Annotated in this window: 51 protein-coding genes, 1 other RNA gene and 1 riboswitch (1 of these 53 only partly in view); of the genes, 31 read left to right on the forward strand and 21 right to left on the reverse strand. The window is 66.1% G+C overall.

The features are described from left to right. Positions 1–20 precede the first annotated feature (20 nt). Entirely contained in the window at positions 21–3,065 is a 3,045-nt protein-coding gene (locus tag AB4061_RS09820; protein ID WP_441633197.1) for a KAP family NTPase, read from the reverse strand. Positions 3,066–3,730: 665 nt separating this feature from the next. Between AB4061_RS09820 and AB4061_RS09825 the strand changes: the two genes are divergently transcribed. Then, positions 3,731–4,099, forward strand: a complete 369-nt coding sequence (locus AB4061_RS09825) for a DUF1484 family protein (RefSeq protein WP_441633199.1) — start codon at positions 3,731–3,733, stop codon at positions 4,097–4,099. Between the two features lie 175 nt (positions 4,100–4,274). On the opposite strand, the gene AB4061_RS09830 is transcribed toward AB4061_RS09825, so the two are convergent. Further along, positions 4,275–5,426, reverse strand: coding sequence for a 50S ribosomal protein L11 methyltransferase (locus AB4061_RS09830; protein WP_441633201.1), 1,152 nt, complete (start codon positions 5,424–5,426; stop codon positions 4,275–4,277). Positions 5,427–5,646: 220 nt separating this feature from the next. Next, the gene (locus AB4061_RS09835) at positions 5,647–6,588 is read right to left on the reverse strand and encodes a CysB family HTH-type transcriptional regulator (RefSeq protein WP_006159509.1); all 942 of its coding nucleotides are present in this window, start codon (positions 6,586–6,588) and stop codon (positions 5,647–5,649) included. A 156-nt stretch (positions 6,589–6,744) separates the two neighbouring features. On the opposite strand from AB4061_RS09835, the gene AB4061_RS09840 reads away from it, so the two are divergent. From AB4061_RS09840 to cobA, 7 genes are all read left to right on the forward strand, one after another. Further along, entirely contained in the window at positions 6,745–7,518 is a 774-nt protein-coding gene (locus AB4061_RS09840; RefSeq protein WP_441633203.1) for a sulfite exporter TauE/SafE family protein, read from the forward strand. 29 nt (positions 7,519–7,547) lie between these two features. Next, positions 7,548–9,227: a nitrite/sulfite reductase gene (locus AB4061_RS09845; protein ID WP_441633205.1), complete on the forward strand. Its 1,680-nt coding sequence runs from the start codon at positions 7,548–7,550 to the stop codon at positions 9,225–9,227. Between the two features lie 17 nt (positions 9,228–9,244). Beyond that, the gene (locus AB4061_RS09850) at positions 9,245–9,826 is read left to right on the forward strand and encodes a DUF934 domain-containing protein (protein ID WP_441633207.1); all 582 of its coding nucleotides are present in this window, start codon (positions 9,245–9,247) and stop codon (positions 9,824–9,826) included. Beyond that, entirely contained in the window at positions 9,823–10,611 is a 789-nt protein-coding gene (locus AB4061_RS09855) for a phosphoadenylyl-sulfate reductase (RefSeq protein WP_441633209.1), read from the forward strand. Before AB4061_RS09850 ends, AB4061_RS09855 begins: the two co-directional genes overlap by 4 nt. An 11-nt stretch (positions 10,612–10,622) precedes the next feature. Then, entirely contained in the window at positions 10,623–11,585 is a 963-nt protein-coding gene (gene cysD / locus AB4061_RS09860) for a sulfate adenylyltransferase subunit CysD (RefSeq protein WP_174427934.1), read from the forward strand. A 138-nt stretch (positions 11,586–11,723) separates the two neighbouring features. Then, complete coding sequence (locus AB4061_RS09865) at positions 11,724–13,028, forward strand: sulfate adenylyltransferase subunit 1 (protein ID WP_174427935.1); 1,305 nt, start codon at positions 11,724–11,726, stop codon at positions 13,026–13,028. A 47-nt stretch (positions 13,029–13,075) separates the two neighbouring features. After that, positions 13,076–13,846 (forward strand): uroporphyrinogen-III C-methyltransferase, encoded by a 771-nt coding sequence (gene cobA, locus AB4061_RS09870; protein WP_441633212.1) that lies wholly within the window; start codon positions 13,076–13,078, stop codon positions 13,844–13,846. Between the two features lie 87 nt (positions 13,847–13,933). On the opposite strand, the gene AB4061_RS09875 is transcribed toward cobA, so the two are convergent. The 3 genes from AB4061_RS09875 to lptF are packed head-to-tail and all read right to left on the reverse strand — an operon-like array spanning position 13,934 to position 16,644. After that, complete coding sequence (locus AB4061_RS09875; RefSeq protein WP_441633214.1) at positions 13,934–14,332, reverse strand: sirohydrochlorin chelatase; 399 nt, start codon at positions 14,330–14,332, stop codon at positions 13,934–13,936. A gap of 36 nt (positions 14,333–14,368) precedes the next feature. After that, positions 14,369–15,523 carry an LPS export ABC transporter permease LptG gene (gene lptG / locus AB4061_RS09880; RefSeq protein WP_441633216.1) on the reverse strand — a complete coding sequence of 385 codons (1,155 nt, stop codon included), beginning with the start codon at positions 15,521–15,523 and terminating at the stop codon, positions 14,369–14,371. Further along, positions 15,520–16,644, reverse strand: a complete 1,125-nt coding sequence (gene lptF / locus AB4061_RS09885; RefSeq protein ID WP_441633218.1) for an LPS export ABC transporter permease LptF — start codon at positions 16,642–16,644, stop codon at positions 15,520–15,522. Before lptF ends, lptG begins: the two co-directional genes overlap by 4 nt. Before the next feature lie 139 nt (positions 16,645–16,783). Here lptF and AB4061_RS09890 point away from each other — a divergent pair, with 139 nt between their 5' ends. From AB4061_RS09890 to AB4061_RS09900, 3 genes are all read left to right on the forward strand, one after another. After that, on the forward strand, positions 16,784–18,352 hold the full coding sequence (locus AB4061_RS09890) for a leucyl aminopeptidase (protein ID WP_441633220.1): 1,569 nt from the start codon (positions 16,784–16,786) through the stop codon (positions 18,350–18,352). Between the two features lie 105 nt (positions 18,353–18,457). Beyond that, positions 18,458–18,928 (forward strand): DNA polymerase III subunit chi, encoded by a 471-nt coding sequence (locus tag AB4061_RS09895; protein WP_441633222.1) that lies wholly within the window; start codon positions 18,458–18,460, stop codon positions 18,926–18,928. Next, the gene (locus AB4061_RS09900; RefSeq protein ID WP_441633224.1) at positions 18,925–19,518 is read left to right on the forward strand and encodes a hypothetical protein; all 594 of its coding nucleotides are present in this window, start codon (positions 18,925–18,927) and stop codon (positions 19,516–19,518) included. Before AB4061_RS09895 ends, AB4061_RS09900 begins: the two co-directional genes overlap by 4 nt. Positions 19,519–19,665: 147 nt before the next feature. Here AB4061_RS09900 and ilvD read toward each other — a convergent pair whose 3' ends face one another. Further along, positions 19,666–21,339, reverse strand: a complete 1,674-nt coding sequence (gene ilvD / locus AB4061_RS09905; protein ID WP_441633226.1) for a dihydroxy-acid dehydratase — start codon at positions 21,337–21,339, stop codon at positions 19,666–19,668. A 164-nt stretch (positions 21,340–21,503) separates the two neighbouring features. Here ilvD and AB4061_RS09910 point away from each other — a divergent pair, with 164 nt between their 5' ends. The 3 genes from AB4061_RS09910 to AB4061_RS09920 all read left to right on the forward strand — a co-directional run bounded on the left by AB4061_RS09910 (position 21,504) and on the right by AB4061_RS09920 (position 24,124). Continuing rightward, on the forward strand, positions 21,504–22,502 hold the full coding sequence (locus AB4061_RS09910; RefSeq protein ID WP_441633228.1) for a LysR family transcriptional regulator: 999 nt from the start codon (positions 21,504–21,506) through the stop codon (positions 22,500–22,502). Positions 22,503–22,574: 72 nt separating this feature from the next. Next, entirely contained in the window at positions 22,575–23,387 is an 813-nt protein-coding gene (gene lgt / locus AB4061_RS09915; RefSeq protein ID WP_441633230.1) for a prolipoprotein diacylglyceryl transferase, read from the forward strand. Positions 23,388–23,398: 11 nt separating this feature from the next. After that, the gene (locus tag AB4061_RS09920) at positions 23,399–24,124 is read left to right on the forward strand and encodes an HAD family hydrolase (RefSeq protein WP_441633232.1); all 726 of its coding nucleotides are present in this window, start codon (positions 23,399–23,401) and stop codon (positions 24,122–24,124) included. Positions 24,125–24,256: 132 nt separating this feature from the next. Here the strand turns inward: AB4061_RS09920 and AB4061_RS09925 are convergent, their stop codons facing one another. Both AB4061_RS09925 and AB4061_RS09930 read right to left on the reverse strand, forming a co-directional pair. Further along, the gene (locus tag AB4061_RS09925) at positions 24,257–25,231 is read right to left on the reverse strand and encodes a Bug family tripartite tricarboxylate transporter substrate binding protein (protein WP_441633234.1); all 975 of its coding nucleotides are present in this window, start codon (positions 25,229–25,231) and stop codon (positions 24,257–24,259) included. A 139-nt stretch (positions 25,232–25,370) separates the two neighbouring features. After that, positions 25,371–26,357, reverse strand: a complete 987-nt coding sequence (locus AB4061_RS09930) for a LysR substrate-binding domain-containing protein (protein WP_441633236.1) — start codon at positions 26,355–26,357, stop codon at positions 25,371–25,373. Positions 26,358–26,551: 194 nt separating this feature from the next. Here AB4061_RS09930 and AB4061_RS09935 point away from each other — a divergent pair, with 194 nt between their 5' ends. The 7 genes from AB4061_RS09935 (at position 26,552) to AB4061_RS09965 (ending at position 34,807) form a co-directional block, all read left to right on the forward strand. After that, a complete protein-coding gene (locus tag AB4061_RS09935; RefSeq protein ID WP_441633238.1) occupies positions 26,552–27,724 on the forward strand; it encodes a CaiB/BaiF CoA transferase family protein in 1,173 nt (390 codons plus the stop codon). A gap of 14 nt (positions 27,725–27,738) precedes the next feature. After that, on the forward strand, positions 27,739–28,557 hold the full coding sequence (locus AB4061_RS09940; protein ID WP_441633468.1) for an HpcH/HpaI aldolase/citrate lyase family protein: 819 nt from the start codon (positions 27,739–27,741) through the stop codon (positions 28,555–28,557). A 333-nt stretch (positions 28,558–28,890) separates the two neighbouring features. Continuing rightward, positions 28,891–29,631, forward strand: coding sequence for a GntR family transcriptional regulator (locus AB4061_RS09945; RefSeq protein WP_441633240.1), 741 nt, complete (start codon positions 28,891–28,893; stop codon positions 29,629–29,631). Between the two features lie 71 nt (positions 29,632–29,702). After that, positions 29,703–31,175 (forward strand): malonyl-CoA decarboxylase domain-containing protein, encoded by a 1,473-nt coding sequence (locus AB4061_RS09950; protein ID WP_441633242.1) that lies wholly within the window; start codon positions 29,703–29,705, stop codon positions 31,173–31,175. 101 nt (positions 31,176–31,276) lie between these two features. Beyond that, positions 31,277–32,263 (forward strand): Bug family tripartite tricarboxylate transporter substrate binding protein, encoded by a 987-nt coding sequence (locus AB4061_RS09955; RefSeq protein ID WP_441633244.1) that lies wholly within the window; start codon positions 31,277–31,279, stop codon positions 32,261–32,263. A 61-nt stretch (positions 32,264–32,324) separates the two neighbouring features. After that, entirely contained in the window at positions 32,325–33,107 is a 783-nt protein-coding gene (locus AB4061_RS09960) for an enoyl-CoA hydratase/isomerase family protein (RefSeq protein ID WP_441633246.1), read from the forward strand. Positions 33,108–33,253: 146 nt separating this feature from the next. Then, positions 33,254–34,807, forward strand: coding sequence for a malonate--CoA ligase (locus AB4061_RS09965; protein WP_441633470.1), 1,554 nt, complete (start codon positions 33,254–33,256; stop codon positions 34,805–34,807). A gap of 135 nt (positions 34,808–34,942) precedes the next feature. On the opposite strand, the gene AB4061_RS09970 is transcribed toward AB4061_RS09965, so the two are convergent. The 6 genes from AB4061_RS09970 to AB4061_RS09995 form a co-directional block, all read right to left on the reverse strand. Then, the gene (locus AB4061_RS09970) at positions 34,943–35,644 is read right to left on the reverse strand and encodes an SIMPL domain-containing protein (RefSeq protein ID WP_441633248.1); all 702 of its coding nucleotides are present in this window, start codon (positions 35,642–35,644) and stop codon (positions 34,943–34,945) included. Between the two features lie 119 nt (positions 35,645–35,763). Next, positions 35,764–36,576 carry a sulfite exporter TauE/SafE family protein gene (locus AB4061_RS09975; RefSeq protein ID WP_441633250.1) on the reverse strand — a complete coding sequence of 271 codons (813 nt, stop codon included), beginning with the start codon at positions 36,574–36,576 and terminating at the stop codon, positions 35,764–35,766. An 84-nt stretch (positions 36,577–36,660) separates the two neighbouring features. After that, positions 36,661–37,155, reverse strand: a complete 495-nt coding sequence (locus tag AB4061_RS09980; protein WP_441633252.1) for an EVE domain-containing protein — start codon at positions 37,153–37,155, stop codon at positions 36,661–36,663. Between the two features lie 183 nt (positions 37,156–37,338). Further along, a non-coding RNA gene (ssrS, locus tag AB4061_RS09985) (6S RNA) lies at positions 37,339–37,549 on the reverse strand. A 313-nt stretch (positions 37,550–37,862) separates the two neighbouring features. Continuing rightward, a complete protein-coding gene (locus tag AB4061_RS09990; RefSeq protein ID WP_441633254.1) occupies positions 37,863–38,204 on the reverse strand; it encodes a cell division protein ZapA in 342 nt (113 codons plus the stop codon). Beyond that, complete coding sequence (locus tag AB4061_RS09995; RefSeq protein WP_174427972.1) at positions 38,201–38,518, reverse strand: hypothetical protein; 318 nt, start codon at positions 38,516–38,518, stop codon at positions 38,201–38,203. The genes AB4061_RS09990 and AB4061_RS09995 overlap by 4 nt, the downstream gene beginning before the upstream one ends. Positions 38,519–38,726: 208 nt before the next feature. Further along, positions 38,727–38,971: riboswitch (cobalamin riboswitch) on the forward strand. A 98-nt stretch (positions 38,972–39,069) separates the two neighbouring features. Here AB4061_RS09995 and AB4061_RS10000 point away from each other — a divergent pair. Genes AB4061_RS10000 through cobC form a run of 7 tightly spaced genes read left to right on the forward strand, consistent with a single transcriptional unit; the run spans position 39,070 to position 45,977 of the window. Next, positions 39,070–41,022: a TonB-dependent receptor plug domain-containing protein gene (locus AB4061_RS10000; protein ID WP_441633256.1), complete on the forward strand. Its 1,953-nt coding sequence runs from the start codon at positions 39,070–39,072 to the stop codon at positions 41,020–41,022. A 21-nt stretch (positions 41,023–41,043) separates the two neighbouring features. Beyond that, positions 41,044–42,042 (forward strand): FecCD family ABC transporter permease, encoded by a 999-nt coding sequence (locus AB4061_RS10005; protein WP_441633258.1) that lies wholly within the window; start codon positions 41,044–41,046, stop codon positions 42,040–42,042. Between the two features lie 5 nt (positions 42,043–42,047). Further along, on the forward strand, positions 42,048–42,884 hold the full coding sequence (locus AB4061_RS10010; protein ID WP_441633260.1) for an ABC transporter ATP-binding protein: 837 nt from the start codon (positions 42,048–42,050) through the stop codon (positions 42,882–42,884). Next, complete coding sequence (gene cobO, locus AB4061_RS10015; protein ID WP_441633262.1) at positions 42,877–43,518, forward strand: cob(I)yrinic acid a,c-diamide adenosyltransferase; 642 nt, start codon at positions 42,877–42,879, stop codon at positions 43,516–43,518. Before AB4061_RS10010 ends, cobO begins: the two co-directional genes overlap by 8 nt. Positions 43,519–43,570: 52 nt before the next feature. Beyond that, on the forward strand, positions 43,571–44,611 hold the full coding sequence (cobT, locus tag AB4061_RS10020; RefSeq protein ID WP_441633264.1) for a nicotinate-nucleotide--dimethylbenzimidazole phosphoribosyltransferase: 1,041 nt from the start codon (positions 43,571–43,573) through the stop codon (positions 44,609–44,611). A gap of 41 nt (positions 44,612–44,652) precedes the next feature. Next, on the forward strand, positions 44,653–45,417 hold the full coding sequence (locus tag AB4061_RS10025; RefSeq protein ID WP_441633266.1) for an adenosylcobinamide-GDP ribazoletransferase: 765 nt from the start codon (positions 44,653–44,655) through the stop codon (positions 45,415–45,417). Next, entirely contained in the window at positions 45,402–45,977 is a 576-nt protein-coding gene (gene cobC / locus AB4061_RS10030; protein WP_441633268.1) for an alpha-ribazole phosphatase, read from the forward strand. The genes AB4061_RS10025 and cobC overlap by 16 nt, the downstream gene beginning before the upstream one ends. A 463-nt stretch (positions 45,978–46,440) precedes the next feature. Here the strand turns inward: cobC and AB4061_RS10035 are convergent, their stop codons facing one another. The 4 genes from AB4061_RS10035 to cobU are packed head-to-tail and all read right to left on the reverse strand — an operon-like array spanning position 46,441 to position 50,140. Next, the gene (locus tag AB4061_RS10035) at positions 46,441–47,364 is read right to left on the reverse strand and encodes a cobalamin-binding protein (protein ID WP_441633270.1); all 924 of its coding nucleotides are present in this window, start codon (positions 47,362–47,364) and stop codon (positions 46,441–46,443) included. A 6-nt stretch (positions 47,365–47,370) separates the two neighbouring features. Then, entirely contained in the window at positions 47,371–48,423 is a 1,053-nt protein-coding gene (gene cobD / locus AB4061_RS10040; RefSeq protein ID WP_441633272.1) for a threonine-phosphate decarboxylase CobD, read from the reverse strand. Continuing rightward, positions 48,420–49,430, reverse strand: coding sequence for an adenosylcobinamide-phosphate synthase CbiB (gene cbiB, locus AB4061_RS10045; protein ID WP_441633274.1), 1,011 nt, complete (start codon positions 49,428–49,430; stop codon positions 48,420–48,422). The genes cobD and cbiB overlap by 4 nt, the downstream gene beginning before the upstream one ends. Continuing rightward, positions 49,430–50,140 carry a bifunctional adenosylcobinamide kinase/adenosylcobinamide-phosphate guanylyltransferase gene (gene cobU / locus AB4061_RS10050; RefSeq protein ID WP_441633276.1) on the reverse strand — a complete coding sequence of 237 codons (711 nt, stop codon included), beginning with the start codon at positions 50,138–50,140 and terminating at the stop codon, positions 49,430–49,432. Before cobU ends, cbiB begins: the two co-directional genes overlap by 1 nt. A gap of 156 nt (positions 50,141–50,296) precedes the next feature. Between cobU and AB4061_RS10055 the strand changes: the two genes are divergently transcribed. After that, positions 50,297–51,748, forward strand: a complete 1,452-nt coding sequence (locus AB4061_RS10055) for a cobyric acid synthase (RefSeq protein WP_441633472.1) — start codon at positions 50,297–50,299, stop codon at positions 51,746–51,748. 187 nt (positions 51,749–51,935) lie between these two features. Beyond that, positions 51,936–52,586: a nucleotide-binding protein gene (locus AB4061_RS10060; RefSeq protein WP_441633278.1), complete on the forward strand. Its 651-nt coding sequence runs from the start codon at positions 51,936–51,938 to the stop codon at positions 52,584–52,586. Here AB4061_RS10060 and AB4061_RS10065 read toward each other — a convergent pair. After that, positions 52,567–53,118, reverse strand: a complete 552-nt coding sequence (locus tag AB4061_RS10065; RefSeq protein WP_441633280.1) for a GNAT family N-acetyltransferase — start codon at positions 53,116–53,118, stop codon at positions 52,567–52,569. The genes AB4061_RS10060 and AB4061_RS10065 overlap by 20 nt on opposite strands. Positions 53,119–53,343: 225 nt before the next feature. On the opposite strand from AB4061_RS10065, the gene AB4061_RS10070 reads away from it, so the two are divergent. Next, on the forward strand, positions 53,344–54,564 hold the full coding sequence (locus AB4061_RS10070; protein WP_441633282.1) for a PepSY-associated TM helix domain-containing protein: 1,221 nt from the start codon (positions 53,344–53,346) through the stop codon (positions 54,562–54,564). Positions 54,565–54,971: 407 nt separating this feature from the next. On the opposite strand, the gene panC is transcribed toward AB4061_RS10070, so the two are convergent. Further along, positions 54,972–55,074: the final stretch of a pantoate--beta-alanine ligase gene (gene panC, locus AB4061_RS10075; protein ID WP_043348819.1), read on the reverse strand. Its footprint extends 746 nt past the window's final position; 103 of the gene's 849 nt are visible here — the last part of the coding sequence; its start codon lies off the right edge, out of view; the stop codon is at positions 54,972–54,974.

Genomic DNA, 55,074 nt, shown 5'->3' on the forward strand with positions numbered 1-55,074 from the left:
GATTTGCCGGAGGTGCGCCGTCAACTGAAAAACTTTGAGCGCATGAAGATCCTGTTGGATCGCTGGATCGACCTATCGATGGAGTTGTCAACTTTGCGGCTGGCCAAAACCGGGGACTGAGCTACCGGAAGAACTTGGCACTGTCCAGTGAAGACTCCAGCCAGATCTTCGCGATACGAAGCTACGTAGTTGGGTGTTACTACGTACCGCTCTTCGACTTGCAGGACTCGTTGGCGAATGAGTTCCCGGTGTTGACTCCAGTACCGTCCCATCTCCTTCGGATCAAAACCTCCTGGAACCCCAGCTTTGGACGCAAACCAGCCCTGTTCATCTCCGCCCGCAAAGAATGAGTTACTCAAATGCGACAGACAGTGGTCGAGGAAATGGAAGACGTTGTCCTCGCGGATGTCGGGGTTGAAGCAGGCGCCAAACACGTACTCGTTCATCTGCCTTGCTATGCCGCCACTATCACCAGCCCCACACTCGTCGTAATGCCCGCAGCCCACGCCTGACCCAGTTGGGGGCAGTGCATTGCTCAGTTGGTAGACCACGAAGGACTTGACGGCAGAGCGCGCCGAGGAAATGCGCTGGGCAAGCGAAGCTGCACCTTGCTCGGATTGCTCGCCCCTTGAAGCCTGCTGATCAAGTTGAGACGAAGCTTCGCCGAGAAACTCTTCAACTGGGGTATCACTGACTTCTGAAAAGAAATTTCGCCGCGGATCAATGTAGGTTCGCTTGAACAGCGCGAAGACCTCCTGGGACAGTCTTCTCATTCCGATCAATGCGAGATTACTGACCAAACCTGTTGTCGCAGCACTTCCGTCCTGATGGACAATGAGAGCGGAATGCAGGTTGTAGTTCTGTCCTTGACGATCTGCGGAGCATTGGAGCCTGAACAACATGAGATCGTTCCAGCCGAGGACGCCGCGATCGCTGCCGGCTATACGTTGGATTAGCCCTTTGCCTTCATGGGAGTGTTCGCCGAAGATCCGCCACGCGATCTCTATGACGTTCTCTGCGGTATTCGGAAGACGACGGCCCGATGTTCTCCCCCAGCCGGCTCGATCCAAGAGCCGCAACAGGGAGTAGATCGACCTCTGCCGCAATCCGCGATCATCGTTCTCGATTGCCGCGTAGCGCGGCAAATAGTCGACGAGCGTGTCAATGGCTTCTTCCGCGACAGCGCGAGTGAAGTCATAAGATTGATTGACAAGCACCCTCCAGAATTGATCGTGCGCACGCTCCCCGCGTTCCAATCGAAAGTCCGGCGACGTCAGCACCGATGCTATAGACGCCCCATTCCGAACTCGTTCCACGGCTTCCTGGTAAAGAACAAATGTCTCCTGTGGCTCTGGTGTTGCGAACCGCACAATGAGCTTGAGGTACCCCTCCAGATTCCTGACGTTCTCATGGTTGAAGCACGCGCGCGACCTCAGGACTGCCTCCTCAACATCGCTCCTATCACCAAGCGCCAAACTCCCCACGTCGAAAAGCTGCGTCAATAGGAACTCTGCCGTCCCTTGTCGCTCCGCCACCAGCTTCGAGAACTCAGCAGAGTTCTTGAACCCTGGCTCGCCGTACTCGCGACGCACGGCAAAAATCCCGCAACGTCCCTCCGTTTCTTCGGAGTAGATACGTCTGAACAACCCAGGGTAGTTCAGATGCAAGAGCATGAGGTTGATGAGGTCGCACTTGTTGAAGTCCGTCCGACCTAAGTCGCTCTTCTCGATTTGCATGAGAAGCATGGCGTTGATGAAGCGCTTTACCTTGCGCAGGTCGCCGACAAGAGGTAAGTACTTCGCCGCTAGGTCACCGTCGAGAATACTCGCCAACTCGTTGAGCACTGAGCCGAGCTTCAGCATCGTATCGGAAGGAATCGATCCCAGTTGGTTGTCTGCGCGTTCCCAGTTCCTTCGCAGGAAGTCCCGAATGTTCGAACTGTCAACGAACAAGCTCAACTTGACTGTCACAAATTTCTCAAGGAATTCTCGCGCTCTCGAACCCTCCTCCTGGCTTCCGGCAAGTACCTCGGTGTCGTAGCAGAGGACATAGGTGGCCTGCGACAGCTTGAACGTCCGCCGCGTTGCAAACAGAACGTTGTTCGTAGTCCTTGCGTCCAAACGATCAAGGTCGTCGATGACAATGATCACGCGGCGGCCGATGCGCCTAAGCACCGCGTCGATGTCATCGAGCAGTTCATCAACGGTCTCCTGCGACGGTTCCAACGAAAGCTTGAAGCCAAGGAACGAAATGTCGGCCTTTCCTTTTATCAACCGGGAATACCGCGACGCCGCCGGCCGAAACTCTGGAGCAAAGACCTTTCGTTGAATTGCGGCGGACAAGTCGCGAATCAAGCGGTCCGCAAGGTCAGGTTCTGATGCGTATCGAAGAGGTTCGAATCGACAAACAATGGCCCTGTCTTCCGCTCTTGCCCAGTAACGCTCAGCAAGGTTAATGAAGCTTGTCTTGCCGACTCCCCATGGCCCGTCAACCCCAAAGACGAGCCCTTGGTGGGCGCCGCTTGCAAGAACAGTCTCCGCGAACGACTTGGCTTGCGCTTCGCTTGCAAGCAGATCTTCTTTCTCGTCTCCGATTTCCTCATCTGCAATGAAATACAACTGTGGGGTCGTTCTTTTGGGTCTCGGCCAGTACTGTTGAACCAGTGGCGACAACAGTACGGAGCTGAGCAGAACGAAGACCGCTGGCGCCCAAAGAGGATCCGCATTGTTGAGTGCTGCATGCACTTTAGCCAACCAAGGCGAGATCAACTCGTTCGTCCAGATGCCGATGCCGATCGCGATCAGTAGATCGAGGCGGAGGCTGCGGCCCATCCGCGCAGCAGCGCTGTGCGCGCCCCGCTCAACTGAGTAGATCAGGCACAGCAGCAGGCCGGCCAGTACTCCACCGGTCGTTGCCCAGAGGGGTACATCAGACAACGTCTGAGCGAAGTTCGCACCGAGGTAGAAGGCGGCCCGCCAAACCTCCGCACCTACGAAGCCAAAGGCGAGCGACTTGGCGAAGACCAGTAACTCGGGCATCTTCATCGTTGGCTTGGTAGCCGTCATCGATTTGTCCTCCGTGGTGCCGCGCGATCTCCTCGCGCACTCGCCGACACTGCAGCCGACGCTAACACTCTACTCGCGCGCAGTTGGCCCGCTTGACCGTCACTGACGGGCGTCAGCTAAGGTAACACTTAGACCCGTAGTCCGAAAAGCGGAGCCCAGTCTGAAGTAGCCGTTTGGTCGAACTGCTCCTAGCCGAGAAGGCGACGGTGGCAAGCGGAGAGCCTTACGCGGCAAACTGAAGTCCGCTCCTGACCTCGGATCACTTCGGTTCGTTGCTGCGATCATGGCGGGTACGGCGATCTATCGATTCGAACTCCGCCGGCGCGGTCCGAGTACGCGCTGATAGCCAACACGGATCTTGACGTAGCCCACAGCATAGCCCTCGCCGATTGACACCCTCCCACACCTCCCCGACAATCCCCCAATCGCCTCAAACAAAGGTGATCGGGCGTGGAAACCCGGAAAACGTAGGCGGACAGCCGCTATTTGCGGCTTTTTTGTGTCCGTGCGTTCGTGCGCGCGTAGTATGACTACGGCGGGCCGAGCGGGGCAGCTTTCGGGCTGGCCGGTTTCCTACGTTTCCGGTATTTCCACCCTCGCTGCGGGCCCGCCACCCTCACGTGGAAATGAGAGACGGGTCTTCCAACCCAAACTAGGAAGCCGCTATGTCTGACACCTTCGCTCGCTCCGAGCAAACCACCTTCCGCGATCCACCCGAGCGCACGCTCACCCTCTCCCGGCAATCCGACCTACTAGCCGACCTGATCCGCATCACCTTCCCCGCAGACACCCCCACAAAGCTAAGCGTCCAGGAACTAGCCTACCAACTAGACGCGCTGCGCAACGACGCTCAAAGCATCGCGCAGGAAAGCTGTGCCGACTTGCTACGCGTAAGCGCAGGCCTTGGCTCCGTTCTGAGATTGCTGGATTACGACAGTGACGAGGTAGAAGACAGTCACGGGCTGCATTGCTTGCTGACGCCGTTGAAGCAGCAGTTGGATGCGGCTTTGAACCGGGTGCAGGGGTTGCTTTGAGGTAGGGGGTGGGGGGCTTGTGGAAGGGTGAGATTCGTCGCTCTTGCTGGCTCCCGCCCCTCTCCCCCGCCCCTCTCCCGCAGGCGGGAGAGGGGAGACAACAGAGCGGAGGTTGAAACGGCTCTGGTGTCTTTGAACCAAGGCGACGAGCGTCGCCCGGTTTATCGGCTGCAGCTTACTTGATACCCAAGCGCCACAACGAAGTCACCTCAGCCGCGCGCGCGGCGTGCAGCGGGTCGGTCATGTCCGCTGCCTTCGGGTGGTTCGGCTTCACTTCCAACCGCCCCAGCACCTTCAGCCCGGCTTCATCAATCCAGCCCAGCAACTGGTCCCGCGTGCGCAGGCCCAGGTGTTCAGCCAGGTCCGACAGCAGCAGCCAGCCTTCGCCCTTGGGTTCCAGGTGATCCGCCAGCCCGGCGATAAAGCCCTTCAGCATCTGGCAGTCCGGGTCATACACGGCGCGCTCAATCGGCGAGTTGGGGCGTGCCGGCACCCACGGCGGGTTGCACACCACCAGCGGGGCGCGGCCTTCGGGGAAGAGGTCGGCTTCTACCACTTCGACCTGGGCAGCGGCTTTCAGGCGGTGGATGTTGTCGCTGGCGCAGGCGAGTGCGCGCGGGTCCATGTCGGTGGCGATCACGCGTTTGACGCCGCGCTGGGCTAGCAGGGCGGCCAGCACGCCGGTGCCGGTGCCGATGTCGAAGGCGAGGTTGAGGGCGCCGGCGGGTAGCTGGGCCTTGGCCACCAGGTCGATGTATTCGCCGCGCACGGGGGAGAACACGCCGTAGTAGGGGTGGATGCGTTCGGCCAGGGCGGGGATTTCCACGCCTTTTTTACGCCACTCGTGGGCGCCGATCAGGCCGAGGAGTTCGCGCATGGATGCCACGTAGGGGGCGTCGACCTCGCCGTAGGCTTCGAGGCAGGCTTCGCGCACGTCGGGGGAGCGGCGCAGGGGCACGAGGTGGTCGGCGTCGAAGGGCAGCAGCAGCATGGAGAGCGTGCGGGCGCGCTGGGACTGGGCCTGGCGGTGCAGGTGGAAGGCTTCGGTGGGGGTGGGCTTGGCCTTGGGCACCTTGGCGGCCTTGGCGGCTTTCTTGGGCTTGTCGGCGCGGCGGGCCAGGGCTTGGAGCAGCTGGCGGGCGTTTTGGAAGTCGCCGCGCCAGAGCATGGCAGTGCCTTCGCAGGCGAGGCGGTAGGCGGTGTCGCCGGTGGTGGTGTCGTCAGCGATGACGACGCGCTTGGGCGGGGGCGTGCCGGCTTCGGATTGCCAGTTTGCGCTGCGTTCTTCGCCGTTTTCGGTCCAGTGGATGGTAGCTTGCTCTGTCATAGGGTCTTTCTGGCTGCCTGGGGCGGCCAATGGGTTGTGCTGCGTTGTGCTGATAAGTCTGGCCAACCGGGGTTGGCCATTCAAGGTGATCCGTCCCCGCGGTGCGCCGGTGGCTTATCCGGGGCGCCGTGGCGGGGCTGGCATGGCGCGGCTGGTGGCGGTCTCTCTGTCTCTATCTATGTCTATGGTCAGCCGCGCAGGATTGGGTAGGGGTGATGCGTCAGAGTTCGTAGGCTTCGTGTTCGCCTGACATGGCTTGTTCTACCAGCTTGCGGTTGAGCGTTGGGGAGAACAGCTCAATAAAGGTATACACAAAGCTGCGCAGGTAGGCGCCTTGCTTGACAGCCAGGTGCGTCACATTGGTGCCGAACAGGTGCCCGGCGGGGATGCCGCGCAGGTTGCGGTCGCGCTCGGCGTCAAAGGCCACGCCGGCGACAATGCCGACGCCCAGGCCGATTTCTACATAGGTCTTGATGACGTCGGCGTCGATGGCTTCCAGGATGATGTCGGGCTTGAGGTGGCGCAGCTCGAAGGCTTTGTCGATCTTGGGGCGGCCGGCGAAGTTGGGATCATAAGTGATGAGTGGGTAACCCATCAGGTCTTCCAGCGCCAGGTGCTTTTTTTCCAGCAGGGGGTGATCGGGGGGCATGACGATCACATGCTGCCATTGGTAGCCGGGCAGGGAGATGAGGTTTTTGTCGGCCGAGATGCCTTCGGTGGCGATCCCGATGTCGGCGTGGTCGTGCAGCACCATGTCGGCGATCTGGGTGGGATTGCCCTGTTGTATGGAAAGGCGCACCTTGGGGTAGCGCTTGGTAAACTCCGCGATCACCCGGGGCAGGGCGTAGCGCGCTTGCGTGTGGGTGGTGGCGATGGTGAAGTTGCCCTGGTCCTGGGCGGCGTAGTCCTTGCCTACGCGTTTCAGGCTCTCCACTTCTTGCAGGATCTTTTCTACCGACTCCAGGATGCGGCGGCCGGGCTCCGTCAGGCTGCGGATGCGCTTGCCGTGGCGGGTAAAGATGTCCACGCCGAGCTCTTCTTCCAGCTCGATGATGGCCTTGGAGACACCGGGTTGTGATGTGTAGAGCGCTTTAGCGGCTTCGGTCAGGTTGTAGTTCTGACGTACGGCTTCGCGCACAAAGCGGAACTGATGCAGGTTCATATAACTGTGTTCGTATAAACAAACAACTTCTTATTAGTTTGAGATATGAGGGCAGTTTATTACGATTCTCGAACTTTGTTAATGAACGGTCGGAACCTCCGTGCGCATGCCTCACTTTTAGGCAGCAACGGGCGCTTACCGGCCCGGTGAACCCCAATGTCTCTTGCCTATACCGTTTCCGGTCTGCTAGTAGGCGTCCTCGTCGGTCTGACCGGGGTAGGCGGGGGTTCGCTCATGACGCCGCTGCTGACGCTGTTGTTCGGCTTTTCGCCGGCCACGGCGGTTGGCACCGACCTGGCTTTCGCCGCCATCACCAAGGGTTTTGGCACGCTGGCGCACCGCGCTCACGGCCATGTGCAGTGGCAGGTGGTGCGCCGCCTGTGCATCGGCAGCCTGCCGGCGGCGGTGGTGGCCATCCTGGTGCTCAAGAGCGCCGGCGAGCTTAACGCGCAGTGGCTGCACGCGATCCGCATGACCATCGGCGTGTCGGTAATCCTGACAGTCTTGTCGCTGCTGTTCCGCAGGCAGCTGCTGGCGTGGCTGTCCCGCAACCCCCAATTCCAGCTTGAAGGCCGTGCCCAGACCATTGCCACCATCGTGGTGGGCGCCGTGATCGGCGTGCTGGTGACGGTGTCCTCGATCGGCGCCGGTGCGGTTGGCGCCACCTTGATCCTGCTGCTCTATCCCCGCATGAAGCCTGCCGAAGTGGCGGGCACCGATATCGCCTACGCCGTCCCGTTGACGGCGCTTGCCGGCCTGGGCCATGTGTGGCTGGGCACGGTGAACTGGGCCCTTTTGCTGGCCTTGCTGGTGGGCTCGATCCCCGGCATCTGGCTGGGCGCGCAACTGTCGCGGGCGTTGCCCGAGCGGCTGGTGCGCGCCGCGCTGGCTACCACGCTGACGCTGGTGGCCATCAAGCTCGTCTCCTGAATTTAACGAATACTGAACGGACCCACACCATGTATCAGTACGACCAATACGACCAGCGCATCGTCAACGAACGCGTAGCCCAGTTCCGTGACCAGGTGCGCCGCCGCCTGTCCGACGAACTGACCGAGGAAGAGTTCTTGCCGCTGCGCCTGCAAAACGGCCTGTACATGCAGCGCCATGCCTACATGCTGCGCGTGGCGATTCCGTACGGCTTGCTGTCGAGCAAGCAGATGCGCATGCTGGGCCATATCGCGCGCGAGTATGACCGCGGCTATGGTCATTTCTCCACCCGCCAGAACATCCAGTACAACTGGATGGAGCTGGAGCGCGTGCCCGACGTGCTGGCCGAACTGGCCAGCGTCGAGATGCACGGCATCCAGACCTCCGGCAACTGCGTGCGCAACATCACCACCGACCACTTCGCTGGCGTCACGCCCGATGAGTCCGTGGACCCGCGCGTGCTGGCAGAGCTGCTGCGCCAGTGGAGCACGTTCCAGCCGGAATTTGCGTTCCTGCCGCGTAAGTTCAAGATCGCCATTTCCGCTTCGGCCGATGACCGCGCCGTGGTGCAAATGCACGATATCGGCATCTACGCCTACCGCAACGCCGAGGGCGAAACGCGCCTGCGCATCCTGGCCGGCGGCGGCCTGGGCCGCACCCCGATCCTGGGTTCGGTGATCAAGGAAGACCTGCCTTGGCAGCACCTGCTGTCGTACGTGGAATCGGCCATTCGCGTGTACAACCGCTATGGTCGCCGCGACAACAAGTACAAGGCGCGCATCAAGATCCTGGTGAAGGCGATCGGCGCGGAGAAGTTCGCGCAGGAAGTCGAGGAAGAGTGGCAGCACAGCAAGGATGGTCCCGCCACCATCACGCAGGCCGAGTTCGACCGCGTGGCGCAGTACTTCGCGCCCCCGGCTTACGACAAGCTGCCGGACACCGACGCTTCGTATGAAAAGCACCTGCTGGAAGACAAGGCTTTCGCCCGCTGGGTGAGCCGCAGCGTGCATGCGCACAAGGTGCCGGGCTACGCCGCCATCACGCTGTCGACCAAGCCCGGCCCGGCATCGCCCCCGGGAGATGCCACCGATGCGCAGATCGACCTGGTGGCTGACCTGGCCGACCGCTACGGCTACGGCGAGCTGCGCGTGGCGCACGAGCAGAACCTGGTGCTGCCGGACGTGAAAAAGCGCGATCTGTATGCGCTGTGGCAAGAGGCCAAGAAGGGCGGCCTGGCCACCGCCAACATCGGCCTGCTGACCGATATCATCGCTTGCCCGGGCGGCGATTTCTGCTCGCTGGCCAATGCCAAGTCGATCCCGATCGCGCTGGCCATCCAGGAGCGTTTCGACAACCTGGACTACGTGCACGACCTGGGCGAGATCTCGCTCAATATCTCGGGCTGCATCAACGCTTGCGGCCACCACCACGTTGGCAACATCGGCGTGTTGGGCGTGGATAAGGACGGCGAGGAGTGGTACCAGGTCACGCTGGGCGGCGCGCAAGGCAACAAGAGCGCCATCGGCAAGGTGATCGGCCCGTCGTTCAAGGCTGAGGAAATGCCGGACGTGGTGTCGCACATCATCGACACCTATGTGGCCAACCGCCATGACGACGAACGCTTCATCGACGTGCTGGGCCGTATCGGCATCGCCCCGTTCAAGGAACGCGTCTACGCCGACAAACAACGCGAACGCGCCGAAGCCTGAGCACCGGAGATAACGACATGGCAAAGATTATTCAACTGCAACGCAGCGAAGGCGCCAACCCGGTTCCGGTCATCATCGACGATGCATGGACGGTGCTGCGCGGTGCCGAGGGCGCGGCCCTGACCGACGAGCAAATCGTCGCCGCCGCGCAAGGCAAGGACGCTGTGCTGTTCCCGCTGACCGCATGGCTGGCGCACAAGGACGGCGTGCTCGCTGGCCGCGCTGCTGACATCACCGGCATTTGGCTGGCGCCGGAAGACGAGCCGGCCGACGCGCAGGGTGCGTTTGGCAGCGTGGCCGTGGTGGCGGTGGATTTCCCCGTGTTCCGCGATGGCCGTGGTTTTTCCACCGCCTACCTGCTGCGCACCCGCTACAACTGGTCCGGCCAGCTGCGCGCCATTGGCGACGTGCTGCGCGACCAGCTGAACTTCATGAAGCGCTGCGGCTTTGACGCTTTCGCGGTGCGCGCGGACAAGAACATCGATGACGCCATCAAGGGCTTCACCGAGTTCACCGTGGCCTACCAGGCGTCGGTGGATGAGCCGCTGCCGCTGTTCCGCCGCAACCGCGCCGAAGCGCTGGGCAAGGAAACGGCATGAGTGAGATTGCTATCGTCGAGGCTCCGGTCTCGTCACTGCGCCCGCCGGCGCTGTGGACCGCGCCGGCGTACACCGGCAGCGTGGCGGATCTGGCGGCCAAGGAGCGTGAGCTGGGCCTGCGCCTGGCGGAGATCGCTGGCCGCTTTTTCCGCGCCCGCTTTGCGTCCAGCCTGGCGGCCGAAGACATGGTGGTGACCGATGCCATCCTGCGCGGCACCGAGCAGGTGCGCGCCGGCATCCGCGTGTTCACGCTGCAAACCGGCCGCCTGCATGCCGAAACGCTGGCGGTGCTGGATGAGGTCAAGGCGCATTACGGCTACGACATCGAGCGCTTCACGCCGGACCCCGAGGCAGTGGAGAACTACCTGAAGAACCATGGCCTGAACGCGTTCTACGACAGCGTGGACCTGCGCAAGAGCTGCTGCGGCATCCGCAAGGTGGAGCCGCTGAACCGCGCGCTGTCGCATGCGGACGCCTGGCTGACCGGCCAGCGCCGCGAGCAAGCGGTGACGCGCTCGGAGCTGCCGTTCGAGGAAATGGACGAGGCACGCGGCATTCCCAAGTTCAACCCGCTCGCCGACTGGAGCGAGGCTGAGGTGTGGGCTTACCTGAAGCGCCATAACGTGCCGGTCAACGCGCTGCATGCCAAGGGTTACCCGAGCATCGGCTGCGAGCCTTGTACGCGTGCCGTGCGCGCTGGCGAGGATGTACGCGCCGGGCGGTGGTGGTGGGAGAGCAAGGACTCGAAAGAGTGCGGGCTTCACGAACAGAACATCAAGCATTGAGGCCAGACGAAATGGGCATCATGAACGAACTGACCGGCGCGCCGGAAGTGGCGCACCTGCTGCAAGTGCAAAACGATCACCTCGACAAGCTCGAGGCGGAATCCATCTACATCATCCGCGAGGTGGTGGCGGAGTGCCGCAACCCGGCGCTGCTGTTCTCGGGCGGCAAGGACTCCATCGTCATGCTGCACCTGGCGCTCAAGGCCTTCCGCCTGGGCGACCGCAAGACCGAACTGCCGTTCCCGCTGGTGCATATCGACACCGGCCACAACTACCCGGAAGTGATCCGCTTCCGTGACCAGCGCGTGGCCGAGCTTGGCGCGCGCCTGGTGGTGGGCCATGTGGAAGATTCCATCAAGCGCGGCACAGTGCGCCTGCGCAAGGAAACCGACTCGCGCAATGCCGCGCAAGCCGTGACGCTGCTGGAAACCATCGAAGCCAACAAGTACGACGCGCTGATGGGCGGTGCCCGCCGCGACGAAGAAAAGGCGCGTGCCAAGGAACGCATCTTCTCCTTCCGCGACGAGTTCGGCCAGTGGGACCCGAAGGCCCAGCGCCCGGAACTGTGGAGCCTGTACAACGCCCGCATGGCGGCCGGCGAGCAGATGCGCGTGTTCCCGATCTCCAACTGGACTGAGCTGGACGTGTGGCAGTACATCGCCCGCGAAGCGCTTGAGCTGCCCCCGATCTACTACGCGCACCAGCGCGAAGTGGTGAAGAAGAACGGCCTGCTGGTGCCGGTCACGCCGATCACGCCGAAGCAGGACGGCGACGTCAGCGAAGTGATCTCGGTGCGCTTCCGCACCGTGGGCGACATCAGCTGCACCTGCCCGGTGGCCAGCGTTGCGGCCTCGCCGATCGAAATCATCGCCGAGACGGCCGTGACCGAGATCACCGAGCGCGGTGCTACGCGGATGGATGACCAGACCAGCGAAGCGTCGATGGAACGCCGAAAGAAAGAAGGCTACTTCTAACCCGGACGCATAGGCGGGCACATCGCGTCGTTGCGAGAGTGCTCGTGTACCAATGTACACGTCGCCCTCACGCGCCTAGCGCTGCCTCCCGCCTATGCGCCGGAGCGAGCGCCGCGCAGGATGAAGAAAGGATTTGACATGAGCACCCAAGCAACACACCAAGGCCTGCTGCGTTTTATCACCGCGGGTTCGGTCGACGATGGCAAGAGCACCCTGATTGGCCGCCTGCTGTACGACAGCAAGGCTGTGCTGTCCGATCAGCTGACCGCGCTGACCAACGCCAAGAACAAGCGTACCGCCGGCGAGCAGATCGATTTCTCGCTGCTGACCGATGGCCTGGAAGCCGAGCGCGAGCAGGGCATTACCATCGACGTGGCTTACCGCTACTTCTCCACCGCGCGCCGCAAGTTCATCATCGCGGACACGCCGGGGCATGAGCAGTACACCCGCAACATGGTGACGGGCGCGTCCACCGCGCACGCCGCCATCGTGCTGGTCGACGCCACCCGCGTGACCGTGACCGACGGCCGCGCCGAGCTGCTGGCGCAGACCAAGCGCCATTCGGCCATCCTGAAGTTGCTGGAGCTGCAACACGTGATCGTGGCCATCAACAAGATGGACCTGGTCGAGTTCAGCGAAGAGCGCTTTAACCAGATCCGCGCGGCCTACACCGAGTTGGCCAGCCAGCTGGGCTTGAAGGATGTGCGCTACGTGCCGGTGTCGGCGCTGCGTGGCGACAACATCGTCAATGCCAGCCAGGCCATGCCGTGGTACCAGGGCGAGCCGCTGCTGCCGCTGCTGGAAGCCCTGCCGGTGGAAGAACCCGCACCCGAAGGTGACGCCGCGCTGCGTTTCCCGGTGCAACTGGTGATCCGCCAGGACGGCGCCCAGGCTGACGACTTCCGCGGCTATGCCGGCCGGGTCGAGGCAGGCACGGTGCGCGTGGGCCAGAAGCTGCGCGTGCTGCCCGCCAACCGCGATGCACTGGTGGCGGAAGTGCTGACCCCCAACGGCGTGGCCGAATCGGCCAGCGTGGGCGAGACCGTGACGGTGCGCTTGTCGGAAGACGTGGATGTGTCACGCGGTGATATGTTCGTGGCTGCCGCCGCGGACAGCGTTTCGGCCAAGAAGCTGACCGCCGATTTGTGCTGGTTCGATGACGAATCGCTCAATCCGGCCCGCAAGTATGTGCTCAAGCACACCACGGCCAGCGTGTTTGCGCGCGTGTCGTCGGTGGATCGCGTGCTGGACGTGCATACGCTGCTGCACGAGACCGACCGCCACGAAATCGGCCTGAACGATATCGGCTCGGTGCAGATCTCGCTGCAAAAGCCCATCGTCTGCGACAACTATGGCGACAACCCGGCGACCGGCGCTTTTGTGCTGATCGACGAAGCCACCAACCACACCGTGGCCGCTGGCATGATCCGTGCATTCGCCTGAGGCGAGTGCATAGGCAAATCGATCCAGTGAGCGCGAAGGAGCATGGCATGGGCAAGGTCTATCTGATCGGCGCGGGTCCCGGCGCCGCGGACCTCATTACGGTGCGCGGTGCACGGCTTTTGGGCGAAGCCCAGGTGGTGCTGCACGATGCGCTGGTCTCGCCCGAGATGCTGGCATGGTGTCCGCAGGCGCAGTTGATCGAGGTGGGCAAGCGCTGCGGCCAGCGCTCTACCGCGCAGTTGTTCATCAACCGCCAGATCGTGGATCAGGCCAGCAAGTTCGAGCGCGTGGTGCGCTTGAAGGGCGGGGATCCGATGCTGTTCGGCCGCGCCGACGAGGAACTGCAGGCGCTGGAAGAAGCCGGCATCGCGTACGAAATCGTGCCGGGCATCACCGCCGCGCTGGCGGCGGCTTCCGCGATCCGCAAGCCGCTCACCAAGCGCGGCGTGTCGCGCAGCGTGGCGTTTGCGACGCAATCCAAGGCGGCTGACACGATCGACGTGGAGGCGGATGTCAAGGCCGATACGGTGGTGTATTACATGGGCCGCGACCAGGCGGCATCCATCGCCGCGCAGTTGATCGCGCACGGCAAGCCCGCTTCCACGCCCGCTTGGGTGGTCGAGGCCGCTACCTCGGCGCACCAGCGCAGCCGCCAGTTCACGCTGCGGCAGATGGCGGCGGGCGAGGCGGCGGCCTGGATCAACCCGGTGCATCCCAGCCTGCTGATGATCGGCGAAGCGCTGGCCTCGCGGGCTAGCGAGGCGGTGCCGCAGGATGTGGATGGCGGCGTTGCCTACGTGGAAACGCGCGCAGCCTGAAGCACTGGCGCGCCAAATGAAAAAAGCCGGGCAACGTTGCGTTGCCCGGCTTTTTCATTTAGGTGCTTCGATGGGGCTACGTGGGCGCTAGGCGTTGCCGCTGCCGAGCGTCCCCGCGCAATAAGCCGCAATCGCATCCAGCACACTGTCATCCTCGCCGACAGCCGCCGCGCAGCGGATCGTCACACCCGGAAGCTTGCTCCGGCAATCATCCAGCAAGGCCGGCAGGTCCCGCCGCAGATGCCCGCCCTGGCCAAAGAACACCGGGACCACATTGATGTCGGTAACGCCCCCGGCGGCCAGCTCTGCCAGCGTATCCGGCAGCGAAGGCGTCATCAGTTCCAGGAAGGCCAGGCGCACCGCGCAATCCGGCAGCGCAGCCGTCAGCTTGGCGTGCAGCCGGTCAAACGGCTCGCGCCAGCGCGCATCGCGCGCGCCGTGGCCGAACAGCACCATGGCCTGGCGGGGAAGGGGCGTGGTATTCATCTTCGAGCCTCGATGCTTGCCGGCTTGCTGGCTGGCTTAATGCCGGTCCACCCAGCGCAACGCGCCAAGCGCCACCAGCAGGTACAGCGTGCCGGGGATCAGCGCCGAGACGATGGGCGGCCAGGTATGCAGCAGCCCCACGTGCGAGAACAGGGTGTTGGACAAGTGGAAGGACAGCCCCAGCATGATGCCGCCGAACACCTTCACGCCCACCGCGCCGGCCCGTGCGTGCAGGTAGGCAAAGGGCAGGGCCAGCGCCACCATCACGAACAGGGTCAGCGGGTAGATCACTTTCTTCCAGAAGGCGATCTCGTAGCGCTGGGTGTCCTGCTTGTTGTCGCGCAGGTGGCGGATATAGCGGAACAGGTCCACCGTGGACATCCGCTCCGGCTCCACCAGCAGCACCGACAGGATCTGCGGCGTCAGCTCGGAGCGCATGGCCATGGTGGGCACGCTGTGCTGCTCGCCGCGGAAGGCCGGCGCCAGGGCGTCCGCCTTGCCGGGCTCGCCCCTGGGCAGTTCCAGGAAGTGGGTCTCGGTCACGCCGGTGAGCTGCCAGGACTGGCCGCCCTCGTAGCGGCCTTCCTTGGCCACGCGGATCACGCTCAGGCGGTATTGGTCGTCGAACTCGTAAATGGTGACGCCAGTGATGCTCTGGTCGGGCCGCAGGCCGGCCACGTTGACGAAGCGCGTAACCTCATGGCCCTTGGCGGCATCGCGGTCGCGGTCCTTGACCCACACGCCGGAGCGAAAGCCCGCGGAAACCGTGGCGCCCAGTGCTTCGAGCTTGACCTTCTGCGCGTACTGCTCGGCCTTGGGGCCGATGAATTCGCCGAAGATAAACGTGGCGATGGCCAGCGGAATCGCCAGCTTGAACAGCGAGAACAGCGCCTGGCGCGTATTCAGGCCGGCCACCCGGAAAATGGTGTACTCGGACTGGCTGGCCAGTTGCGAGAACACATAGATGGCGCTGATCAGCACGGCGATCGGCAGCACCTCATAGATGCGGGTGGGCGCCTGCAGGATGACGTGGAAGAACGCCACCAGCGAGGTGTAGCGGCCGGCCACGCTCTCCAGCTCGCTGAGCATGTCGAAGAACACGAACAGCGCCAGCACCGCAAACAGGATGAAGGCGAAGACGCCGTAGATCAGCCGCGCGAAATAACGCTCGTAGACGCGCAATACCTTCATGCCTGGTTCCCCCGGGCGCCACCCTTGCGGGGCAGGCCGAAGACCGCGCGCCAGCCACCCAGGCTGCGGTTCTGGCGGTAGCGGAACAGCATCACCGCGCCCAGCAGGGCGATCAGGTGGAACGGCCACCAGGCCATCGAGAACGGGATGGAGCCGGAGCGCACCCAGGCCTGCGAGAGATTGATCACGTTACTGTAGGTCAGGTAGATCAGCACCGCGAAGACCAGGGGCGTGTAGCGGCCCAGGCGCGGGTTGACGTAGGCAAGCGGGATGGCGATCAGCACAAAGTTGAAGGCCAGCAGCGGCAGCGACAGGCGCCACAGCAACTCGCCAAGGTTCTCGTTGGTGGGGTTGCGCAGCAGGTCGATGGTGTCGCGGCTCTTGGTCGGGAGGTTGGCTTCCGACTCAGGTGGTTTGTTGTCCACCTTGACCGCGTACTGGTCGAACTCCACGATGCGGTAGTCGATCTTGCCGGGCGTGCCGGCATAGCGGCGGCCGTTTTCCATGACCACCATGCGGTCGCCGTTGGGCATGGTCTGGAACTGGCCCTGGTGGGCCAGCGCCACGCCGATCTTGTCGGCCTCGGCGTTGGCCACGAAGACATTGCGCGCGTGCTTCATGTCGGCGTCGATGCCTTCGATGAACAGCACGTAATTGCCTTTGGCCGGCTCGATGAAGCGGCCGGCGGCGATCATGGACAGCACGCCGCGCTGCTCGAAGCGGTCGCGGAACAGCGCGCTTTGCTGGTTGGCCCACGGCCAGGCGAACATGCCCAGCAGCAGCGACATGATGATGAAGGGCGCGGCAAACTGTAGCACCGGCTTGACCAGGTCGCGCAGCGAGATGCCGGCCGAGAACCACACCACCATCTCCGAGTCCTTGTACCAGCGCGTGAGCACGATCAGGGTGGAGATGAACAGGGTGGCGGACAGCAGGATCGACAGATAGCCAATGGTGGCCAGGCCGATCAGCATCAGGACGTCATTGGGGCTGGCCTGGCCATTGGCGGCCATGCCGAGAATACGGATTACGAGCGAGGTCAGCATGAAGGTCAGCATGACCAGAAACACCGCGCCGGCGGTGTATGCGAGCTCGCGACGCAAGGCTTGTTGAAAGATCATGCGGAGTCGGTTCCGGGCTGCCGGCCGGCGCGGGCGATGTCGGTGCCGGGGGGCTTGCTAGCAAGCATAGCGGACCGGCGGCAGCAAATCGCGGATAATAGGAGCTTTCGTGGTGGACAAGCCCCTGGAAGGAAGCGCGATGGAATTTAGCACAAAAGCCTTGGATTGGAGCAAAGCGGGCCAAAATGGTTTCCTGGCAACCAAGACCGATTGTCTGGTGGTGGGCCTGTTTGAAGGACAGAGCCTGGCCGGTGTGGCCAAGGCGCTCGACGTGGCAACCAAGGGTTTGGTTTCCCGGCTCGTCAAGCTGGGCGATTTCGAAGGGAAGCGCGGCACCCAGCTGATGCTGCACGAAGTGGCCGGCGTGGGCGCTGCCCGCGTGCTGCTGGTGGGCTTCGGCAAGGAAGCCGAGTTCGGCGACAAGGCGTTCGCCGAGGCTGTGCGCACCGCGTTGCGTGCCTTGTCCGGCACGCGCGCCGCCAATGTGCTGTGGTGCCTCGCCCAGCAGCAGGCCCCGCAGCAGGCTGGCAACGCCCGCGACCTGGCCTGGCGCCTGATCACCACCGTCACCCTGATCCGCGAATCCGGCTACCGCCTGCTGGAGCGCCATCCGGGCCTCAAGCGCGCCAACGCCAGCGCCAAGGGCAACAGCAACGGCAACGGCGCCGACAAGCTCACCGGCTTGCGCAAGGTGGTGCTCACCGTCGACGCGGCCGACGCCAAGGCGGCCGCCCAGGCCGTGGTCCGCGGCGCGGCTATCGCCAACGGCATGGAGCTGACCAAGGACCTGGGCAACCTGCCGTCCAACATCTGCACGCCGACCTACCTGGCCAATACTGCGCGCGGCATCGCCAAGCGCCACAAGCTCAAGGTGGAAGTGCTGGGCCGCAAGCAGCTCGAGGCCCTCAAGATGGGCGCCTTCCTGGCGGTCACCAAGGGCGCGGTGGAGCCGCCGCAGTTCATCGTGCTGCGCTACGACGGCGCCTCGGCCAAGCAGGCGCCGGTGGTGCTGGTGGGCAAGGGCATCACCTTCGATACCGGCGGCATCTCGCTCAAGCCCGGCGAGGGCATGGACGAGATGAAGTACGACATGTGCGGCGCCGCCTCGGTGCTGGGCACGCTGCAGGCGGTGGCCGAGATGGGCCTCAAGCTGAACGTGATCGCGGTGGTTCCCACCTGCGAGAACATGCCGGCCGGCAACGCCACCAAGCCCGGCGACGTGGTCACCAGCATGTCCGGCCAGACCATCGAGATCCTGAACACCGACGCCGAAGGCCGCCTGGTGCTGTGTGACGCGCTGACCTATGTCGAGCGCTTCAAGCCGGCCGCCGTGGTGGATGTGGCAACCCTGACCGGCGCCTGCATCATCGCGCTGGGCCACGTCAACAGCGGCCTGTACGCGCGCAACGACGGCCTCGCGGACCAATTGCTGCAAGCCGGCCGCAAGGCCATGGACACCGCCTGGCGCATGCCGCTGGACGATGACTACCAGGACCAGCTCAAGTCCAACTTTGCGGATATGGCCAATATCGGTGGCCGCCCGGCCGGCAGCGTGACCGCCGCCTGCTTCCTGGCGCGCTATACCGAGAAGTACGACTGGGCCCACCTGGATATCGCCGGCACGGCCTGGAAGAGCGGCGCCGCCAAGGGCGCCACCGGCCGCCCGGTGCCCCTGCTGGCGCAGTTCCTGATGGACCGCGCTGGCTGAAGCTGGATGGTTAAGCTTGATGCTTGACAGCAGGGACGGGCCGGCGCCGGCATCTGCGCGGGTCCGTCCCTGTTTAGCTTCATTCTCACAGGATTGCTTTCAACCATGACGCGTATCGATTTCCACAGCAACGTGCCCGACAAGCTCGGCTACGCTTGCCGGCTGATCCGCAAGGCGTATGGCGCCGGCCAGAAACTGGTGGTGCATGGCGCGCCGGAGCAGCTGGCGCAGCTCGATGCGCGCTTGTGGACGTTCTCCGCGCTGGATTTCCTGCCGCATTGCGGCGTGGACAGCCCGAACGCCGAGGTGACGCCGATCGTGCTGGCGGCCACGCTGGACCAGGCTCCGCACCATCAGCTGCTGATCAACCTTAGCGCCGAGCCGCCGGTGCAGTTCGCCAGCTTCGAGCGCATGATCGAGGTGGTCGGCAGCGACGCCGACGACCGTGCCGCCGGGCGCGAGCGCTTTCGCCTGTACCGCGAGCGCGGCTATCCGCTGGCGCATCACGATATCGCGCAGGCCGGCCAGGCAGGCCAAGGCACACAAGGCGCACAAGCCAAGGGGGATGCCGCATGACCGAACGCACCACCTCGCGCGTGATCCCGCGCATCGGGCCCAACGACAGCATTCCACTGCTGACGGAAGTGATCGACCTGCCCACCGACGGCGCCAGGCAACCGGCGCCGGACGCGACGCCGGCGGGGGCCACGCAAGCGGTAGCGTGGTCGGATTCCGGCGCTGGCGGCCCAGGCCATGCCCAGCCCGTGCATGACTTGACCTGGCCTGGCCCGGTCACCCATGTCGTCATGCCCCGTGAGCCCGGCGACGGTAGTCCCGCGCCCGATATCCCTGCACTGCACCAGCCAACCCCGTCGACCCAGGATGGCGCCTACTCGGTTTCGCACGCCACGCACCACGCCAGCCCGCCGCCCAGCCCGGACGAGCTGCGCGCCGTGCGCAGCGAGCTGCTGACCCGCGTGATGATGCGGTTTCGCACCGAATGGCCGCAGGTGGTGGAGGCCCATACCGAAGCCACGCTGCAATCGCGGCTGGCCCCGTTGACCGCGCAACTGGCGGCGGAACTGACGCAGGCGATGGAGGCCCGGCTGGTGGAATGGCTGGACGCCACGCTGGAAGAGATCGAGCGGGATCCGGGCGGGATGTGAGGGAACTGACTGGAAAGCGTCTTGCCAACCGCGCGGGTGTTTTGGCGTTGGCGTGATTCTCTTTCCCGTCACGCACAATCCACGCGCCATAAAAACGCCCGCGATCGCTCGCGGGCTTTTTGTCCTTCTGGCGATGAAGCCGCAGCCTCAGTCCGTCACAGCGCCCTTGCTGGCGGTCGAAGCCAGCTTGGCGAACTTGGCCAGCACGCCACGGGTGTAGCGCGGTGCCGGCTGCTTCCAGGCGGCGCGACGCTTGGCCAACTCTTCTTCGCTCACGTTGAGCTCCAGCAGCAGCTTGTGCGCGTCGATGGTGACCGAGTCGCCTTCCTGCACCAGCGCGATGTTGCCGCCCACGTGCGCTTCCGGCGCGACGTGGCCGACCACCATGCCCCAGGTGCCGCCCGAGAAGCGGCCGTCGGTGATGAAGCCGACCGATTCGCCCAGGCCCTTGCCGATGATGGCCGAGGTGGGGGCCAGCATTTCAGGCATGCCGGGGCCGCCCTTGGGGCCCAGGTAGCGCAGCACCAGGATGTCGCCGGCGTTGATCTTGTCGGCCAGGATGGCGTCCATGGCGCTTTGCTCGTCCTCGAACACGCGGGCCGGGCCGGTGATGACCGGGTTCTTCAGGCCGGTGATCTTGGCGACGGCGCCTTCCGGTGCCAGGTTGCCCTTCAGGATGGCCAGGTGGCCTTCCTTGTAGAGCGCCTTTTCGATCGGCATGATCACGTCCTGGTCGGCGCGCGGGGTGTCCGGCACGTTTTCCAGTTCCTCGGCCAGGGTGCGGCCGGTGATGGTCAGGCAGTCGCCGTGCATCAGGCCTGCCTTGAGCAGGATCTTCATGACCTGGGGAATGCCGCCCGCGCGGTGCAGGTCGGTTGCCACATACTGGCCCGACGGCTTCAGGTTGCAGATCACCGGCACCTTGCGGCGGATGCGTTCGAAGTCGTCGATGCTCCATTCCACTTCGGCCGAGTGGGCGATCGCCAGGTAGTGCAGCACGGCGTTGGTGGAGCCGCCGGTGGCCATGATCAGCGCAACGGCATTCTCGATGGACTTGCGCGTGATGATGTCGCGCGGCTTGATGTCCTTCTTGATGGCCTCGACCAGCACGCGTGCCGATTCGGCGGCGCTGTCGACCTTTTCCTGGTCCGGGTTGGCCATGGTCGACGAGTACAGCAGCGACATGCCCAGCGCCTCGAACGAGGAGCTCATGGTGTTGGCGGTGTACATGCCGCCGCACGACCCCGACGACGGGCAGGCGTTCTTCTCGACGCCTTCGAAGTCTTCCTGGCTCAGGCGGCCGGCGGTGAATTCGCCCACGGCTTCGAACGACGACACGATGGTCAGGTCCTTGCCCTTCCAGTTGCCCGGCTTGATGGTGCCGCCGTACACATAGATGCCCGGCACGTTGGTGCGCGCCAGCGCGATCATGCCGCCCGGCATGTTCTTGTCGCAGCCGCCGATCACGACCACGCCGTCCATCCACTGGCCCTGGGCCGCGGTCTCGATACAGTCGGCGATGACTTCGCGGGAGATCAGCGAGTATTTCATGCCTTCGGTGCCCATCGACATGCCGTCCGAGATGGTCGGGGTGCCGAAGATCTGCGGGTTGGCGTCGGAGGCCTTGATGGCCGCCACGGCGGCGTCGGCCAGGCGTTGCAGGCCGGAGTTGCAAGGCGTGATGGTGGAGTGGCCGTTGGCGATGCCCACCATCGGCTTGTCGAAGTCTTCCTTCTTGTAGCCCAGCGCGTAGTACATCGAGCGGTTGGGGGAGCGCGCCACGCCTTGCGTGATGTGCTGCGAGCGTTTGTTGTATGCCATGGGAATCTCCGGGGGAAGTGTGCCGGCCTGCGCGGGGCGCCCCGGGGTTCCGAGGACCGGGCAGGCTCTTGCCATGTTGTGGACGAGAGCATGCCGCTTGCCTTTTATCGTGTCAAATATATTATTCAACCTTTATTGAGTCGAAAAACATATCAGGAGCCCCTTTGGACCTGCGCCAGTTGCGCTACTTCGTTACCGTGGCGGAGGAGTTACATTTTGGCCGCGCCGCGCGGCGCCTGACCATGACGCAGCCGCCGCTGTCCCAGCAGATCCAGGCGCTGGAGGAGGAGATCGGCGTGCAGCTGTTCGCTCGCACGCGGCGCTCGGTGGCGCTCACCCCTGCCGGCCAGCAATGGCTGCCCGAGGTGCGCCGCGTGCTGGCCGATGCGGCCGCGCTGCCGGGCCTGGCCCAGCGGCTGGCGCGCGGGGAGGCCGGCACGTTGTCGCTGGCCTTTGTCAGCACGGCCGACTATGGCATCCTGCCCGACCTGTTGCGGCGCTTCCGGGCGCGGCACCCCAATGTGCAGTTGCAGCTGCGCGAGGCCACCAGCGATATCCAGCTGGAGGCCCTGATGGACGGCGGCATCGACGCCGGGCTGGTGATCCGCCCGCAACTGCCGGCCATGCCGCATGGCGTGGCCTACCTGCCGCTGGTGCGCGAGCCGCTGGTGCTGGCCGTGCCGGAAGGCTGGCGCCCGGATGGCTCGGCGGCGGCGGAGGAGGGCGTTTCGCTAAAGGATGCGGCGCACGAGCCGCTTATCATCTTTCCCCGGCGAAGCGCGCCCGCGTTTTATGACATCATTACGGGCTGTTATGCGCGCGAAGGCCTCACGCCGGTGATCGCCCAGGAGGCCATCCAGATGCAGACGATCGTCAGCCTGGTATCCGCCGGCATGGGCGTGGCGCTGGTGCCGGCCTCGCTTTGCAACCTTCGCCGTACCGGTGTGTCCTACCTGCCGTTGCGCGATGCCGGGCCCGATATCGAGACCGGGCTGGTGTGGCGGGAGGCCGGTGCCGACGGCGTGAGCCCCGTGCTGAGATCGTTTATCGAGATCGCCGGCGCGCTGGCCGCTGCCATGACGCTGACGCAAAACGCTGGCATAACATCGGGCACGGAGCTTGGCACTGCCGCTGCGGCAAAGCACCTGACGGATGCAACCTGAACCCTGATATCGCGCCGGACGCCAGTTTGCCCGTGCGCGATCTCTCTACCTACAACCCTAACCACGGCATCCATGCTGATTCATCCCCAATTTGATCCGGTTGCGATTCATCTCGGCCCGCTCGCCATCCGCTGGTACGGGCTGATGTACCTCGCCGGGTTCATCATGTTCCTGTGGTTCGGGCGCCTGCGCATCCGCCAGCCGCATATCGCGGCCCAGGGCTGGACGGTCAAGGACCTGGACGACATGCTGTTCTTCGGTGTGCTGGGCGTGATCCTGGGCGGGCGGCTGGGCTACGTGTTCTTCTACAAGGCCGATTACTACCTGAGCCATCCGCTTGAGATCTTCAAGGTGTGGGAGGGCGGCATGGCCTTCCACGGCGGCTTCCTGGGCGTGATCGTGGCGATGTGGCTGTTCGGCAAGCTGCGCGGGCGGCACTGGATGGAAGTCACCGACTTCATCGCGCCGATGATCCCCTGCGGGCTGGCGGCCGGACGCATCGGCAACTTCATCAACGGCGAGCTGTGGGGCCGTCCCACCGACCTGCCGTGGGGCATGATCTTCCCGCAGGCGGGTGACAACATTCCCCGCCATCCTTCGCAGCTTTATCAATTTGCCGGCGAAGGTGTGGCGCTGTTCATCATCCTGTGGCTGTTCGCCAGGAAGCCGCGCCCCATGGGCGCGGTCTCGGGCGTGTTCCTGATCGGCTACGGCGGTTTCCGTTTCCTCGCCGAGTTTGCGCGCGAGCCCGATAACTTCCTGGGCCTGCTGGCGCTGAACTTCTCCATGGGCCAGTGGCTGAGCCTGCCGATGATCCTGGCTGGCATCGCCATGCTGGTCTGGGCGAACCGTCACGGACAGACGGCGCAGGCCCCGATCCGTTAAAGCCGGCGCAGATGACCCCGCAGTTGAGCCCGCAGTTGAGCCGGCAGATGAGCCCGTTCACCGCCGCCATCTTCGATATGGATGGCCTGCTGATCGACTCCGAGCGCGCCATCATGCAAGCTTGGATTGGCGCCGCGCGCGAGATCGGCATCACGCTGGCGGCCAGCGACTACGTGCAGGTCATCGGCAAGGCCAAGCCGGAGTCCGATGCCTTCCTGGTTTCCCTGCTTGGCGACGAGCATGCCTTCCGCCAGGTGCAGGTAATGGCCGGCGCGCAACTGCATGCGCCGGCTGCCGGCCCCCGGTTTCCGCTGAAGCCCGGCGCCAAGGAGTTGCTCTCGGCGCTGCGCGCAGCGGGCATTCCCTGCGCGGTGGCATCGTCATCCCGTGTCGAGGAAATCAAGGACCGGCTCGGGCGTGTGGGCGTGCTGGATTTCTTTTCTTCGGTCTCGGGTGGTGATGAGGTGCGCCGCGGCAAGCCGGACCCGGCGCTGTACCAGCTCGCCGCCGAGCGTCTCGGCGTGGCGCCGCAGGCGTGCCTGGCCTTCGAGGACAGCGAGAACGGCGCAACGGCCGCCAGCCGCTCGGGCGCGCAGGTGGTGGTGGTGCCCGATATCAAGCCGCCATCGGCGGTCGTGACCGGATTCAGTTTCCGGATACTGGGCACGCTGCATGAGGCGATCCCGTTTGTGCCGCAGTGGTTCGATCGCACAGGCCCGGCGGGCCTGGAGCCATAGGGGCATAGGGTCAGCGACATACGGCCAGGATATACGGCTAGGATATGCGGCCAGGATATGCGGCCAGTGGCCACCGTGGCAATTCACGTCCGCGGCCGCGAGCCGCGGACGAAGGGCCTGGCCGCGCCAGCCTCAATCCACCTGCGCCCCGGACTTCTTCACGATCACCGCCCATTTGTCGAGGTCGGTCTTGAGCATGGCGGCGAACTGCGTCGGCGTGCCGGAGAGGACTTCGGCGCCTTGCGCCGCCAGCTTGTCGCGCAGGGTCTTGTCGGCGAGCGCGGCCTGCATGGTCTGCGCGAGCTTCTGCGTGACTTCCTTGGGCGTGCCCTTGACCGCGAACAGGCCCACCCACAGATCGCCGCTATAGCCCGGCACGGTCTCGCCGATGGCAGGAATGTCCGGCGCGAACGGCGAGCGCTTGGCCGAGCTCACGCCGAGCGCGCGTACCTTGCCAGCCTTGATATGCGCCAGCACCGAGGGCAGGCTGGCGAAGGCCAGCGGAACCTGGTTGCCGAGCACGTCGTTGATCGCGGGGGCCACACCCTTGTAGGGGACGTGCTCCAACTTGATGCCGGCCATGCTGTTGAGCATCTCCCCCAGCAGGTGGTTGAGCGTGCCGTTGCCGGCGGAGGCAAAGCGGTAGTAATCCGGCTTGGCCTTGGCCATGCTGATCAGCTCGGGCAGCGTCCTGGCAGGGAAGGCGGGGTTGGCCACCAGCACATTCGGCACGCTTGCCACCGGCGAGATCGGCTCGAAATCGCGCACCGGGTCGAACGGCACCTGGCGGTACAGCGAGGGGTTGATGGCCTGGGTGCTGCTGATCGTCATCAGCAGCGTATAGCCGTCGGGCGCCGCGCGCGCGGCCGTCTGCGTGCCGATATTGCCGCCCGCGCCGGGGCGGTTTTCCACCACCACCTGCTGGCCGAGGCGCTGCGAGAGGTCGGCCGCGACCAGGCGAGCGACGATGTCGTTGGTGCCGCCCGGCGCCTGCGGCACGATCATCTGGATGGGTTTGGCGGGGTAGGTCTCGGCCTGCGCTGCGGCGCCGGCGAGCAGCGAAATCGCCGCGGCGATGCCAGCCAGGACATGGCGGGTGCGTTGCATGGTGTCTCCTCGGTGTTGGGGTGGCGGCGCGCTTGTCTTTGGCTGTTGACATCCACGCCTTGCCTGTCGCTGGCAGCGACTCTACACGAGGGGTTTGTGCCGGGGAAATTCAATCGCCGACTACCACCATAAGTTTTATTTATCCGGCCGTGCCGGACTGGGGCGTGTCCGGCGCGGGCTTGAGCGAGCCGCCCTGGGCGATGCGCGCGTCGACGATCTCACGCAGGATCTCTGCCACGGCTTCCGCCGCGCGCGTGCGCGGCAGCGCCCGCGGCCAGCACAGCGACAGCGTGCGGCGCAGCTCGGGCAGGATCAGGCGCATGGGCATGGCGGCATCGCCCAGGTCCACCGCCGAGGCCGGCAGGATGGTGCAGGCCAGCCCTTCGCGCGCAGAGGCCAGCAGGAAGGGGAGGGAATCCAGGTCGGCCACCACATTGAGCGCCGCGCCAGCCTGGGCGAAGCTGCGTTCGAGCACTTCCCGCAGGCCCTGCGAGCCGCTCGGCAAGACCAGCGGTATGCCAGCCAGTTGCTTGAGCGCGATGGTGTCCCGGCGGGCGCAGGCCGGGCGGCGGAGGCTGCCGGCAGCGCCGGGCGCATCCGCGGCGGGTTCGGGCGGATCGCCGATCAGGTACAGCGACTCGCTCGCCAGCATCTCCAGTTCGACCGCGCGCGAGGCCGTGTCGCGGAACAGGATGGCGAAATCGAGGCGATTGTTGTTGAGCAGCTCCGAGATATAGCCGCTCATGCTCTCGAACAATTGCAGGCGCACCTGCGGGTAGCGTGCCCGCACCGCCCTGATCAGCGGCATGCCAAAGGCCGCGGCGGCGGTGGTAGGCAGGCCGATGGCCACCGCGCCGGTCACCTCGGCGCCGGCGGCCCGTACGTCGGCCCCGGCGCTTTCCATCTGCTTGAGGATGGTGCGCGCGTGCCGGTACAGGGTCTTGCCGGCCTCGGTCGGCTTTACGCCCTTGGGGCCGCGGTGTACCAGCGGCACGCCGTATTCCGCTTCGAGCGCGGCCAGTTGCTGGCTCAGCGCGGGCTGCGCCACGCACGCCACTTCGGCGGCGCGGGTCAGGCTGCCGTGGTCGACGATGGCCACGAAGTAGCGCATGGAGCGGATATCCATTGGGTGTCCCAGGTTCTGCGATTTCGCGTTTTTGCGTATTTGCATGTGAGGTATTTATTCTACTTATGGGCGACTAGGGATTTCCTATTTCCCAACGGGTGTCGCCAAGGCTAGATTGTGGGCTGGCCGGTCAAGCTCGCCCGTTCGCGCTGCCGGCATCCACCCCTCGCCTCCACGCATCAACGAGTCCAGCCATGTCCCAACCGCTGCAAGGCATCACCGTCGTTTCCCTGGAGCAGGCGATTGCCGCGCCGTTCTGCACCCGCCAGCTGGCTGACCTGGGCGCGCGCGTGATCAAGATCGAGCGCCCCGGCGCGGGCGACTTCGCGCGCGCCTACGATGGCCGCGTGCGCGGCTTGTCCTCGCACTTCGTGTGGACCAACCGCTCGAAGGAAAGCGTGACGCTGGACGTCAAGCACGCGCAGGCAGCGCCGGTGCTGGAGGCACTGCTGGCGCGCGCCGACGTGCTGGTGCAGAACCTGGCGCCGGGTGCGGCGGCGCGGCTCGGGCTCGATTACGAAGCGCTGAGCGCGCGCTTCCCGCGCCTGATCGTGTGCGACATCTCGGGCTATGGCGCCGACGGACCCTATCGCGACAAGAAGGCGTACGACCTGCTGGTGCAGAGCGAGTCGGGCTTTGTCTCGGTCACCGGCACGCCTGAGGAAGGCGTGAAGGCTGGCGCCTCGGTGGCCGATATCGCCGCCGGCATGTATGCCTACAGCAATATCCTGGCGGCGCTGATCGAGCGCGGCCAGACCGGGCGCGGCAAGCGCATCGATATCTCGATGCTGGAATCCATGGCGGAGTGGATGGGCTTCCCGCTCTACTATGCGTTCGATGGCGCCGAGCCGCCTGCGCGCGCCGGCGCGGCTCATGCCACCATCTATCCCTATGGCCCGTTCCCAACCGGTGACGGCAAGACCGTGATGCTCGGCCTGCAGAACGAGCGCGAGTGGAACACGTTCTGCCAGCGCGTGCTGGAGGATCCGGCGCTCGCCACGCACCCCGACTATGCCGACAACACCCTGCGCAGCGCCAACCGCGCCGCGCTGCGCGCGCGTATTGTGCAGGCCTTTGCCGCGCTGAGCGCCGAGCAGGTCACCGCGCGCCTCGAAGCGGCGGGCATCGCCAACGCGCGGGTCAACACCATGGCCGATGTCTGGGCGCATCCGCAGCTAGCCGCACGCGAGCGCTGGCGCCAGGTCGACACGCCCGCTGGCCCGGTGCCCGCGTTGTTGCCGCCCGGGGTGCAGGACGCGCGCATGGATCCGGTGCCGGCGGTGGGCGAGCACACCGACACGGTGCTGGCCGAGATGGGCTTGACGCCCGCGCAGGTGGCCGCGCTGCACGGCGCGGGCGCGGTATGAGCAAAGCCGCTGCCATGATGGCGCCCGCCCGCAGCTACCTGTTCGTGCCCGCCACGCGCCCCGAGCGGATCGGCCGTGCGATCGGCTCGGGCGCGGATGCCGTCATTGTCGATTTCGAGGATGCCGTGGCGCCCGACGCCAAGGTGTCGGCGCGTGAAGCCCTGGCCGCATCCTGGCCGCGGTGCCAGGCGCAGGCGGCCGTGGCCGGCGTGGCGCTGCTGGTGCGCGTGAACGCCGCCGACAGCGAATATCACGCGGGCGATCTGGACTGGTGCCGTGCCCAGCAGGCGTTCGGCCTGGTACTGCCGAAGGCCGACGCGGGCGCGCTGGACGCGCTGGCGCGGGCCTTGCCGCAGGCCAACTGCTATCCGCTGATGGAGACCGCGGCAGGCTTTGCGGACCTGCGCGCGGTGAGCCGCGCCGCCGGCGTGGTGCGGCTGATGCTGGGCAGCATCGACCTGATGTTCGATCTCGATGTGGCCGACGAGGACGAGCCGCTGGATTACTTCCGCGCCAAGCTGGTGATGCATGCGCGCGCGGCTGGATTGCCGGCGCCGGTGGATGGCGTCTGCACGGCCATCGGCGACGCCGCGGAGATACGCCGGCAGACCGCGCGCGCGCGCCGCTTCGGCTTCGGCGCCAAGCTGCTGATCCATCCGCAGCAGGTCGCGCTCGTGCATGCCGGGCTGGCGCCTTCGGCCGCGGAGGTGGCGTGGGCACGGCGCATCGTGGCTGCCGCCGATGCGCGGGGCGCGGCGGTGGCCGTCGACGGCAAGATGGTGGACCGCCCGGTGCTGGAGCGCGCAAGCAGGATCCTGCAGCAGGCAGGCTAGGCCGGGACAACCATTGGGCTACGCCCGTGCGCTGCGGCGCGTCAGCGAGTGCCAGGGCGGGCGCCGGCTGCTGCGGGAGCTGAACGGCCTGTGCCGGGGTCGCGCTGGTGCTGGCGAGGCGCACTAGCCGGGCCGTCCGATCGGCCCATTCAGGGGCCGCACAACCCGGGTTCACCTTAGTGGTGCATACCGCGCATGCGGCTGCGCAGCATCGAATTGTCTTGTCATCTGGTCGCCGTTATTCATAATTATGAATTATTGGGCCTGGCAAGACACATCTCAGCGTGCCGCAAGCCACCCCGATGCCATTGCATTCTTCCGCCAGGAGGCACCATGCGCATCATCCAGCAGGCCCTGTACCTCGAAGTCGCGGAGCGCCTTCGCGCCATGATCGATGAGCACGCGTTGATGCCCGGCGCCTGGATCGACGAGGCCGCGGTGGCCGAGTCGATGGGGATCTCGCGCACGCCGATGCGCGAGGCGCTCAAGGTGCTGGCCGCCGAAGGCCTGGTGCGGCTGGAGCCGCGCCGCGGCTGCTTCGTCAACGCCTTGTCCGAGCAAGACCTCGACGAGATCTTCCCGTTGATGGCGCTGCTGGAAGGACGCTGCGCCTATGAGGCGGCGCGCAACGCCACCGCCGAGGACCTCGACGCGCTCGAAAGCCTGCACGCCGACCTGACCCGGTATGCGCAGGCCGGCAATATCGACGCCTACTACGAAACCAACTACCAGATCCACGAAGCGATCCAGCGGCTCGCCGGCAACCGCTGGCTGTCCGGCCTGATCAGCGACCTGCGCAAGGTGCTGCGGTTGTCGCGCCACAAGAGCCTGAAGCTGCCGGGCCGCATCCGCGAATCTTGCGCTGAGCATCTGTCCGTGTTCTCCGCGCTCAAGGCGCATGACCCGGAGGGCGCCGAAACCTTGATGAAGACGCACTTGCTGCGCCAGCGCGGCGCGCTCAGGGCACTGGACGCCGCCGAGGTTGATGTGGTCGACGATGGCGGTGGCGACCCCATTCCCGGAGCACAGCCCGGCCGACTGCACCTGGCCGGCAAATCATCCGTTGATCGATAGCAGCTTACAGACCGCATTTTCAGACAGCACTTACAGACAGCACTTACAGACAGCCAAAAGCAGGTACGCCCATGGATTCCCTCAGCAATAGCGAACAGAAAGTCAGCGCGCCCCTGAGCGGCCCGGAGCCGTCGGCGCAAACCTTGTTGTCCCGCTTTGGCCGGTGGTGGGGCCGCAAGGGCGATGGCCGCGCCCCGAAGACGGACGCCGATGCCAAGACGGACGCCAAGGCCGTGGCGCTGCCTGTGCGCGTGCTGCGCCGGCAGCGCGAGCAACTGCGCCAGTGCTTCGATGCGCGCCTGACCGACAGCGCGGCCAACGCCGCCGCGCAAACCTGGCGGGCCGAGTACGAAGCCGCGGGCGATGACGCGCGCCAGGCCATGCTCGGCGTGCTGGCCGACGTTGCGGCCAGCGGCGGCGCGCAGGCGGATGACGACGTCAACGATGGCAAGGATGGCAAGGATGGCAAGGATGGCAAGGCGCCCAGATCCGCGTCGGGGCTTGCGCAGTCCATGTCCAATGCGCGCATCCGTTTCTTCAAGCGATTGGCCGCGCTGCACGGGCAGGAGGGCGCGAGCGTCTGCGGCCTGCATTTCCTGATCGGCCTGCGTGCGGACATGCTGCGCTGGCACAAGCGCGTGCCGGGGCTGCGCCCGCTCGACGACGATCTGGAGGCGCTGTTCTCCAACTGGTTCGACGTGGGCTTGCTGGAACTGCAGCCCATCACGTGGGACTCGCCCGCTTCGCTGCTGGAAAAGCTGATCCGCTACGAGGCCGTGCACGAGATTGCGTCCTGGGCGGACCTGCGCAACCGGCTCGATTCCGATCGCCGCTGCTATGCGTTCTTCCACCCGCGCATGCCGCGCGAGCCGCTGATCTTTGTCGAGGTGGCCTTCGTGCCCGAGATGGCCGCCAACGTCCACGCGCTGCTGGACGAAGCCGCGCCGCTGGAGGACCTGCGCCGCGTGAAGTGGGCGATTTTCTATTCCATCTCCAATACGCAGGCAGGCTTGCGCGGCGTGAGCTTCGGCAACTTCCTGCTCAAGCGCGTGATCGAGGAATTGCAGCGCGAGTTTCCCAAGCTCAAGCAGTTCGCCACGCTCTCGCCCATTCCCGGGTTCGCCGACTGGCTGCGCAAGCGCGATGGCGAAGCGGTGGCCAAGGTGCTGGGCGACAAGCGCCTGGCGCGCTGGAGCGAGCGCCACGGCACGCCACCTGCCGACGGCGCCGGCTGGCTGGCCGCGCTGCCTGCCGATTCCGAGGACGCGATGGTGCGCGACATCGCGCTGGCGCTGGCCGCGCATTACCTGGTGCGCGAGCGCCAGCAGGCGCTGCCTGCCGATCCGGTGGCGCGTTTTCACCTGGGCAATGGCGCCTGCGTGGAGCGCCTGAACTGGGCCGCCGACCTGTCGCGCAAGGGCCGCGCGCAGTCGTGCGGGATGATGGTGAATTATCTTTACGTGCCCGAGGCGCTAGATGACAATCTGGTGCGCCTTGGCAACGGATCCCCGCGCATGAGCCGCGCGGTGAGCAAGCTGTTGTAACCCTGGTCAGGTAACAGACAAGGCCGCGGGCCGCGTTCATGGGCCATTCCAGCAGTTCTTCGTTTTGACTTTCCACAGCAGAAGAGAGAGGAGACAGAGTCATGAATCGTCGTCAGTTTCAACTGGCAGGGCTGGCTTGCGCGCTGGGCGCGGGTTTGGGCGCGGTAGCTCCCGTGGCGCAGGCTGACACCTGGCCGTCCAAGCCCATCACCGTGATCGTGCCGTTCCCGGCCGGCGGCGGCACCGATGCCTTCGCCCGTCCGCTGACCGCGCAGCTTTCCAAGCAGCTCGGCAAGCAGTTCGTGATCGATAACCGCGGCGGCGCCGGCGGCACCGTGGGCGCGAGCATCGCGGCCAAGGGCGCGCCGGACGGCTATACCGTGTTCATCGGCGGCGCGCACCACGCCATCGCGCCGTCGTTCTACAAGAAGCTCGACTACGACATCGAGAAGGATTTCATCCCCATCACGGTGATCGCGCAGCCGCCGCAGGTGATCGTGGTGAACCCGGCCAAGGTCACTGCCAACACGCTGGGCGAGCTGATCGCCTATGCCAAGAAGAACCCCGGCAAGCTGAACTATGCCTCCGCCGGCAACGGCTCGTCCCACCATCTGGCGGGCGAGCTGTTCAAGCTGCAGACCAAGACCTTCATCACGCATATTCCCTACAAGGGTGCGGGCCCTGCGCTGTCCGACCTGATCGCGGGCCAGGTGGACATGGACTTCGACGGTCTCGGCTCCTCGGCGCAGCACATCCGCGCGGGCCGCATCAAGGCGCTGGCGGTGGCATCGACCAAACGCTCGGCCGCGTTCCCGAATGTGCCCACCGCCGCCGAGGCCGGGGTGCCCAACTACGAAGTCTCCACCTGGTACGCGATGTGGGTGCCAAAGGGCACGCCCAAGGACATCGTCGACCGGCTTTACACCGAAGTGGAGAAAGCACTGAACACGCCTGAGATGAAGCAGATCTGGCTTGCCAACGGCTCCGATACGCCGGCTTTCACGCAAGAGCAGTTTGCGCAGTTCCAGCGCGCCGAGATCAAGCGCTGGGCTACGGTGGTGCAGCAGTCCGGCGCCAAGATCGACTGATGGAGGATCGCTGCATGGTTTCCGATGTTTCCGATGTTTCCCGTGCGCGTGGAGCGCAGGCATGAGCGGCACGGTAGTGTTCGCGCGTGAGGGCGACGTGGCCACGGTCACGCTGTCCCACGCTGGCAAGCTCAATGCCATCTCCGTGGCGATGTGGCGCGCGCTGGCGCAGGGCTTTGCGGACCTGTCCGCGGATACCTCGCTGCGCTGCGTGGTGGTGCGCGGCGCCAATGGCAACTTTGCCGCCGGCGCCGACATAGCCGAGTTCCCCGAGGAGCGGGGCGATGCCGCCGCGCTGCGCCGTTACCACGAGGCGGTGATTGCGCCTGCGCTGGCCGCCATCGCGGGCTGCCTGCATCCCACGCTTGCCATGATCGAAGGGGTTTGCGTGGGCGGCGGGCTGGAGATCGCCTGCCATTGCGACTTGCGCATCGCCGCCGACGACAGCCGCTTCGGCGTGCCGATCAACCGGCTCGGCTTTCCCATGGCGCCCGGCGAGCTGACCGGGCTGCTGGCCCTGGCGGGCCGCGCCGTGACGCTGGAGATCCTGCTGGAGGGCAGGGTGTTCGACGCCGCCGAGGCGCGCGAGAAAGGGCTGCTGACGCGCGTGGTGCCGGCAGCGGCACTCGGTGAGGAAGTCGCCGCGGCCGTCAAGCGCATCGTAGCCGGCGCGCCGCTGGCCGCCCGCATCAACAAGGAGAGCATCCGCCGCCTGGCGCCGGTTCCCGCGCCGCTCACCGCGGCGGAGCTCGACGCGCATTTCCGCTATGGCGACAGCGCCGACCATGCCGAAGGCGTGGCGGCATTCCTGGTGCGCCGGCCGCCGCGCTTTAGCGGGCAATAGCACGGGCAAAAGCACGGGCAAAAGCACGGGCAAAAGCACGGGTAAAAGCACGGGCAATCGCTTTAGGTATCATTGCCGGCTATCGATCGGATTGCCCATGCGGATTGCCCATGCTATTGCCGATTCCGTTTTTCATCTTCCGCAATATGAACGCCAACCTGTTCGCCCTATTCGAATCCCGCTTCCCGGCGGACCGCAGTGCCTGCTGCATTGAAACCCACGACGGCCTCTACTACAGCTGGGACGACCTGGACCGCGCCACCGCCAAGATGGCCAACCTGCTGGCCGCGCTCAAGCTGCCCGAGGGCGCGCGCGTGGCGGTGCAGGTGGAAAAATCGCCTGAGGCGCTGTTCCTGTACCTCGCCACGTTGCGTGCGGGCTACATCTACCTGCCGCTCAATACCGCCTACCAGGAAGCCGAGATCGACTACTTTGTCGGCAACGCGGAGCCGGCGGTGGTGGTGTGCAGCAGCGCCAACTTCGGCTGGGTGTCCAAGGTTGCGTTCCGCCACGGCACCAAGCACGTCTTCACGCTGGACGACGACCGCTCAGGCTCGCTGTTGTCCCGCGCTGCCGTGCAACCGGACCGCTTCGCCACGGTGGCGCGCGGTGCCGACGAGCTCGCCGCCATTCTCTACACCTCGGGCACCACGGGCCGCAGCAAGGGCGCCATGCTCACGCACGGCAACCTGGCCTCCAACGCCAAGACGCTGCATGCGTACTGGGGCTGGCGCAGCGACGACGTGCTGCTGCACATGCTGCCGATCTTCCACGTGCATGGCCTGTTCGTTGCGTCGCACGGCGCGCTGCTGGCCGGCGCCAAGATGATCTGGGCGCCCAAGCTCGACATGGCGCAGATCCTGAAATTCCTGCCGCGCTGCACCGTGATGATGGGCGTGCCCACGTACTACGTGCGCATGGTGCAGGAGCCGCGCTTTGACGACGACACCTGCCGCCGCATGCGCCTGTTCGTGTCCGGCTCCGCGCCGCTGCTGATGGAAACCTTCGATGCCTTCCGCGAGCGCACCGGCCACACCATCCTGGAGCGCTACGGCATGAGCGAGACCGTGATGCTGGTCTCCAACCCGTACGAAGCGCAAGACGGCGAGCGTATCGGCGGCACCGTTGGCAAGGCGCTGCCGGGTGTGTCGGTGCGGGTGGTGGATGGCGACGGCAAGCCTTGCGCGGCCGGCGAGATCGGCAATGTGGAAGTGCGTGGCCCGAATGTGTTCAAGGGCTACTGGCGCATGCCGGAGAAGACGCAGGAAGAGTTCACCGCCGACGGCTGGTTCAAGACCGGCGACGTGGGCCGCTTTGGCGGCGCCATCGTCAGCCAGGCTGGCGAGCGCAAGGTGCCCGACGACTACCTGACCATCGTCGGCCGCAGCAAGGACCTGATCATCTCCGGTGGCTACAACGTCTACCCCAAGGAGATCGAGAGCTTTATCGACGAGATGCCGGGCGTGGCGGAAAGCGCCGTGATCGGCGTGCCGCATGCCGATTTTGGCGAAGCGGTGGTGGCGGTGGTGGTTGGCAAGCCCGGTGCCTCGCTGGATGCGCTGAGCCTGATTGGCGGGCTCAAGGGTCGCATTGCCAATTTCAAGGTGCCTAAGCGCGTGCACGTAGTGGACGAGTTGCCGCGCAACACCATGGGCAAGGTGCAGAAGAACGTGCTGCGCCAGCAGTTCGGGGCGCTGTAAGCACGGCCGCTCCTTGATGGCTTCTTGATGGCTTAGGCATCAAAGACAAGGCCCCTGCCGCTTGCGCGGCAGGGGCCTTGTTCCATGCCTTCTGCCTTGACCCTTGAACCTTGAGCCTGTGGCATTGGACGGCGCTTACTTGAGCATCTGCACCGAGCCGTTCACCGTCACGGTGACCTGGGCCTTGCCGCCCTCGACCGGCACCGGCGCGGAATCAGCCATCATGGCCTTGGCTGCGTACATACGCGGCATCGGCTGCACCGCGCCCACCTCGCCCACCTGCACTTCGCGGATGGTGTAGCTGCCGTAGCCGAACAGCTTGGTGGTGGCCTGGGCCTTGTCGCGGAACGAGGCCACGGCTTGCTCGGTCAGCTTGGCCTCGGCCGCGTGGCGGGCTTCGCGCGAGAGCGAGAAGCTGATGTTCTGCACCTGCATCTGGCTGGCGAGCTGCCCCGCGAGCTTGGACACGGCGGTGAAATCGCGCGATTCCAGAATCACCTCGGCGCGCCCGCGCCAGGTGCTGATGCGCCCGTTCTTGTCGTTGGACGGATAGATGGTGAAGCCGCCCGATTGCGCCTGCACGCCATTGGTACGCTTGGCCTGCGCGATCACATCCGCCGTCTTGGCTGACAGCGCCGAGGAAATCGCGCCCGGCTCCGCCCCTTCCTGCTCGGCGGCGAGCGTCAGGTGGACCACGTCGGTCGGCACGTCGGTGGCGGCCTGGGCGGACAGCGACAGCACGCCGGCAGGGGCCGGCTCGTGGGCCGGGCCGCCGCCCTGGGCGGAGGCAACCATGGCGGTGGTACCGAGCAGCGTGGCGGCAAGCAGATGTTTCATTGGATTCTCCCTTTCAAGGCAATGGGTATCAGACGCGCGGCCCAGGTGATCGTTCCGCTACGTCGCGTGCGACCTTGTATCTACTTGTATCCGCGAGTGCATCGCTGGCACCTGTGGCCTTAGAACGCGTGCCAGGCCTTCCACATCATGTAGGCCGACAGGCTGAACAGCAGGCAGGCGAAGACTTTCTTCAACTGTGCGACATCCATGCGGTGCGCGGTGCGCGCGCCCAGCGGCGCGGTCAGCACGCTGGCAACCGCGATCACCGCTAGCGCCGGCAGGTAAATGTAGCCGAGCGAGCCGGCCGGCAGACCGGTCTGGCCCAGCCCGCTCCACACATAGCCGATCACGCTCGCCACCGCGATGGGAAACCCGAGCGCGGCCGAGGTGGCCACGGCGTTGTGGATCGGCACATTGCACCACGTCATGAACGGCACCGAGACAAAGCCGCCGCCCGCGCCCACCAGGCTGGACAAGAAGCCGATCACGCCGCCCGCGCCCAGCATGCCCGGCGTGCCCGGTAGTTGCCGGTGCGGGGCGGGCTTGCGGTTGCGCAGCATCTGCCATGCCGAAAAGCCCACGAATACAGCGAACAGCAGCGATAGCCAACTGGTCTTGAGCGCCGCGAAGACCTTGCCGCCGCCGATCATGCCGCCAATCAGGATGCCGGGCGCTAGGGCCAGCACCAGCTTCCATCGCACCATGCCGCGCTTGTGGTGGGCGCGCACCGAGGACAGCGAGGTGAACAGGATGGTCGCCATGGAGGTGGCGATCGCCATATGGACGATGGCCTCATGCGGGAAGGCCAGGGCGGTGAACAGCAGCGTGAGGAAGGGCACCATCAGCATGCCGCCGCCTACGCCAAGCAAGCCAGCACAGAAGCCGGTAAAGGCGCCGAGCAACAGCAGCCCGGGAATCAGGGAAAAGCTCATGACGCGGAATCGACCTTGTTGGCGTTGTAGTTATGTAGTCGGCAGCCATTGTGTCATGCCGCTGCTGTCGCCGCCGGTGCCAGGCTAGCGCATCAGCCGCGTGGTGATGAATCGCCATTCGGCCGGGGTCACCGGCGTGATCGACAACCGGTTGCCACGGCGTAGCACGACCATGTCGGCCAGTTCGTCATGCGCGCGCAGGTCGGCCAGCGAGATCAGCGGGCCCTTGCCGACAAAGCGCACGTCAACCAGCATCCAGCGCGGTGCATCCAGCTTGGCGGCGGCGTCGTAGTAATCGCTCTTCGGGTCGAACTGGGTGGGATCGGGGTAGGGCTGCGAGCTGACCTCGGCCAGGCCGGCAATGCCGGGTTGTGGGCAGGAGGAGTGATAGAACAGCACGCCGTCGCCAATTTGCATGCCGTCGCGCATGAAGTTGCGGGCCTGGTAGTTGCGCACGCCGGTCCATGGCAGGGTGCCGCGTTCGGCTAGCGTATCGATGCTGGCCTCGTCGGGTTCCGACTTCATCAGCCAGTACTGGCGGGCGCGCGCGGCGGCATTGGCTTGCGTGGATCGGCTCATGGGCGGGCAGGGCGGGCGTGACGTTGGCGACAGCGATATGGTGCAGCAAGCACGGCCAAAAGAAAACCGTCTGGCGGATGTGGGCCGTGGCGCAAACACAGAGGGAGGGCACTGCAGAGGCAACGCAGGTCAACCTGCGCCGCAAAAGGAAAAGGCGGTGGTTGAATAACCACCGCCTTTAGAGGGGTCCCCGCCTCGGCCGCTGGATCGGCATCCTGAACCCAAGTGAGGTTCAGAGTGGCTGCGGAAGCCGCATTTCGGGTACATCACCGGTTCAGGGAGTCCAGACTGCAACTATGAACCATGCGACGCGCTCGCCCACACGGCATAATCCCGCACCAACAAATGCTTATCGGTTCAAGGAATATGATCCTGACGAACCAGGCAGGGAAACTGTCAAACGTCTGACTTTTTTGCACTGCCAAACGCATACTGCTTTGGCACGGCTGTCAGACGTTTGCCGTTTCTAACTTGGATGGGATGAAAACGGCGGTCAGGCGCGATAACCCGACCTAAGGTACCGCAGCTATGTGGCTTGGTGCGGCTTGGCTCCACTATACACCGCGAGGCTTTCCATACCAAGCCCGTCTTTGCGTGTCGTTACATTTTGCTGACGCGCGCGGCATGTGGGGCACATCGGGCCGAAATCACGCGCGTATCGCTGCCTACCTGTGCCGTGCGGTACACCGCCGGCGCAGGGCAGGACATCAGTTGCGCGGCACGGGCGAATTGGTGCCCACATGCGCGTACTGGCGCAGGGCTTCGTCCGCGCGTTCGTTCAGCTCGCGAATGCGCGCACGCACTGCATCAACGGGAATCGCGCCATCTTCTTGCTGCTTGCGCTTGAGCGAGAGCAGGTCCGAGGCGATGCTGATCGCGGCCATCACGGCAACGCGTTCCACGCCCTTGGCGGATACCCCGCCCTTGAGCCGCGTCATCTGGCCGTCTACCAGTGCCACGGCCTCCAGCAGCGCGGCCTCGTTGTCGGCGGCAATGGCGAACCGGTAGGACTGGCCGGCAATGATCACTTCGACTTGCTTATTGCTCATGCGTTTTCTCCGGGTGCCTTCTGTTCGGCGCGGCTGGCCGCATCGCCTTCGCCCAGCAGGTCGAGCTGGCGGGCGTCGCTGGCGGTGGGCAGCTTGTCCAGGATCGACTGGATGCGCAGCTGCGCTTCCTCGATCTTGATATTGAGCAGCTCGCGGTCGGCGGCCATGGCTTCACGGTCGCCGCGCAGCTGGCTGGCGTCGGCCTGCAGGCGTTCGATCTCCTCCCGCAGCCGCTGGTTCTCCGCCGCCAGGGTATCGGCATGGTGCAGCACACGCCCGATCTTGGCGGCGAGTTGTTCGAGTTCGGTGAGCATAGAGCCTGTCATATCTAGGGTCTCGGGTTCTGGGATTTTAGCCCAAGCGCTATCGTGCGGACGGCGAACGCAGACGTGTGTGACCGGGCCTGCGCGCCGAAGTTGCATGCATCGTCGTTTAACGGCATCCGTGGCGGCGGCTTTATGCCTGTTTCCAGGCGCTTTCCCCCCGTTTTGCCGCGGCATTGACGCTTGCCTCGAAACTGCCTACACTCGCGCACGTTCCAGGTGCTCGTAATCCTATTCACTACAGGGTTGCAGTTCAACGGGAAACAGGGAGCCAGCCACCGCCGCCAGGGCAGGGCCGAGCCAACCTGTGCTGCCCCCGCAACGGTAAGCGACCGTGATCGCAAGATCGCAAGGCCGACCACTCAGCCACTGAACCGCAAGGTTCGGGAAGGCGGTCGGACTGGTGTCGTCAGCCCGGATACCGGCCTGAACGAGAGTGCGCCGCCCTCCGCTGCTTTTTGCCGCGCAAGCCAGCGGCGCGCTTCGTCGCCAGACGGTCCGCGGGGGAACGGACCAGGCAGCTCTCTCCCACAATCCGCATCATGCGCTCATCGTCTTACAGGTCGAGCCGTCCGGCATTGCCGGCGCGCCCCGCCACCGCCCCCGTTTCTGTTTCCGTTTCTGTCTCCCGACAAGTCTGTGCCACGCCTGTCGCCTTGCTGGCCCTGCTCGCCGTGTGCGCGCCCGGCGCCGCCATGGCCCAGGCCAGCGAGGCCGCCGCCGTGCAGCCGGCCGCCGACGCGCAGCTCACGCCGGTGGTGGTCAGTGCCAATCGCACTCCCCAGCCGATCACCGAAGCGCTGCCGCACACGACCGTGGTGACCCGGCAGGACATCGTCAACTCGCAGGCGATCGATCTACGCTCGCTGCTGCGCACGCAAGCCGGCGTGGAGTTTGCCGCCAATGGCGGCCTGGGTTCCAATACCACCCTGTTCATGCGCGGGGCCAACAGCAACCAGACGCTGATCCTGATCGACGGCGTGCGTGTCTCGTCGGCCAGCAGCGGCACGGCCCAGTTGTCGAACATCCTGCCCGATCAGATCGACCACATCGAGATCGTGCGGGGCAACGTCTCCGCGCTGTACGGCTCGGATGCGATCGGCGGCGTGGTGCAGATCTTCACCAAGAGCGGCGCGGGCCAGGCCCCGGCGGCCAACGCGCAGATCGAGTACGGCAGCAACAATACGCGCCAGGGCACGGTGGGCTACGGCGGCCAGATCGGCGACACGTCGTTCAATATCACCGGCTCGGCCATCAAGACCGACGGCTTCTCGGCGATCAACACCAAGCAGCAGCCCAAGGCCAACCCCAACGACAACCCCTACGACAACAAGAGCGTATCGGGCCAGGTCAAGCATCGCTTCACCAGCGACTGGGACGCCGGCGTCACCGCTTACTATTCGAAGAGCAAGCTCTCCTACGACAGCACGGTGGGCAAGCCGACCGATGTCTGGTGGATGAACAGCGAGCTGTACACGGTATCCGCCTTCGTCAACGGCAAGATTACCCGGGACTGGAGCACGCACTTCAAGGTGGCCCAGAGCGAGGATCGCAGCGAGAACACCAAGAACGGCCTGTTCGACAGCCGCTTCAATACACGTAACCGCCAGTACACCTGGCAGAACGAATACGCGCTGGCACCCACGCACACCTTGCTGTTCGGCACCGAATACCTGCAGCAGGAGTTCGATTCCAGCACCTATGCCGCGCCCAACCGCAACGTGACCTCGGTGTTTGGCGGCTACGACGGACGCCTGGGCAAGCATCAGTTGCAGCTCAACGTGCGCAACGACCATTACTCGGACTTTGGCAGCCAGGCCAGCTACTTCGCCGGCTACGGCTATAACTTGACCAATGCGTTCAAGCTGATCGCCAACGCCAGCAATGCCTTCCGCGCGCCGACGTTCAACGAGCTCTACTATCCTGGCTACGGCCAGCGGGGCATCAAGCCCGAGCGCGCCAAGTCGGTCGAGCTGGGCGCGCAGTACAACACCGATGCCGCCGGCCTGCTGCGCGTGACCGCGTTCGAGACCCGCTACGACAACCTGATCACCTCGGCGCTGCAGCCCAACGGCCTGTACCTGGCGCAGAATGTCAACAAGGCCAAGGTGCAAGGCATCGAAGCCTCCTGGCGCGCCAAGCTGATGGGCACCGACGTGGGTGCCAGCATCACCTTCCAGAACCCGGTGGATGAGCAGAGCAATACGCAGTTGCTGCGCCGCGCACGCCGCCATGCCGCCTTCGACGTGGGCCGCCAGTTTGGCGACTTCCGCCTGGGCGGCGAGTGGATCATCTCCTCGACGCGCATGGATAGTGGCTCGCGCACGCTCGGCGGATACGGTATCGTCAACCTCAATGCCCGCTATAACATCGACAAGCAATGGTTCGTGGCCGCCCGTGTGGAAAACCTGTTCGACAAGAACTACCAGCTCGCCTATCCCTTCAACACGCAGGGACGCGCCGGCTTTGTCACGCTGGGCTGGCGTCAGAAATGACAATGAGGATGGTTGCCTGACATGCGCCGCGCGCTAGCCGTCTGGCTGATGCTTGCCGCCGCCGGCGTGGCGGTGTTCCTGCTGTCGTTGGCGATGGGCAGCGTGCCGCTGTCGGGTGCGCAGGTCTGGCAGGCGCTGTCCGGCGGCGCCGACGATACCGCCGGCGCCATCGTGCGTGAGCTGCGGCTGCCGCGCGCGGCAGCGGCGTTCGCGTGCGGTGGCCTGCTGGCGCTGACCGGCGCGCTGATGCAGGTGCTGCTGCGCAATCCGCTGGCCGAGCCCTATGTGCTCGGCGTATCGGGCGGCGCGGCCACCGGTGCGCTCACCGCCATGCTGATGATGTGGCCACTGTGGACGGTGCAGGCCGGCGCGGCCGGCGGCGCGCTGTTCTCGATGGTGCTGGTGGCCACGCTGGCGCGGCGCGACCTGCTGCATCCGCAGGTGCAGGGCGGGCACCATGAGGCCGGCTCGCGCCTGCTGCTGACCGGCGTGATCCTGGCCGCCGGTTGGGGCGCGCTGATTACCCTGATCCTGAGCGTGGCGCCCGAGGCCCGTTTGCGCGGCATGCTGTTCTGGCTGACCGGCGACCTGGGCGGCACCGCCAGCTATGGCCTTGCGCTGGGTGCGCTGGCGCTGGCCGTGCTGCTGGCCATGCCGATGGCGCGCTCGCTCAATGCCATGCTGATGGGCGAGACCGTGGCGCAGGCGCTGGGCGTGCGCGTCGGCGCGGTGCGCATGTCGGTGTTCGTGCTGGCCTCGCTGGCGATCGCGGTGGCCATTACCTCGGCCGGCTCGATCGGCTTTGTCGGGCTGGTGGTGCCGCACCTGGTGCGCCTTGCCTGGGGCAACGACCAACGCTTGATGTTGCCTGCCTCGGCCTTGCTGGGTGGCACGTTGCTGATGGCCGCCGACCTGGTGGCGCGCACGGTGATTGCGCCGGCGCAGTTGCCGGTGGGCGTGATCACAGCGCTGCTGGGCGTGCCGACCTTCCTCTTTCTACTGCTGCGCAGGCCGCGCTGACTCCCATGCCGACCTGGAATGAACCCGTTTCCGCTTGTCCGCCGCTGGTGCTGCAGTCCTTGCAGTTGCGCGCCGGCGCGCGCGCTTTGCTCGATGGCCTGAGCTTGTCCATGCAGGCGGGCGAGCTGTGGTGCATCGTGGGCCCGAACGGCGTCGGCAAGTCCACGCTGATGTCGGTGCTGGCCGGGCTGCGCAAGCCGGACGGCGGCGTGGTGCTGCTGGATGGCCGCGCGCCGCTGGAGACGCCGCCCGCGGCCCTGGCATTGCGCCGCGCCTACCTGCCTCAGGCGGTGCACGACACCTTCTCGATGTCGGTGCGCGACGCCGTGGCGGTGGGCCGTCACCCGCATCTCTCCGGCTGGGGCTGGGCCGGCCGCGAGGACGACGCGGTGGTCGCGGCCGTGATGCGCGAGATGGATCTCGATGCGCTGGCCGGGCGCGACGTGCTGACCCTGTCCGGCGGCGAGCGCCAGCGCGTTTCGCTGGCTGCCACGCTGGCGCAACAGGCGCCGCTGCTGATGCTGGACGAACCCGCCGCCCACCTCGACCTGCGCCACCAGATCATGGTGCTGGAAACCCTGGCCCGGCTGGCGCGCGCCGGCCGTCATGCCATCGTGGTGATCCTGCACGACCTTAACCTGGCGCGGCGCTACGCGACCCATGCCTTGCTGCTGGCCGAAGACGGCCTGTGCCTGCATGGCCCCGCTGCGCAGGTCCTGACCCCCGCGCATTGCTCGCACGCGCTGCGCACGCCCATTGTCAGCGTCAGCGACGGCCGCCATACCGCGCTGATCGCCGACGGGGCGCATTTTCCCGCACCAGACGAAACCCAACATGACTGAACCCAAAGCCTTTGAGACCTCCACGTCGGAAGACGCCGCCCGCGACGAGCGCCACAAGGCGCGCATGCTGCGCAAGAAGGATGTCGTGGATGCCAAGATCGCCGCCGCGCAGGACGAGCGCGGCGTGATCGTCATCACCACCGGCAATGGCAAGGGCAAGTCCAGCTCCGGCTTTGGCATGGTGGTGCGCGCGCTTGGCCACGGCATGCAGGCCGGCGTGGTGCAATTCATCAAGGGCGCCATTCCCAGCGGCGAGGAATTGTTCCTGCGGCGCTTTCCGGAGCAGTGCGCCTTCCATGTGATGGGCGAAGGCTACACCTGGGAAACCCAGGATCGCGCGCGCGACGTGGCCAAGGCCCAGGCCGCGTGGGAGGTGGCGCGCTCGCTGCTGCGCGACCCGTCGATCGGGCTGGTGCTGCTGGACGAGCTCAATATCGCGCTCAAGCTGCACTACCTGGATGTCGACGCCGTCATCGCCGACCTGCGTGCCCGCCCGCCGATGCAGCACGTGGTCATCACTGGCCGCGGCGCACCGCCCGCGCTGATCGAGGCGGCGGATACCGTGACGGACATGACGCCGGTCAAGCATGCCTTCCAGCAAGGCATCAAGGCCCAACGTGGCGTCGAGATGTAAAACGTCTATTCTTGTTCCAGCGAATCCTTTCTCAGTCACACCAAGAAACACCATGCAGTTACCCGCCATCGCCCCGCTCGACACCTCCCTGCGCCCGACCTTGCAAGCCGCCATCGATGCCAAGACCAAGCCGCTCGGCGCGCTCGGCCGGCTCGAGGGGCTGGCATTGCAGATCGGCCTGATTACCGGCAGTGGCGCGCCGGAGCTCAAGCGCCCCGCGGTGATCGTGTTCGCCGGGGACCACGGCGTGGCCGATGCCGGCGTGAGCGCCTATCCGGCCGAGGTCACGGCGCAGATGGTGCTCAACTTCCTGGCCGGGGGCGCGGCCATCAATGTGTTCTCGCGCCTGCACGGGCTGACGCTGGAAGTGGTGGACGCGGGAGTGCGCGCGCCGCTGCCGTCCGTGCCCGGGCTGGTCAACTGTCGCATTGCCGCGGGCACGCGCAATTTTGCCTCTGAGCGCGCCATGAGCGCGGAGCAGGTGCAGGCGGCGCTCACCGCCGGCATGGCGCGCGTGCTGCGCCACGCGCAGCAGGGCAGCAACGTGATTGGCTTTGGCGAGATGGGCATTGCCAATACCTCGTCGGCCGCTTGCCTGGTGAGCCGGCTTACCGATACACCGATTGAAGATTGCATCGGCCGCGGCACTGGCCTGGACGACGCGGGCCTCGCGCGCAAGCGCGCGGTGCTGGCGCAGGCGCTGGCGCTGCACGCGGACGCGGTGGAGCCGCTCGACGTACTGGCCGCCTTCGGCGGCTTCGAGATCGCCATGATGACCGGCGCCTTCCTGGCCGCGGCCGCCAGCCGCATGGTGATCCTGGTCGATGGTTTTATCGCCTCGGCCGCGCTGCTGGTGGCGCAGCGCCTCGCGCCCGAGGTGCTGGAATACTGCGTGTTCTCGCATTGCTCGCACGAGCACGGCCACCGCCGCCTGCTGGACTATTTCGGCGCCGAGCCGCTGCTGGCGCTGGACCTGCGCCTGGGCGAAGGCACCGGCGCCGCGCTGGCCTATCCGCTGGTCGCGTCCGCCGCGGCCTTCCTGCGCGAGATGGCCACCTTCGGCGCGGCTGGCGTCAGCACCGCATCGGCGTAGACTGCGGCACGCTCCCGCTACCTGGCCCAACGCACCTGCCCATGCTCGACGAACTTCGCTACTTCCTGACCGCCGTCGGCTACTTCACGCGGGTGCCGGTGCCGCGCTGGGTCGGCTTTGCGCCGCACTACCTGAATGCGGCGGCGCGTTACTTTCCGCTGGTGGGGTTGCTGGTCGGCGCGCTGGGCGCGTTGGCGAGCTGGGGCGCGCTGCAGTGGTGGCCGCCGGGCGTGGCCTTGCTGCTGGGCATGGCCGTGACGCTGCTGGCCACCGGCGCTTTTCACGAGGACGGCCTGGCCGACTGCGTGGATGCGTTCGGCGGCGGCTACCGGCGCGAGGACGTGCTGCGCATCATGCACGACTCGCGCATTGGCGCATTTGGCGCTATCGCGCTGGTGGTGGCGCTGCTGCTCAAGTGGCAACTGCTGGTGGCGATTGCCGCGCGCAGCGGCATGGTGGCGTTGCTGCTCGTGCTGGTGGCCGCGCATGCGGCCAGCCGCGCCATGGCGGTGAGCTATCTTGCCACGCTGGACTACGTGCGTGCCGAGGGCAAGGCCAAGCCGGTGGCGCAGCGGCTGTCCGGCATCGGGCTGGGTTTCACGCTGCTTTGCGGTGCGTTGCCGCTGCTGCTGGTGTCGCCGCTGTTTGCTGCTGTGGTGATCGTTGCCTTGGTGATGCTGCGCGTTTTGCTGGGGCGCTACTTTGTTCGCCGCATTGGCGGGTACACCGGCGATTGCCTCGGCATGGCGCAGCAGCTGGCCGAGTTACTGATCTATCTGGCGGCGGCGGCATGGACCTGGTCCTGATCCGCCACGCGGCGCCTGAGGTTGCGCAGGGGATCTGCTACGGCGCGCTTGACCTGCCACTGGCCCAGCCTGTTTTGCCCGAGCCTGCGCGCATGCTGCAGGCGCTCGATGGCCTTGCGCCGCAGCGCATTGTCTGCAGCACGATGGCGCGGGCTCGTGCCACGGCTGATTTACTTGCGCGGGATTTCGGCTTGGTGCCGCAAGCCGATGCGCAGTTGCGCGAACTCGATTTTGGCCGTTGGGAAGGCCTCGCATGGGACGCCGTGCCGCGCGCCGAGCTGGATGCGTGGGCTGCGGATCTGCTGCATGCGCGGCCTCATGGGGGTGAGACTGTGGCGCAGGCGATGGCGCGCGTGGCGGCTTGGGCCGACGCCTTGCCGGTGGATGCCCCGGACCGGCTGTGGGTTGTCGCTCATGCTGGCCCGATGCGCATGCTGGCGGCGCACTGGCTTGGGGTGCCGCTGGCTACTACGCTGGGGTGGGATCTTGGTTATGGGGCGAGTTGCCGGTTTACGCTGGGTGGCGGTGTGGCGCGGTTGCGGTGGTGGAATCGGGGGTGAGGTTTTGGGGGTTGGGTTTTGACTGCAACTGCAACGGCTTAACGTCAAGAGCAACTGCAGTTTCACCACCCCTGCGGGGCGGCGACCTACTTTTTTGTCTTGCCAAAAAAGTAGGCAAAAAAGGCGCGCCGGATGGGGCGACTACCCCCTCGGGATTCGGCGAAAAGAGCGGCCGGGACCCAAACTCGCATCGCCTTAAGGCGATACTCAGACATGGGTCCCTCTTTTCCGCTCTTTTCACCGAATCCCGAGGCGCCCCATACGGCCTAGGTGAACCTTGACGGCTCGCTTCGCATCGCGCTTGGGTGTTTCCCGCCCTTCGGGCGCTTTACACGGCTACCACAGTTGGTTGATCTTGGCGCTGGTTGGCTCCCCTCTCCCACTTGTGGGAGAGGGGACGGGGGAGAGGGCGAGCGTTCGTCAAGTACGGGATGTCAGACCTGACCCTTGACCTGTCTCGCTGCTACTGCGCCTGCCGTTTGCGCCGCGCGTTGTCCAGATCCTTGCACACGACTTCCGCGCCTTGGGCGATGCGTGGGCCGGCCCGGTTGACCAGGTCGCCGTCGATGGCGTAGAGGTTGCCACGCGCCACGGCAGTGACCTGTTTCCAGCGTTCCCACATGGCGAAGTCCGGCAGCGGGCGGTCGGAGCGGGTTGCGCCCATGCTGGCGGTCATCATGACTTCCGGGTTGCCGGCTACCACGGATTCCACCGAGACCGTCGGCACCAGCAGCGCTTCGTTGGCGAACAGGTTGCGGCCGCCGCATAGCGCAAGCACATCGCTGATCAGATGCTGGCCGCTGAGCGTCATCAGGGGTTGTTGCCATACCTGGTAGAACACAGTCACCGGCGGACGTGCCGCATAGGTCTGGCGCAGTTTGTCGATCTGCTGGCGGAAACTGGTGGCGGCGTTGTTGGCGGTGGGCTCGGTGCCCAGCAGCACGCCCATTCTCTCGATATTGCTGGGAATGCCTTCGAGCTTGCGCGGCTCGCTGTAGAACAGCGGCAGGCCGAGCGCGCGCAGGCGGTCGGTTTGTTTCTGCGCATTGCCGTGGCGCCACACCACGATCAGGTCGGGCTTGAGCGCGGCGATACGTTCGAGATCCAGCGCCTTGTTGTCGCCGACCCGCGGGATGTCGCGGGCCTGTGGCGGGTAGTCGCTGTAGCTTACGGTGCCGACGATGCGCGAGCCGCCACCGGCGGCGTAGAGCATTTCGGTGACGTGCGGCGCGAGCGAGATCACGCGGCGCGCGGGCTGGTCCAGTGTGACGGTCTGGCCGGCATCGTCGACCACGGATACGGCGGCGCCGGCGTGGCGGCAAAGGCCGCTGCCCAGCAGCGTGGCGAGGACCAGCAGGGCACGGGTAGTGATCGAGGTAGGCGTCATCGGGCGTTAGCTGGATAGGGTGCTTGTGTCGGAGCGCATTGTTGCAAGGGCTTGGGCCAGTGCGGCATCGAGCCGTTGCCATGCTGGCTCCTGCGTTGGTGGCAAACCCAGGCGCAGGCTTGGCAATACGCCAGGGATGCCCGGCGGGGCGTCGAACAGCCGCGCCCACACGCCTTGCCGCGCGAGCGCTTCGTGCAGGCGCGCGGCATCGGCATGCGGCACCCAGCTGAACAAGGGGCGTCCCACGGGCGTCAGGCCGTGCTTGCGCAATAGCGTTGCGAGCCGGATGCCGGCTTGTTGCAAACGGTCGCGCGTGGCGGCCTGCCAGGCACGATCGGCCAGGGCCAGGCGCGCCACCGCACGTGCGGGGCCGGCCACGGTCCAGTGCCCGAGCTGCTCGGCCAGCGCCGCCAGCAACGCGGGCTCGGCCAGTACAAAGCCGCAGCGCACGCCGGCCAGGCCGTAGAACTTGCCCAGCGAGCGCAGCACCACCATGCCGGGGCGATCCGCCAGCGCGGCCAGCGAGCGCTCGGGCGTGCAATCCATGAAGGCTTCGTCGAGCAGCAGCGTGCCGCCACGCGCGGCGAGATCCGCGTGCCATGTCCGCAGCGTGGCTTGCGCGAGCGTGCGCCCGGTCGGGTTGTTCGGGTTCACCACCACGAGGTGATCGAGCTGCGCGGCCAGGTCCGCACGGGCGAAATCCGGCTCAGCGAGCGGCACTACCTCATGCCCTGCGCGTGAGAAGGCGGGTGCGTATTCGCTGTATCCCTGCACCGCCACGCCAACGCGCCCGGGCTTGAGCAGTTGCGGCAGCGTGCGGATGGCGGCCTGCGAGCCGGCCACCGGCAGCGCGCGCGGCGCGCCGTAGGCCTGCGCGGCCAGTTCGGCCAGGCCGTCGTCATCTTGCGGCAGCCGCAGCCACGCGTCGGCGGGCAGGGCTGGCACGGGATAGCCGTCCGGGTTGATGCCAGTGGAAAGATCGAGCCAGTCTTCGACCGGACGGCCATGGCGGCGCGCGGCGGCGAGCAGGTCGCCGCCGTGGCGGATCGGAGTACTCATGCTAAGCCGTAGTGGAGGAGGGCGGCGCTGGCGCTGGAAGCGGCCAGCCACAGCCACAGTGTGCGTTGAACAAGGCGCAGGCAGGCGTGCACATCGGCCGCGCCGGGCGCGTGCCCCACGCCCAGCGGTGGGCGCGCTTCCCATTCGCCGTGATAGCGGGCGGGGCCGCCCAGCGCCACGCCGACGGCGCCGGCGCCGGCCGCCATGACCGGGCCCGCATTGGGGCTGGACCATGCCGGTGCCTGCGCGCGCCAGCAGCGCAGCGCCTGGGCAGTGCGCCCGAGCAGCGCGTACGAGAGCGCGGTCAGGCGGGCGGGCGCCAGGTTGAGCACATCGTCAAGCCGCGCAGCCGCCCAGCCGAAATACAGCAGGCGCGGCGTGCGGTAGCCCCACATCGCATCAAGTGTATTGGCGAGGCGATAGGCGATCACGGCGGGCGCGCCGCCTGCCAGGAACCAGAACAAGGCGCCGAAGATGGCGTCGTTGCCATTCTCCAGCGCCGATTCGCAGGCGGCGCGGGCTAGCGCTTCGGTATCCGCATCGGTGGTGTCGCGCGAGACGATGCGTGCCGTGAGCTGGCGCGCATCGGCGAGATTGCCCTGCGTGAGCGCGGTGGCGATCGGCGCAATATGCTGGGCCAGGCTGCGCGCGCCCAGTGCCGCGTAGAGTGCCAGCGCTTGCAGCAGCCACGCCAGCGCCGCGCTGAACTGCGCGGCGACATGCACCAGCAGGGCGGCCAGCGCGGCCGGCACCAGCACCAGCAGCGCCCAGGCTGCCAGGCCGGTGAGCCGCTGGCGCAGCGGCGCGCCGGCCTGGCTGCGGTTCAGGCGGCGCTCAAGTGCTGCCGCAAGGCGGCCGAAGCCAACCAGCGGATGCCAGCGGCGCGGCTCGCCCAGCCATTGGTCCAGCAAGACGCCGGCTACGGCGGCGGCCACGCAGGCTTGCCAGCTGAATAGGGGAAACGGCCACCAGGAAGACAGCGATGGCAGCGATGGCAGCCACGACATCACGCCGGGTCGGCGCCTTTCACGCTCACAGGGATGCCGGCCACCAGCAGGCGCACGCGGTCCGCGGCGGCGGCCAGCTTCTGGTTCAGGCGGCCCAGCTCGTCGACATAGAAGCGGGTGATGGCGCCCATCGGCACCACGCCGAAGCCGATCTCGTTGGAGACCAGGATCACGTGCCCGGGCAGGGTGGGCAGCGCGGACAGCAGCGCGTCGATTTCCTCGGTGAAGGCGGCCGGTGGCGTTACCAGGCCATGCTCGGGATAACTGCGCGCATCGAGGAACAGCAGGTTGTTGAGCCACAGCGTGACGCAGTCGACCAGGATGCAGCCATCGTGGGTGGCATGGGCATATAGCGCATCCGCCAGATGCAGCGGCGCTTCGACCAGGCCCCACTCGGCCGGGCGCCGCGCGCGGTGCAGCGCGATGCGCACCTCCATCTCTTCGTCGGCGCTGTCCTGGCCGTGGCGTGCGGTAGCGATATAGGTAACGGGGCCGCCGGTGGCAGCGGCATGGTCGGTGGCCATCTGCTCGGCAAAGTGGCTCTTGCCGGAGCGCGCGCCGCCCAGCACCAGCGTGAGCTGGCGCGCGCCCCCCGGGGCGGCAGCGGCGTGCGGCGCGGCTGCAGCCTGGGGCGAGCGTTCACTGGCCGGCGCATGGGTGGATGCGCGCACGGGCTCGGTGGCAGTGGCGGAAGCGTTGGCCGGGGTCATCCGGGTATTGTAGCGGGCGCACCCATGGATCGCACGCCCGCGGTGGCCCGCGCACAGGGCAGCGCCGCGGGGTGCCGATGCGATAATCCCACGATGCAAAAAAATTCCTCCGAAGCCGCTGGCGCGGCATTGCCGGGTGGCTTGCGCGGTACCTTGATGGTGCAGGGCACTACCTCCGACGCGGGCAAGAGCACGCTAGTGGCGGGCCTGTGCCGGGTGCTGGCGCGCGCCGGCGTGCGCGTGGTCCCGTTCAAGCCGCAGAACATGGCGCTCAACAGCGCGGTCACCGCGGACGGTGGCGAGATCGGGCGCGCCCAGGCCTTGCAGGCCGCCGCCGCCGGGCTGGCGCCGCACACCGATATGAACCCGGTGCTGCTCAAGCCGAGCAGCGATACCGGCGCTCAGATCATCATTCATGGCCAGGCGCGGATGGACCTGGACGCGCGGGCCTATCACGCCTACAAGCCGGTGGCGATGCAGGCGGTGCTGGCGTCGCACCAGCGCCTGTCCAGCGCCTACGAGGTGGTGATGGTGGAAGGCGCCGGCAGCCCGGCGGAGATCAACCTGCGCGACCGCGATATCGCCAATATGGGTTTTGCCGAAGCGGTGGACTGCCCGGTGGTACTGGTGGCCGACATCGACCGCGGCGGCGTGTTCGCCCATCTGGTGGGCACGCTCGACTGCCTGTCGGCGTCGGAGCGCGCGCGCATCAAGGGCTTCATCATCAACCGCTTCCGCGGCGATATCGCGCTGCTGCAGCCCGGGCTGGACTGGCTGGAGGCGCGCACCGGCAAGCCCGTGCTGGGCGTGCTGCCCTACCTGCACGGCTTGCACCTGGATGCCGAGGACGCCATCATCGGCGCGCAGGCGGCCAAGCGGGGCGAACTGCTGCGCGTGATCGTGCCGGTGCTGCCGCGCATTTCCAATCACACGGATTTCGATGCGCTGCGCGCGCATCCGCAGGTGGACCTGCGCTTTATCGGCCCCGGCATGCCGATCCCGCCGGCCGACCTGATTGTGCTGCCGGGCAGCAAGAGCGTGCGCGCCGACCTGGCTTTCCTGCGTGCCAATGGCTGGGCGCCAGCCTTGCTGCGGCACCTGCGCTATGGCGGCAAGGTCATCGGCATTTGCGGTGGCATGCAGATGCTGGGCCGGCGCGTGGATGACCCGGCCGGCAACGAGGGCAAGGCCGGCAGCAGCGAGGGCTTTGGCCTGCTCGACTACGACACCGTGCTGGCGCCGCACAAGCAGCTGCGCGTGGTGAGCGGCCGGCTGGCGCTGGCGGGCGCCACCGAGGCCGCCGTGCAAGGCTACGAGATCCACATGGGCGTGACCACCGGCTCCGCGCTGGCGCGCCCGGCGCTATGGCTGGAAGGCGAGCGCCCGGACGGCGCGCAATCGGAGGACGGGCAGGTGCTGGCCTCCTACGTGCACGGCCTGTTCGACCAGCCGCAGGCTTGCGGCGCACTGCTGCGCTGGGCCGGGCTGGCGCGGGCGGAGGGTGTCGACCTGGCCGCGCTGCGCGAGGCCTCGCTGGAGCGCCTGGCCGATACGCTCGTCGCGCACCTGGACATGGATGCCTTGCTGGCGCCGCTGCAGGCGTCATAGCGGATGTCAATGCGGGCGTCAATGTGGGTGTCAAAGCGAGCCCCGCCGCCCGCCGCGCCAACTGCTAAACTCGCAGGCGGGCCCGCTCCGCCAGGGCCCGGCAGCGACCCACGGCAGGGCCAAGGCGGAACCCGGAGCGGCGCGCTCGCCGGCGGCGCTGACATGGAAAGCCATTGCGGAGACAACCATGCCCGTAGTCGTGATCGCCAATCCCAAAGGCGGCGTAGGCAAGACCACACTGGCCACCAACCTGGCGGGCTATTTCGCCAGCGCCGGCCACGCCGTGATGCTGGGCGACACGGACCGGCAGCAATCCTCGCGAGCCTGGCTGGGTTTGCGCCCGGCCTCGGCGCCGGCCATCCGTACCTGGGATATCAGCGCCGACCAGATCGCGCGCCCGCCCAAAGGCACGACCCATGTGGTGCTGGATACCCCGGCCGGCCTGCATGGCTGGCGCTTCAACGATGTGATGAAACTGGCGCACCGCGTGGTGGTGCCGCTGCAACCGTCCCTGTTCGATATCCTCGCCACCCAGGATTTCCTCACCCGGCTCGCCAATGACAAGCGCGTGCGCCAGGGCGAGGTGGAGGTAGGCGTGATCGGCATGCGGGTCGACCTGCGCACCCGCGCGGCCGAGCAGCTGCAGCGCTTTGTCGCGGGGCTGGGGCTGCCGGTGCTGGGCTTTCTGCGCGATACCCAGAACTACGTGCAGCTTGCCGCGCACGGGCTGACGCTGTGGGATGTGGCGCCGTCACGCGTGGCGCGGGACTGGGAGGAGTGGCAGCCGATCATCGGCTGGCTCGAGGAGCCGGCGCTGGCTAGGCGCCCAGCCGCCTGAGCAGGGCATCCACGGACGGCCAGCTCACCCGGCGCACGGCCACCATCAGATCGGCGCCGGGAAACTGGTCGTCGAACGCCTCGCTCTCCACGCCGTCAAGGCGCCGGTAGAACTCGCGCGCCTGGGTGTTGCCGTCCAGCACATAGAGAAAGAGGGGTCGCCCGTGCCAGCCAACGGCGGCGCGCTGCGCGCAATGTGCAAAGAGGCGCTTGCCAAGCCCTAGCCCGTGCCATCCCGGCATCACATGCAGGTTGTCCAGATACACGCCATATTGCGGCTCGGCCTCGGGTTGCAGGCAGGCAAAGCCGGCCGGCGTGCCGTCCACGCGCACGAGCGTGACTTCCACCGGGCCATCTGCGCCATCCACCAGGCGAGCCTGCCAGGCCTGCGCGCGCTGGGCCGGTGCTTCGCGCGCCAGGTAATCCGCCGGCAACAGGCCATGGTAGGCATGCCGCCAGCTCTGCGTGTGCAGGTCGGCAATCAGCGCGGCATCATGCGGGCCGGCAGGTAGCAATTCGATGGAGTGGGTCATCTTCAAGGGAGTCGTCCGGGGCCTGCAACGGGCGTGATCAACATTCTGCCGCAATCCAGGCAAGCTTCGCCACGGCCCTTGCGTCTGTCACGCACCGGCAGGCCCTGCCTGTTAGAATCGCGAATCTTTCGCATTCTCATTATGCCGGCGTGATGCGTTCATCTCACGCCGGCATGGGGTCCGAAAACACAATTCCCACAACCCCAAATCTGCTCCCCGACTCCCATGGTCACCGGCCGCCTGCGCGTTGTTTTCGTCAAGATTCACCTGTATCTCGGCTTGTGGCTGGGCCTGCTCTTCGTCATGCTGGGCTTGACCGGCACCGTCATCGCCTGGCGCGATGAACTGGATGCCTTGCTGAACCCGGCGCTGCTGACGGCATCGGCCGAAGTACCCATGCCGGTAGCGCCGGCCACGGTGCAAGCGGTCGCCGACCGGCTGCAGGCCGACCCGCACTATGGCCGCCCCACCTTGCTGATGCTGCCGTCTGCGCCGCATGAGGTGTTTATCGCGTGGTACCCGCTCAAGGGCACGCCCAACGCCGGGCGCTCGCGCCAGGTGATGGTCGATCCCGTCACATTGGCGGTGAAGGGCGAGCGGGTCTGGGGCGAGCCCGGCCTGTCGCGCCCGTTGCTGCTGCCCACCTTGTTCCAGCTGCACCACTACCTGCTCTCTGGTGAGACGGGCCGGACGATCCTGGGCATCACCGGGATGCTGTTGCTGATTCTGGTGATCGGCGGGGTTGTGCTGTGGTGGCCCAAGCTCAAGCCGCGCGCGGTGCTCAATGCCTTTCGCATCAGCCATGGCGGCTCGTGGTCGCGTTTTAATTATTCACTGCATCGTACGGCTGGCATTTTTGCGGCGCCGGTGCTGGCGACGATGGCGTTTTCTGGCTGGTACCTGGATTTGCCCAAGTGGGTGACGCCGATCGTGGCTGGCGTGATGACGGTGTCGCCGCCCGGTAAGCCGGCATCGGCAACAGCGCCCGCGGGCACGCCGCTGCTAGGCGTGGCGCAGGCCGTGAGCGCGGCTCAGGCGCTTTATCCTGCAGCGCTGGTGACGCGGGTCAGCTTTCCGCGCAAGGCGGGGGATCCGTTCGAGGTGCGGCTGCGGCAGCCGGGTGAAGTCCGCCAGGGCAGCGGGGCTACGCGGCTCTGGCTGGATGCCCATACGGGCAAGCGGCTCGGGGTCCGCGACCCGATGGATGCGCCGGCTGGGGATACCTTTCTTAACTGGATGTACCCGCTGCATACCGGGGAGGCGTTCGGATTGGTGGGGCGGGCGTTTATTTCGGTGTTCGGGGTGGTGCCGCTGATGTTTGCGGTTACCGGGGTGCTGATCTGGTGGAAGCGTAGGCGAGGGCATCGGCGGCATGTGGTGCGGACGATGGAGAGGGCTAAGGGGGGGAAGGCTGAGGTGGTGCGGGAGGAGGCGGTTGAGGTTTGATTGCTGGTTGTCTGAGCCTGCAACTGCAACTGCAACTGCAACTGCAACTGCAAAATCAGATTCAAATTCAATGGCTTAACGTCAAAAGCAACCGCGGTTTCACCACCCCTGCGGGGCGGCGACCTACTTTTTTGTCTTGCCAAAAAGTAGGCAAAAAAGGCGCGCCGGATGGGGCGACTACCCCCTCGGGCTTCGACGAAAAGAGCGGCCGGGACCCAAACTTGCATCGCCCTAAGGCGATACTCAGACATGGGTCCCTCTTTTCCGCTCTTTTCGCCGAATCCCGAGGCGCCCCATACGGCCTAGGTAAACCTTGACGGCTCGCTTCGCATCGCGTTTGGGTGTTCCCCGCCTTGGGGGCGGGGAACACGGCTAAGACGTATGGGCGTGAGGCATTGCCTGGCTCGTCAGATTTCCAGGTTGTCGATCAACCGGGTCGCGCCTAGCTTGGCTGCGGTCAGGATGACCAGCGGTTCGCCGGCTACATATTCTTCGCGGGTGGGGGCTTGC

Origin of the sequence: Cupriavidus sp. YAF13 (genome assembly GCF_052113425.1) — a bacterium.
Classification (GTDB): Bacteria; Pseudomonadota; Gammaproteobacteria; order Burkholderiales; family Burkholderiaceae; genus Cupriavidus.

What these genes read in the sequence shown, in the direction of transcription:
- AB4061_RS09820 (WP_441633197.1), bottom strand. Translation starts at nt 3,065, where the DNA reads ATGACGGCTACCAAGCCAACGATGAAGATGCCCGAGTTACTGGTCTTC.
- AB4061_RS09825 (WP_441633199.1), top strand. Translation starts at nt 3,731, where the DNA reads ATGTCTGACACCTTCGCTCGCTCCGAGCAAACCACCTTCCGCGATCCA.
- AB4061_RS09830 (WP_441633201.1), bottom strand. Translation starts at nt 5,426, where the DNA reads ATGACAGAGCAAGCTACCATCCACTGGACCGAAAACGGCGAAGAACGC.
- AB4061_RS09835 (WP_006159509.1), bottom strand. Translation starts at nt 6,588, where the DNA reads ATGAACCTGCATCAGTTCCGCTTTGTGCGCGAAGCCGTACGTCAGAAC.
- AB4061_RS09840 (WP_441633203.1), top strand. Translation starts at nt 6,745, where the DNA reads ATGTCTCTTGCCTATACCGTTTCCGGTCTGCTAGTAGGCGTCCTCGTC.
- AB4061_RS09845 (WP_441633205.1), top strand. Translation starts at nt 7,548, where the DNA reads ATGTATCAGTACGACCAATACGACCAGCGCATCGTCAACGAACGCGTA.
- AB4061_RS09850 (WP_441633207.1), top strand. Translation starts at nt 9,245, where the DNA reads ATGGCAAAGATTATTCAACTGCAACGCAGCGAAGGCGCCAACCCGGTT.
- AB4061_RS09855 (WP_441633209.1), top strand. Translation starts at nt 9,823, where the DNA reads ATGAGTGAGATTGCTATCGTCGAGGCTCCGGTCTCGTCACTGCGCCCG.
- cysD (WP_174427934.1), top strand. Translation starts at nt 10,623, where the DNA reads ATGGGCATCATGAACGAACTGACCGGCGCGCCGGAAGTGGCGCACCTG.
- AB4061_RS09865 (WP_174427935.1), top strand. Translation starts at nt 11,724, where the DNA reads ATGAGCACCCAAGCAACACACCAAGGCCTGCTGCGTTTTATCACCGCG.
- cobA (WP_441633212.1), top strand. Translation starts at nt 13,076, where the DNA reads ATGGGCAAGGTCTATCTGATCGGCGCGGGTCCCGGCGCCGCGGACCTC.
- AB4061_RS09875 (WP_441633214.1), bottom strand. Translation starts at nt 14,332, where the DNA reads ATGAATACCACGCCCCTTCCCCGCCAGGCCATGGTGCTGTTCGGCCAC.
- lptG (WP_441633216.1), bottom strand. Translation starts at nt 15,523, where the DNA reads ATGAAGGTATTGCGCGTCTACGAGCGTTATTTCGCGCGGCTGATCTAC.
- lptF (WP_441633218.1), bottom strand. Translation starts at nt 16,644, where the DNA reads ATGATCTTTCAACAAGCCTTGCGTCGCGAGCTCGCATACACCGCCGGC.
- AB4061_RS09890 (WP_441633220.1), top strand. Translation starts at nt 16,784, where the DNA reads ATGGAATTTAGCACAAAAGCCTTGGATTGGAGCAAAGCGGGCCAAAAT.
- AB4061_RS09895 (WP_441633222.1), top strand. Translation starts at nt 18,458, where the DNA reads ATGACGCGTATCGATTTCCACAGCAACGTGCCCGACAAGCTCGGCTAC.
- AB4061_RS09900 (WP_441633224.1), top strand. Translation starts at nt 18,925, where the DNA reads ATGACCGAACGCACCACCTCGCGCGTGATCCCGCGCATCGGGCCCAAC.
- ilvD (WP_441633226.1), bottom strand. Translation starts at nt 21,339, where the DNA reads ATGGCATACAACAAACGCTCGCAGCACATCACGCAAGGCGTGGCGCGC.
- lgt (WP_441633230.1), top strand. Translation starts at nt 22,575, where the DNA reads ATGCTGATTCATCCCCAATTTGATCCGGTTGCGATTCATCTCGGCCCG.
- AB4061_RS09920 (WP_441633232.1), top strand. Translation starts at nt 23,399, where the DNA reads ATGACCCCGCAGTTGAGCCCGCAGTTGAGCCGGCAGATGAGCCCGTTC.
- AB4061_RS09925 (WP_441633234.1), bottom strand. Translation starts at nt 25,231, where the DNA reads ATGCAACGCACCCGCCATGTCCTGGCTGGCATCGCCGCGGCGATTTCG.
- AB4061_RS09930 (WP_441633236.1), bottom strand. Translation starts at nt 26,357, where the DNA reads ATGGATATCCGCTCCATGCGCTACTTCGTGGCCATCGTCGACCACGGC.
- AB4061_RS09935 (WP_441633238.1), top strand. Translation starts at nt 26,552, where the DNA reads ATGTCCCAACCGCTGCAAGGCATCACCGTCGTTTCCCTGGAGCAGGCG.
- AB4061_RS09940 (WP_441633468.1), top strand. Translation starts at nt 27,739, where the DNA reads ATGATGGCGCCCGCCCGCAGCTACCTGTTCGTGCCCGCCACGCGCCCC.
- AB4061_RS09945 (WP_441633240.1), top strand. Translation starts at nt 28,891, where the DNA reads ATGCGCATCATCCAGCAGGCCCTGTACCTCGAAGTCGCGGAGCGCCTT.
- AB4061_RS09950 (WP_441633242.1), top strand. Translation starts at nt 29,703, where the DNA reads ATGGATTCCCTCAGCAATAGCGAACAGAAAGTCAGCGCGCCCCTGAGC.
- AB4061_RS09955 (WP_441633244.1), top strand. Translation starts at nt 31,277, where the DNA reads ATGAATCGTCGTCAGTTTCAACTGGCAGGGCTGGCTTGCGCGCTGGGC.
- AB4061_RS09960 (WP_441633246.1), top strand. Translation starts at nt 32,325, where the DNA reads ATGAGCGGCACGGTAGTGTTCGCGCGTGAGGGCGACGTGGCCACGGTC.
- AB4061_RS09965 (WP_441633470.1), top strand. Translation starts at nt 33,254, where the DNA reads ATGAACGCCAACCTGTTCGCCCTATTCGAATCCCGCTTCCCGGCGGAC.
- AB4061_RS09970 (WP_441633248.1), bottom strand. Translation starts at nt 35,644, where the DNA reads ATGAAACATCTGCTTGCCGCCACGCTGCTCGGTACCACCGCCATGGTT.
- AB4061_RS09975 (WP_441633250.1), bottom strand. Translation starts at nt 36,576, where the DNA reads ATGAGCTTTTCCCTGATTCCCGGGCTGCTGTTGCTCGGCGCCTTTACC.
- AB4061_RS09980 (WP_441633252.1), bottom strand. Translation starts at nt 37,155, where the DNA reads ATGAGCCGATCCACGCAAGCCAATGCCGCCGCGCGCGCCCGCCAGTAC.
- AB4061_RS09990 (WP_441633254.1), bottom strand. Translation starts at nt 38,204, where the DNA reads ATGAGCAATAAGCAAGTCGAAGTGATCATTGCCGGCCAGTCCTACCGG.
- AB4061_RS09995 (WP_174427972.1), bottom strand. Translation starts at nt 38,518, where the DNA reads ATGCTCACCGAACTCGAACAACTCGCCGCCAAGATCGGGCGTGTGCTG.
- AB4061_RS10000 (WP_441633256.1), top strand. Translation starts at nt 39,070, where the DNA reads ATGCGCTCATCGTCTTACAGGTCGAGCCGTCCGGCATTGCCGGCGCGC.
- AB4061_RS10005 (WP_441633258.1), top strand. Translation starts at nt 41,044, where the DNA reads ATGCGCCGCGCGCTAGCCGTCTGGCTGATGCTTGCCGCCGCCGGCGTG.
- AB4061_RS10010 (WP_441633260.1), top strand. Translation starts at nt 42,048, where the DNA reads ATGCCGACCTGGAATGAACCCGTTTCCGCTTGTCCGCCGCTGGTGCTG.
- cobO (WP_441633262.1), top strand. Translation starts at nt 42,877, where the DNA reads ATGACTGAACCCAAAGCCTTTGAGACCTCCACGTCGGAAGACGCCGCC.
- cobT (WP_441633264.1), top strand. Translation starts at nt 43,571, where the DNA reads ATGCAGTTACCCGCCATCGCCCCGCTCGACACCTCCCTGCGCCCGACC.
- AB4061_RS10025 (WP_441633266.1), top strand. Translation starts at nt 44,653, where the DNA reads ATGCTCGACGAACTTCGCTACTTCCTGACCGCCGTCGGCTACTTCACG.
- cobC (WP_441633268.1), top strand. Translation starts at nt 45,402, where the DNA reads ATGGACCTGGTCCTGATCCGCCACGCGGCGCCTGAGGTTGCGCAGGGG.
- AB4061_RS10035 (WP_441633270.1), bottom strand. Translation starts at nt 47,364, where the DNA reads ATGACGCCTACCTCGATCACTACCCGTGCCCTGCTGGTCCTCGCCACG.
- cobD (WP_441633272.1), bottom strand. Translation starts at nt 48,423, where the DNA reads ATGAGTACTCCGATCCGCCACGGCGGCGACCTGCTCGCCGCCGCGCGC.
- cbiB (WP_441633274.1), bottom strand. Translation starts at nt 49,430, where the DNA reads ATGTCGTGGCTGCCATCGCTGCCATCGCTGTCTTCCTGGTGGCCGTTT.
- cobU (WP_441633276.1), bottom strand. Translation starts at nt 50,140, where the DNA reads ATGACCCCGGCCAACGCTTCCGCCACTGCCACCGAGCCCGTGCGCGCA.
- AB4061_RS10055 (WP_441633472.1), top strand. Translation starts at nt 50,297, where the DNA reads ATGGTGCAGGGCACTACCTCCGACGCGGGCAAGAGCACGCTAGTGGCG.
- AB4061_RS10060 (WP_441633278.1), top strand. Translation starts at nt 51,936, where the DNA reads ATGCCCGTAGTCGTGATCGCCAATCCCAAAGGCGGCGTAGGCAAGACC.
- AB4061_RS10065 (WP_441633280.1), bottom strand. Translation starts at nt 53,118, where the DNA reads ATGACCCACTCCATCGAATTGCTACCTGCCGGCCCGCATGATGCCGCG.
- AB4061_RS10070 (WP_441633282.1), top strand. Translation starts at nt 53,344, where the DNA reads ATGGTCACCGGCCGCCTGCGCGTTGTTTTCGTCAAGATTCACCTGTAT.